Raw genomic sequence first — 53,571 nt, 5'->3', positions numbered from 1 at the left:
CCGAAGGGTTGTAGGTTCGAGTCCTACCGGGGGAGCGCAGCCGGTCTGATTCCGTTGACCCTGCGCTGACGGCGCGACCTACTCGCACGAATGCGCCACAGACGCAGAATCAATGCCGCTGCCGTGTCCCCTGAACTTTCACTCTGCGCACAGGGCGCGGTCTACTCGCACGAATGCGCCGCAGACGCAGAGTCAATGTCACTGCGAGTTCAGGGTCACCGTGCACGGGTCAGCGGGCAGGGTTGGCGCGGCGGAATCTTGCGACCAGCGGGTACAGCCGGCAGCCGAGACAGATGCCGAAAGCCGCGTTGAGGAATGCCGCGAACAGTGCGAAGGACGTGGCGATAACGCCAAGCAGCCAGAGTCCGGTCCCGAAGCCGACGACTCCAACGACCGCGAACACCAGCCCGACCAGCTGGGCGAATTTGAGCGGCTGCACTGGTTCGCGCTCCGCGACCGGGCCCAGCCTGGGCGCGATCAGTTTTGCGAAAATCAGCCCGTAGGGGCTGTTGCGCGGCCCACGCACGGCGCTGATGGCAAAGATCGCGGCTTGGGCGGCAAGGATTGTCGCCGCAGTGACCGGGCTGACGGCGGAAACCGCCAGGGCCGCGGCAAGAACACCGGTGGTGATCCATGCCGCGAACCGGGGACCCCGGACATCAACCTGCTCGATACCGGATGGTGTGATCGATTTCCCGGTGCCCATCGCTTGCGCCTAGATCCTTTCCGGAGTCAATAGCGGTTGGAGTGCCGCATGCAGGTCAGCTGCCTTTGGCACGCCTGCGCTGCGGAACTTCTGCCCGCCGGCCGCATCGAAGATGAATGTGGTGGGCAAAGACAGCACGGACAATCGTCTGGCGGCGGCCGGGTTGGTGTCGATGTCCAGCTCTACATGTGCCACATCGGGCAACGCCGCGCACACTTGGTCGACGACCCGGCGTACCGCGTCGCACGGTCCGCACCACACCGCGCCGAAATGCAAAACGGTGGGCCCCGTCCGGGAAAGGCCCAGGTCCGAATGATCGTGGGCGGGCAGGGAGGGGACGGTCGATACGCGCAATACCCCCGAGCGGCGATTGGTCGCACACCCGAAAACGCACGCCGTCCCCAACGCCACGACGATGGCGATCACGGCGATCATGCCTGAAGTCACGGTTGCACCAACACTTTCCCTTAGTCGACGATTCCCCTAGATGGAGAAATCCTCTCCGTGCCACACACCTGCCTCGGGTGGCCGGATGACCCGGTCGGATCCGGCAACGCCCTGGCTGCCGTTGCGAGTTGCGGGATCCCGGGACTCGAGTCGGGCCACCCGGGTCAGTAGTGACTTCAGGCTGACACCGACCAGGTCGGGCAGTCTGGACTCGTCCTCGCCGGCGGGCCCCGGGTGGCTTACGACCTGCCCGGGCACCCCGACGACCACGGCGCTCGCCGGAACTTCCTTGACCACGACGGAGTTGGCGCCGATGCGGCTGTCGTCGCCGAGCTTGATCGGTCCGAGAATCTTGGCGCCGGCGCCGATGATCACCCGGTCTCCGACGGTGGGGTGTCGTTTGCCCCGGTCCCGGCCGGTGCCGCCCAAGGTGACGCCGTGGAAGATGGTCACGTCTTCGCCGACTTCGGCGGTTTCCCCGATCACTACACCGGTCGCGTGATCGATGAACAGCCCGTGCCTCAGCGTGGCCCCGGGATGGATGTCCACGCCGGTCAGGATGCGGGTGACCTCGGCGAGTGCCCGCGCGATCAGTCGCAGGCCGCGGCGCCACAGCCAGTGGCTGATCCGATGGCCCCAGACCGCGTGTACCCCCGGGTAGCAGAAGACGACTTCGAGCGCGGTCGGGTTGGCCGGGTCGCGCTGCCTGGCCACCTGAATGTCGCGCCGAATCGTCGTGAGCATGGGGTAGTCGCTAGTCGCTGAGATGGGAGAACAGGACGGTGCTGAGATAGCGCTCGCCGAACGACGGCAAAACGACGACGACGAGCTTCCCGGCGTTCTCCGGCCGGCGGGCCACCTGCACCGCGGCCGACACGGCCGCACCCGAGGAGATACCGACCAGCAGGCCCTCCTCGCGGGCCAGGCGCCGGGCGACGTCGAGTGAATCCTCGTTGCTGACGGCGACGACCTCGTCGACCAGATTCATGTCGAGCACCGGGGGAATGAACCCGGCCCCGAGGCCCTGGATCAGGTGCGGCCCTTTCTGGCCGCCCGACAGGACCGCTGAGTCCGCCGGCTCCACCGCGACGAACTTGGCCGACGGCTTGCGTTCCTTTATTACCTGCGCGACACCGGTAATGGTGCCCCCGGTGCCCACCCCCGACACGAAGAAGTCGATCTTGCCGTCGGTGTCCCGCCACACCTCCTCGGCGGTGGTGGCGGCGTGCACGGCGGGGTTGGCGGGGTTCTCGAACTGCTGCGGCATGAAGTAGCGGTCGTCGCTGTTGACCAGTTCCTCGGCTTTGGCGATCGCGCCGGCCATGCCCTCCGGCCCGGGAGTCAAGATCAGTTCCGCACCGTAGGCGCGCAGCAGCATCCGCCGCTCGATGCTCATCGTCTCGGGCATTGTCAGCACGCACTTGTAGCCGCGTGCGGCACACACCATGGCCAGCGCGATACCGGTGTTTCCGCTGGTCGGTTCCACCACGGTGGTGTCCGGTTTGATCAGCCCGGCCTGCTCCGCGGCATCGATCATGGCCACCCCGATGCGGTCTTTCACGCTGCCCGCCGGGTTGAAGGATTCCAGCTTGGCGACGACGTCGGCCACGGCGCCGTCGGTGACCCGGCGTAGCCGGACGAGCGGCGTGTTTCCGATCAGCTGGGTGACGTTCTCCGCGATGGTCATACACATTCTCCAACGATGTCGGTGCAGTTCTATTCCGCCGACGCCCCTCGCGGCGGGAGGCTGGCTGCAGGGGCCGGGGGGGCAGGGGCGTGCCGACTACCTGGCAGTCAGCCGGCGTCGCGAATCAACAGGAACAACAACAGTCCACGGCAAAACAGCGCGTACGGACAAGGCGCAGCTGGACGGCCGGTTGCATACGTTCACTATAAAGCACCGGTGGAAACGGCAGCGCCGGGAGAATTCGGGTCGTCACCGCGGAAAATTCGGCTAGGTCCGTCTGCGTCGAGGGCGTCCTGGAAGGCCTCAGTCGTACACCGGGGACCACATCGCGTCACTCACCGCTTGGGCAACGTCGCCATGTGTTTTGGTCGCCACCCCGTCGGCAACGGCGGCATGGTAGACGGCCGCGGCGACCTCGGCCGATATCTTCCGGAGATTGGACACATCCGGCAGCAGCGAATCGCCCGGGGATTGGGGGTCTGCTTGTTCGGCAAGGGCTTTCGCGGATGCGAGCAACATCCCCTCGGTGAGGCGCCGGGCACCGGCGACGATGATGCCCAGCCCGATACCGGGGAATACCAGTACGTTGTTGGCCTGGCCGATGGTGTAGGTGGTGCCCCGGAGGTCGACGGGCGCCACCGGGCTGCCCGTGGCCACCAGCGCCATACCGCCCGACCACTCCAATAGGTCCGACGGAACACCCTCCATGCGCGAGGTCGGGTTGGACAGCGGGAATATCAGCGGCCGCTCGCAGGATGCCCGCATCGCCTCTACGACCCGGCGGTCGAACGCGCCGGCCACCGCCGAACAGCCGAGCAGGACTGTCGGTGAGGCCAGCCAGATGGTGTCGGCCAACCCGACCCGTTCGTCGGCAGCCGCCCCCACGGCCTCGCGATTCTTCGCGTAGGGCCGTTGGAAGTCGCGTAGGTCTTCCATGTCGTCGAACAGCAGGCCCTGGCGGTCGACGGGCCAGATCTGGGCGCAGGCCTGCTCGCTGGTGGCGCCGTCGGCGATCATGGCGTCGCGGATCTGGTCGGCGACCCCGAGTCCGGCGGTACCGGCTCCGAAGACCACGATGCGCTGGTCGCGCAGCGGGATCCCGCTGACTTTGGATCCGCCGTAGACCGCCGCCAGGACGACCGCGCCGGTGCCTTGCATATCGTCGTTGAATACGCAGTGATCGGGGCCGTAGGTGGCGAGAATCTGGCGTGCGTTGGCCGGCCCGAAATCCTCGAAATGCAAAATCGCGTTGGGAAACATCCGGTGGGCGGTTTTCACGAACCTGTCGATGAAGTCGAAATATTCGTCGCCGCGCCGGCGCTGATGCCGGTTGCCCAGGTAGAAGGGATCGTGCAGGAGCTGTTCGTTGTCGGTGCCGACATCCAGGGACACCGGCAGCGTGCGCCGCGGACAGATCCCGCCGCCGGCGGTGTAGAGGGCCAATTTGCCGACGGTGATCTGGATTCCACCCACGCCCCAATCGCCGATGCCCAGGATGGCCTCGGCGTCGGTGCACACGATGAGGTCGATGTCCTCCGGACCCTGGCCGAGCGTCTCGAAGGCTGCGGCGATGTCGTCGGGTTGGTCGATACTCAGGAACAGGCCGCGTTGCCCCCGGTACTCGTCGGAGAACCGCTGGATCGCCTCGCCGACGGTCGGGGTGTAGACCACCGGCATCAGCTCGGGCAGATGATCGCTGAGCACTTTGAAATACAGAATCTCGTGCCGGTAGTGCAGTTGTTCGAGCAGTAGATTCCGTCCCAGATCGGTTGCCATGCTCTGCAATTGACGCCATACCCGTTCCGCCTGCTGTTCGAGACTGAAGACCGCCGAGGGCAGCCTGCCGATCAGCCCGAGCTTTCGCCGCTGTTCGTGAGTGAAACCTACCCCGCGGTTGAGGCTCGGCGTGGCCAGCGTGTTGGGGACGTGCGGGGTGCTCTCGGTCATGGTGATCTCCGTCCGTTGCGGGGGTGCCAGGCCACGGTATCGCTAGGCTCGGGTGATGATGGGCCGGTGGTTGGCGGTGCTGGTGCTGGTGGCGGGTTTGGCGACGGTCGGCTGTTCGTCGAAATCGTCTACGCCGGCGCCGGCGAAGCGAGCCAGTTGCGAGCAGACCGACGGTCCCAGTGACGCTACGGTGCGCAGGGCGATCGCCTCGGTTCCGGTCGTGGTCCCCGGTGCGCGAACGGTGGAGATCGCGCGGGGGCACACCCGCAACTGCCGGCTGTACTGGGTGCAGGTCATTCCGACGATCGCCTCCGAATCGACACCGCAGCAGGTGCTGTTCTTCGACCGCAACACCCCGTTGGGTCCGGCCACCCCGCAGCCCAGGCCCTACGTCGCCGTGCTGCCTGCGGGGCAGGACACGGTGACCATCCAATACCGTTGGCGCAGGGGCAATGACAAGGAGTGCTGCCCGTCGGGCAGCGGTACCGTGAAGTTCGAGATCGGACCCGACGGAAAGCTGAAAGCACTGGGTCCCATCCCTTCGGGCTAGCTGCCGCCGGTCGGCTACTCTGGGCGCAGCATCTCGGCGTCGCGCAGCTGCTCGGGGATGCCGAATCCGTCGATCAGGGTCTCGGCGTGCGGGCGCAGTACGCGGCAGCGCTCATTGATGGCGTGGGTGACCGCCTTGGCGCGTTCTGTCGACAGGTGCCGGTGCTCGACGAACCAGGCTTTGTCGTCTTCGATCACCGACAGCGCATACAGGTCGCACACCAGTTCCAGCAGAACCCGCGCCTTGTGGTCGGTGCATGACGCGATCCCGGCGACGAACGCCTCCAGCACCACCCGGTCGATGTGCGCCTGGGCAGCATGAAGCATATGGTCCTGCACCGCGTTGAAAGCAGTGAAAGCCGACATCTCCTTGGATTTGGATTGCAGCCGGCGTGCGGCCGAAGTCAGGAGGCCGTCCTCGCGGTCTTCGAACATCTTGACTTGGGTCCCGCGGTTGAACAGGCTGCCTTCCTCGTCGTTGTCCTGGCGCGCGTCGATGATCCGCTGCATGATCTGCTCGGCAGCGGTGCGCTTCTGGACGCGGCCGCGGACCGAATGGGCGGCGAACCGCACCCAATCCACGGTGTTCATGGCCTTGATGTCGTCGGAGTAGGAGGTGAGCAGGCCTTTGGCCACCACCTGCATCAGCACATGGTTGTCGCCCTCGAAGGTGGTGAACACGTCGGTATCCGCGCGCAGCGCGATCAGCCGGTTCGAGGCCAGGTATCCCGCGCCGCCGCAGGCTTCCCGGGACTCCTGGATGGCCCGCGAGGCGTGCCAGCTGATGGTGGCTTTCAGGCCGGCGGCCCGAGCCTCGAGCTCACGCTGCTCCATGGCGTCGACCACGGCGGAGGTTTGCAGATCATGGCACCTGGACACCAGCTCGTTCTGCGCGAACTGCAGTGCGTAGGACCGCGCGATCAGTGGGAGCAACCTGCGCTGGTGCACCAGGTAGTCCATGAGCAGTACTTCGTCGGAATCCGGATTCGCCCGGAACTGCTTGCGTTGCAGTGCATATCGAGTGGCGATATCCAAGGCCAGCCGGGCGGCGGCACCGGCGCTGCCGCCGACGGTGACGCGGCCCCGGATCAGTGTGCCGATCATGGTGAAAAACCGGCGGTTGGGGTTGTCGATCGGTGAACTGTAGGTGCCGTCCGGTGCTACATCGCCGAACTGGTTGAGTAGGTTCACCCGCGGAACCCGCACGTGGTCGAACATGATGCGCCCGTTGTCGACACCGGGCAGCCCGCCCTTGTACAGGCAGTCCGATGTGGTGACCCCCGGCAGGTCGTTGCCGTCCTCGTCGCGTATGGGCACCAGCACGCAATGCACTCCGTGGTTGACGGGTTCGCCGTTCTCGGTGGTGATCAGCTGCGCGAAGACGGCAGCGATCTTTGCCGCTTGCGCGGCACCGCCGAGGTAGTCCTTGCGGGATGACGGTGTGGGGGAATGCACCTCGAACTCTTCGGTTTCCGCGTCGTAGATCGCCGTCGTCTCCAGGCCCTGGACGTTGCTGCCGTGTCCGGTCTCGGTCATCGCGAAACAACCCAGCAGTTTGAGCGTGATGATGTCCCGCATGTACGTCGCGTGACGTTCGGTGCCCAGGTTCTCGACGGTTCCACCGAACAGCCCCCACTGCACCCCGGCCTTGACCATCAGCGACAGATCCGACATCGCCAGCATCTCGATCATGCTGATGGCGGCGCCGACGTTGCCGGTCCCCCCGTGTTCCTTGCGGAATCCCTCGTCGGAGACACCGGCCGCCGCGATGACATGCAATTGTTCGGTCACTTTGGCGCGGGCGGCCGCGGTGTCCGGTGTGTAGTGGGGGAGGAACATCTCCTGGCTGAGTTTGCTTCGGGTGTGGTTCTTCACATCGCGCCACCGACCGTCCAGTGTGTCGCGCAGGTGATCGGCGGTTGTCTTGGTGTCCGGAGCCATGCCCAGACTTTAGCCCGCTGGTCGCTTTGCCGGAACAGCTCGATTACCGCCGGCCGATCGCCTACGTTTTCGGGGTATGGGTTCGAATACCGGCCGGTGGTGGGGACGGCGGGCAGCTGCGTTGCTGTTGACGCTGTGCCTCTGCGGGTGTGCGACCGGTCATCCGGTCGTCGATATCTCGGTACTGCGACGCGGGCCGCTGTTGACCTACCTCGGTCAGCGACAGCTGGAATTCGGTGCCACGCTGGATGGTACGGCGATCGGCGGCCTGTCCGGCATCAGCTACGACGCTGGACGGCGGATCTACTATGCCATCAGCGACGATCGCTCCAAGATAGGTCCGGCGCGGTTCTATGATGTGCGAATTACTTTGTCCGACAGCGGAATCGAAAGCGTCGACGTTGTCGCCGCACATCCGTTGCTGGATGCGGGCGGGCACCCGTTCGGTTCCCTCGACAGGCGGTCCGTCCCGCCGGTGGTGCCGCCGGACCCCGAGGGGATTGCGTTCGACGCGACCAGACAGCGTCTCTACTGGAGTTCGGAGGGGGAGCGGCTCACCGACGGCGACCCGGTGCTGGCGGACCCGTCGGTGGGTATCGCCGGACTCGACGGCGGCTATTTGGGTCGATTCGATGTGCCCGCCGACCTGAAGATGTCCACACAGCGAACCGGACCCCGCCGGAACAAGGCCCTGGAGGGGCTGACGCTGACGCCGGGCGGCGCAGCGGTGTTCGCCGCGATGGAGGGACCGGGCTATAACGACGGACGGAAGTCCAACGGCGCAGATCCGGTGTTGACCCGGATCACCCGGTTCGATGCCGCGACCGGTGCAGCCACCGCGCAGTACGTCTACCCGATGGAGCCGCCCGGTCCGGGCGCCGGCCACAACGGAGTCCCTGACCTGGTGGCGTTGTCCGACACCGGGTTTCTGGTTTTGGAACGGTCCAGCGCGATGCCCCCGGTGATTCGCATCTATCGGGCCGATATCGGTGCCGCCAGCAATATCCTGGACATGCCGTCGACGCAGGGGGCTGCGCTGAAACCGATGCGCAAGTCACTTGCCATCGACCTGTCGCAGGTGATGGCGGGTTCGGCGGACCTCGCCGACCCGCTGGACAATGTCGAAGGCATCACGCTGGGTCCGAAACTGCCCGATGGCCGTCAATCGGTGGTGCTGGTCAGCGACGACAATTTCTCGCCGATCCAAACAACGCAGTTCCTGCTGCTGGCGATGTAGCTCGGTTGATCCGGCCCCGGTTGGTCCGGCCCCGGTTGGTCCGGCCCCGGGCGATCCGGCCCCGGTTGGTCCGGCTATGCCTCGGGACGCACCGGCGTGCGCAACCGGTACCGCACGAACCCGGCCCACAGCGCGCCGAGTGCCGCAAGGGCCACCATGTCGAACACCCACCACCCCGCGTAGTGGGTCCACAATGCGTTGTCCGCGGCCAGATCGTCCACCCTGCGCAGGTTTGCGGTCGAGGCCGCGGCCGCAAAACCCCATTGGGCGGGGACCAGCCAGGACAGCTGGTCGTATCCCCAGGTGCCGACCAGCGACACCAGACCGCCGGCAAACAGCAGCGAGGCCAGGACCGCCGGCACCGCCAGCGGCAGGACCGCCCGCATCGACGTACCCAGCGAGGACAACGCCAGTCCGAGGATCGCATGGACGACGGCTGTCGCGGACACACTGGCGTATAACTCCGCGTCGGCGTTGCCGAGCAGCACCGCGCCGTACTCGGGTCCGCCCTTGCCGGCGATCACAACGGCGGTGAGGATCGCCGCCTGCAGGGCCGCGACCGTTCCGAACACGGCCGTCTTCGCCAGCAGATAGGCAGTTGCGGACAACCCGATCGACTGATCGCGCCGAAAAATCCTGCGTTCGGCGACCACCGCGCCGACGGTTGCGGTGATGCCCATGAGTACGGCGGCGAAATTGAGTGCGGCCAGGATCTCCAGTGCTTCGTGGGGGTTGGCCGACGACGGCTCGGGCCGGCCCAGCCCCGAGCTTCCCGGGATCAGCAGTGTCAGCGCACCCAGTGCGAACGGGAGCAGCAGCAGCACCGAGGAAACGGGATTGGCCAGCAGTAACCGGACCTGCCGGCGGACAGCCCAACGGAACTGCCCGGCGAAGGAGAGGAAGGCCGGCGGTTGTCCCGGCTGGGCTGCCGATGCCCGGGGCGGCGGGATCGGAATCTGCTGGCGCGCCCGCAATGTGCGGTGAACGCCGCGCGGGTCGTTGCTGATCCGGGCGAATATCTCCGACCACTCGGTGGTCCCCAGCGCCGTCTGTAGATGGGAAGGCCGGCCCGCGAAAGCCAACCGGCCGGCGGGGGTGAGCAGGAGCACCTGGTCGCAGGTGTTCACCGAATCGAGGAACCCCGCCGACGTACCGGTCACCACCACGACGCAGCCTAGGTCGGCCTGCAGCCGCAACAGCCCCATGATGTGGTTCTGTTGTTCGGGGTCGAGTCCCGCAACCGGGTCCTCGACCACCAATAGCGATGGCCTGGAAAGCAATTCGACTGCCAGCGAAACGCACCGGCGTAGGCCGGGCGGCAATCCGGCGGTCCGGGTCTTGCGGTGCGGGGTCAACGCGAGTTCGTCGAGAATCTGGTCGACCACCCGGTTGCGGTTCTCGGCGGAGGTGCCGGGTGGCAGCCGGAGCTCGGCTGCGAACTCCAGGGTGCGCTGAACGCTCAGTCGCGGGTGCACCCGATCGTCGTCCCGGACCACACCGATGCTCATCCGCGTCACCGCGGGCTGGGAGTAGACGTCGTCGCCGTCCACCGTCCAGGTGCCCGACGTCGGATGGCCGGTTCCGGCGAGCAGGCCGGTCAGGGCGCGATTGTGGGCCGGTGACGGGCCGGTGACCGCGATCAGTGAACCGGGCTGCGCGCTGAACGAGATGTCGGTCAGCACCGGGTTGCCGTCGGCGGTGAGTCCGAGGGCGGTGGCCGCCACTCCCGTCGTGCGTGCCCCGGGTCGCAGCGGCAGCCGGCCGGTTTGGGGTGTGTGGCGGATGGCCTCGGTGGCGGCGGACGCCGGTGTCGCGTTGACGGAAATGCGTTCGGTGCGCGGCGCGGGGGCGGTGCCCTCGGCGCCTACCCGGAAGGTCAGCCGGGGTCCGCGGGCGGGATCGCCGATGACGATCGTCTGACCGTCCCGGATGTCGACGGTCGAGTTTCGCCGGCCGTCGGCGTAGAGGCCTCGCCGGCTCCGGTCGACGGCCAGCCAATGCGTGCCGGCGAACCGCAGTACCAGGTCGGGGACGGCGGGGGATCCGTCGGCGGCCGTCTCCCCGGGTTCGGGGGGGTCCAGCCGGATGTCGCAGCGACCGCCGCGACCCACGATCACGTCGCGGCCGGGTGCGAATACGTAGCGCGTGGGCCCGGCCCATACGGTCAGGGGGAAGGGGTCAGGAATCGTCGCCACCTCCGAATTTTCTGCGGGGCGGTGCGGGCGCCGCATTGTGCAGAAGTCTGCCCAACACCCCGACGGCCTCGGTGAGGATCCGGCGCTCGGCCGGTTCCAGCAGCGCCAATTGCGGTTCGATTGCCGAGGCGCGGTCCCGGCGCACCGCGTTGAGCGCGCGCAGACCCTCGGGTGTGATCCTGATTCGCACCGCTCGCGCATCGGCGGGGTCGGCGGTACGCGTCACCAGTCCGGCGTCTTCGAGCCGGCGGACCTGCGTGGTCATGGTCGGCTGGGAACAATGGTCGACGGCGGCCAGGTCGCCGATCCGCGCCTCGCCGTGGGCCTCGATGGTGGCCAGCAGGCGCGCCTGCGCTGCCGGCAGCGGCATCTGGATCCGCTGGGTGGCATACCGGTTGAGCCGCGCGACCACGGCGAGTAGATCGGCGCCGAGGCCGTGCGGGCCCTCGGGGTCGCCTGCCGCATCGGATGGGGCCATGTGTCCATGGTTGCATAGCTTTACTATGTGGGGCCAGTTCCGGTAGGTGTCGCCACGAGCGGCGGTACCGCCATGGTCGGCATCGGCCCAGCGGTGTGCCCTGGCACAATCGGTTGAGTGACATCGTCGGGCCTGCCGCCTTCGCGCCCCCGGGGCGGACCTCTGCGACCGGGTGAATTGGCGCAGGCCTCGGTGATGGCCGCGCTGTGCGCGGTGACCGCGATCATCTCGGTCGTGGTGCCGTTTGCCGGTGGCGTTGGCCTGCTCGGCACCGTACCGGCGGGCCTGCTGGCATACCGCTACCGCTTTCGCGTTCTGATCGCCATGACCGTAGCCGCCGGGATGATCGCCTTCCTGATCGCGGGCATGGGCGCGTTCATGGGCGTTGTCCAAAGCGCCTACATCGGCGGGCTGACCGGGGTGGTCAAGCGCAAGGGCCGGGGAACGCCGACCGTCGTGGTCGCTTCCCTGATCGCAGGTGTGATTTTCGCGGCGGCAAATGTCGGCGCGCTGATGGCGTTGACGCGCCTGCGGCACCTGATGCGCGATGCCATCACCGCGAACGTGGACGGGCTCGCGTCGTTTCTGAGCCGCAGCGGTCTGCCCGCCGTCGGCTCCGGGCTCAATGGCGGTTTCACCTGGTCACTGCTTCACTGGCAGGTCGTCATGCTCGCCATCGTCACTGTCGGGGTCACCGTCACGTCGCTGGTGGGCTGGTGGGTGCTGTCCCGCCTGCTCGAACGGATGCGCGGTGTTCCCGACGTCCACAAACTGGATGCGCCCGCCGGCGATCACGACGACGCCGCCGCTATCGGGCCGGTGCCGGTGCGATTGGACGACGTCCGGTTCCGCTACCCGGGCGGCGCCCAGGACGCGCTGCGCGAGCTGAGCATGGAGCTTGACAGTGGCGAACACGTGGCGATCACTGGCGCCAACGGTTCCGGGAAGACGACGCTGATGCTGATCCTGGCGGGCCGGGAGCCGAGTTCGGGTGACGTGCACCGACCGGGCCGGGTGGGCCTGGGCAAGCCCGGGGGCACGGCGGTCGTCCTGCAGCACCCGGAAAGTCAGGTGCTGGGAACCCGCGTCGCCGACGACGTGGTGTGGGGTTTGCCCCCCGGTACCCGGACCGACGTGGCCGCGTTGCTGGCCGAGGTCGGCCTGGAGAACCTGGCCGAACGTGACACCGGCAGCCTGTCCGGCGGCGAGCTGCAGCGACTCGCGCTGGCCGCGGCCATGGCCCGCGAGCCGGCGATACTCATCGCCGACGAAGTCACCTCCATGGTCGACCAGCAGGGCCGGGAAGGGTTGCTCGGCGTGCTGTCCAGCCTGACCAAACGGCACCGGACGGCCCTGGTGCACATCACCCACTACGGCAACGAAGCCGAGTCCGCCGACCGGGTGATCAGACTCAGCGACTCGCCGGACAACACCGGCATGGCCCACCGGGATCCGGTATCGCGACAACCAGCCGCCGGACGCGGGGTCGCCGGCGCGCCGGCACTCGAACTCGTCGGCGTGGGCCACGAATACGGCGTCGGCACCCCGTGGGCTAAGACCGCACTGCGCGACATCAACTTTGTCGTGCACCAGGGCGATGGTGTGCTGATCCACGGCGGCAACGGTTCCGGCAAGTCGACGCTGGCGTGGATCATGGCCGGGCTGGCCACACCCACCAGCGGCACCTGCCTGCTGGACGGGCGGCCGACCCACGAGCAGGTCGGTGCGGTCGCACTGTCATTCCAGGCGGCCCGCCTGCAGCTCATGCGCAGCCGCGTCGACCTGGAAGTGGCTTCGGCGGCGGGGTTTTCACCCCGGGAATCCGACCGCGTGATCGCCGCGCTCGGTGTCGTCGGGCTCGATCCCGCCATGGCCACCCGCAACATCGACCAACTCAGTGGCGGTCAGATGCGTCGGGTGGTGCTGGCCGGCCTGCTCGCCTGTTCGCCCAGGGCATTGATCCTGGACGAGCCGCTGGCCGGCCTGGACGCGGACAGCCAGGCGGGGCTGCTGCTTCTGCTGGCAGACCTGCGCCGGGAACGGGGCTTAACAGTCGTGGTCATTTCCCACGATGCAGCAGGCATGGAAGCGTTGTGTCCGCGCACCTTCCACCTGCGCGACGGTGTGCTGGAATCGGCTTCGGTGACTGCCGCGGGCGGATCGGGGATGGCGTCGTGACGGTGACGTCGAACTCCGCGCCGGGAAAGGCACGCAAGCCCGGGCGTCCGGTGGTGCTGCTTGTTCCGGTGCCGGGAGGGTCTCCCATCCACGACTTGTGGGCGGGCACCAAGCTGCTGGTGGTATTCGGAATTTCGGCTCTGCTGGCGTTCTACCCGGGCTGGGCCACCATCGGCTGCACCTCGGCGCTGGTGGCGGCTGCGGTCTGGATCGCCCGCATTCCCCGGGGGGCACTGCCGTCGATACCGCGCTGGCTGTGGATCGTGTTGGCGCTCGGTGGTTTCACCGCCGCATTGGCCGGCGGCAGCCCACAGGTCGTGGTCGGTGGCGTCGAGTTGGGGCTTGGCGGCTTCCTGCATTTCCTGCGGATCACCATGCTGACCCTGGTGTTGCTGGGATTGGGTGCGCTGGTGTCCTTCACCACCAATATTGCCGAAATCGGTCCTGCGGTGGCGACTTTGGGGAAGCCGCTGCGGCTGTTGCGGATCCCGGTCGATGAGTGGGCGGTGGCGCTCGCGCTGGCGTTACGCGCCTTCCCGATGCTGGTCGACGAATTCCAGGTGCTCAACGCCGCGCGCCGGCTACGGCCCAAACGGATCCCGAAGGGCCGCAAGGAAAGGCGTCGGCAGCGCAGGCAGGAGTTCATCGACCTGGTGGCTGCCGCCATCACCGTGACGCTTCGGCGCGGCGATGAGATGGGCGATGCGATCACCGCCCGCGGCGGCACCGGCCAACTTTCGGCGAACCCGCGGCGGCCGGGCCGCCGCGACTGGGTGGCGCTGGGGATCGCCGCGGCGATCTGCGGTGCCGGTGCCGCGATGCAGACGCTGTTGTGGGCGTCGATGTCCTGATCGCGGCTTATTCGTCATTGGCGGGTTCCACCGACGGGAGGTGAAGTTGGCGGCTACTTCGCGCGGACTGAAAGAGCAGCTGCTGCGCCGCCGTCCGGTCAGTGGCGCGCCCGTTGCGCACGGAGCCGATACCGGCCTCAGGCGCAGCCTCGGCACGTTTGAACTCACCATGTTCGGGGTGGGGTCGACGGTCGGCACCGGCATCTTCTTCGTGCTGTCCCAAGCGGTGCCCGAGGCGGGTCCGGCGGTGATGGTCTCGTTCGTCATCGCCGGTGTCGCCGCCGGGCTCGCTGCCCTGTGCTATGCCGAATTGTCCTCGGCGGTACCCGTTTCGGGGTCGGCATACTCCTACGCCTACACCACCATGGGAGAGGCGGTCGCGATGGTGGTGGCCGCCTGCCTGCTGCTGGAATACGGGGTCGCCACCGGCGCGGTGGCGGTCGGGTGGAGCGGGTATCTCAACAAGTTGCTGTTCAACGTGTCCGGAGTCGAGTTGCCGCCCGCATTGTCCTCGGCCCCCTGGGGCACGGCGTCCGACGGACTCGCGCACGGCTGGGTGAATCTGCCGGCGGTCATCCTGATCGCCATGTGCGCGGTTCTGCTGATCCGCGGCGTCGGCGAATCGGCGAAAGTCAACGCCGTGATGGTGCTGATCAAGCTCGGTGTGCTCGGCATGTTCGCCGTGGTCGCGTTCACCGCCTTCGACGATGCCCGCTTCGAGGACTTCGCCCCCTTCGGGGTTGCCGGCATCGGCTCGGCCGCCGGCACGATCTTCTTCTCGTTCATCGGACTGGATGCGGTATCGACGGCCGGCGACGAGGTCAAGGACCCGCAGCGGACCATGCCGCGGGCGGTGATGTTCGCGCTGATCATCGTCACCGGGGTGTACCTGCTGGTCGCGCTGGCAGCCCTGGGCACCCAACCCTGGCAGGACTTCGGCGCACAGGACAACGCGGGGCTGGCCACGATTCTGGAGAACGTCGCCGGTGGCACGTGGGCCGGTACGATCCTGGCCGCCGGCGCGGTGATCTCGATCTTCACGGTCACCCTGGTCACCCTGTACAGCATGACCAGGATCCTGTTCGCGATGGGCCGCGACGGGCTGCTGCCGCGCCGGTTCGCAATGGTGAATCCGGCGACGATGACGCCGGTGAACAACACGGTGACCGTCGGGGTCGCCGCGTCGTTGCTGGCCGCCCTGGTCCCGCTGGACGGCCTGGCGGACATGGTTTCCATCGGGACGCTCACCGCGTTTATCGTGGTGTCGATCGGGGTGATCATTCTGCGGGTGCGTGAGCCGGAATTGCGCCGCGGCTTCCGGGTGCCCGGCTATCCGGTGACACCTGTGCTGTCGGTACTGGCCTGCGGGTACATCCTGGCCGGCTTGCACTGGTACACCTGGGTGACCTTCGCCGGTTGGATCGCGGTCGCATTGACGTACTACCTGTTGTGGGGCCGGCGGCACAGCGCACTGAACTCCACGAACGCGGTGCCGGGGTAATCGCAGCCCCCTGCCCCCTGCCCCTTGCCCCTTGCCCCTTGCCCCTTGCCCCCTGCCCGCTTGGCCGAACTACTGGCCGGCGGCGGCATTGGCTGCCTGCTGGGCCTGCCTCAGTGTGGCGGCGATATCGGCCCGACCGAGAAACATTTCGTCGAAATAGGGGTGCAGCGCCTCGTTCCCGGCGGCAAACCCGGCGCCGCCCGGGGCCGCGATGCGCGGTCCGTTCAGTACCGAGAAGAACGGCGTGACGTCTACGCCGTTGGCTTTCCAGTGTGCGAAATACCCGGCCTGGGCCGAACGCGCCGCGGGGATGGCGATACCTTCGCGGCCGAGGTAGGCGTTGCCCGCGCCGCTGCCCAGCCAGGCCAGCACCTGGCGAACCGCTTCGGGATGTCTGGACGCCGCGTTACCTGCCGCAGCAATGCCATTGGTGACACTGACCCGCCCCGCCGGGCCTTTGGGCATCATGGCGATACCCCAGCGGAATGTGGCGTCCCGGGCCACCGCGGCCAGGTTGTAGGTGCCGGACTGGAATAGTGCCATCTTGCCGGCCAGGAACTGGTTGCGGGAGAAGTCGCCGTTGAAGTTGGTGTCGGAGGCCGGCGGTGCGACATGGTCGTCGTTGATCAGGTCGACGAGATATCGAAAGGCTTGCAGTGCTCCGGGGTTGTCGAACGCGAATTGCCCGTCCCGCTGGAATACTCCGCCCGCCGACCCGATGTAATTGAGGTAGATGCCTTGCGGATCGTTCGCGGCGTTGTAGCCCCACTGGCGGACTCGCCGGAAGTCGAAATCCGCTGTGTCCGCCCGATGTCCGTCGGCATCGACGGTGAGTTCGGCCAGGGCCCGACGCAGTGTGTCGTCGCCTCCGGGGTCCCACCGCAGGGTGTCGAGTTCGCTGGGATCGATCCCGGCCGCTGCCAGCAGGTCGGCGTTGTAGAACACCGCGATTCCGGCATCGGTCAGCTGCGGCACTGCCCACAGCGTTCCGTTGCGGGTGAACTGCTCGACGACGGCCGGCTCCCAGTCCGTATCGGGCGCATCGATTTTCATCAGCCGACCACTATCGGCGTAAGGGTCGAGATAGGCATTGGACAGCCAGAAGATGTCGTCTGCGCTGCCACCGGCAACATCGGTGCGCAGGGTGTTGAAATAGTTGGAGAAGGCGACCATGTTGGTGCGGATCTCGATGTCGGGGTGGGTGCGGTTGAACGCCTCGAACGACGCCCGATAGGCCACCGCAATGGGTTCGGCCCACAGCCGAACCGTCACCACGATCCTGCCGTCGTCGCCGGAGCGGCCCATCAGTGTCGCGGTGGCGACCAGCAGTGTGGCGACCACGACGAGTGCGACGGCAACCAGTGTCGAGCGACGGGGCGGGCTCACTTCAGCCCCGAGACGAGGATCGACGAGACGATGTGACGCTGGAACACCGCGAACAACGCGACAAGCGGCACGATCGCCATCGTCGTGGCCGCCATCACCAGTGTCCATTGCGAGTTGAACCGGGATTGAAGGTCCGCGGTTGCCACCGTGAGCACCCGCCACCTGTGGCCACTGGTGATGACCAGCGGCCACATGAAATTGTTCCACTGCGAGACCACGGTGATCATCGTCAGCGTGGCCAGGGTCGGCCTGCTGGACGGGACGATCACGTGTACCAGCACGTCCAGGGTATTGGCGCCGTCGAGGTGTGCGGCATTGACGAGATCGTCGGGGATGAGGCGAAAGTGCTCGCGCAGCAGGAAAATCGCGTACGGCGAACCGAACATGAACGGGATCACCAACGCCCAGAACGTATTGCGCAGACCCATCTGGGCCATCATCAGATACAGCGGTACCACCGTTACGGTCCCCGGCACCATCAGTGTCGCGACATAGACCCAGAACAGGGTGTCGCGTCCGGGAAAGTGCAGTCGCGCGAACGCGTAGGCGGCCAGGACCGAGAAGGTCAGCTGACCCAGCAGGATCACCGCCGTCATCAAGGCGGTCACCGCGGCCGCGCGGCCGAATCCGCTGCCGATCAGGTCGGTGTAGTTCGACAGTGTGGCGGGATCCGGCAACTGCAGCGGTGAACCCGTGGCGAACTGGTGGGCCGAGGTGAACGAGGTCAACAGGCCGAGGGCGAACGGCGCCAGGGTGATCAGTGCACCGAGCAGCAGACCTGCGTAGATCAGGGCGGTCGACGTCCCGGGTGACGTCGGTCCTGGCGTCCCGGGTGAGGTCTCAGGTGAGGTCATAGCTGATCCGCTTACGGAAGTACATCTGCTGGGCGAGGGTGACCCCGACGAGGATGACGAACAGCATCACCGCCATCGCCGAGGCGCGGCCAATGGCCGCCGCGCCGAACGCTTCGGTATAGATCTGGTGGGCAACGAGGTTGGTGCGCTGTTGTGGTCCGCCACCGGTGAGTGCATACACGGTGTCGAAGACTTGTGCGGCACTGACTATTCCGGTGGTCAGAACGAAGAACATCGTTGGCCGGAGCATGGGAAGGGTGATACGCCAGAAGCGCTGCCAGGCATTGGCGCCGTCGATGCGCGCCGCGTTGTGGACGTCGTTCGGGATGGCCAGCAGCCCGGCCAGGAAGATCAGTGCCACATAGCCGACATTGGTCCAGACGACCACGGCCGATACCACCGGCAGGGCCAGGCCGGGGTCGGTCAGCCATTCGATGCGTCGCCCCAGCAATGTGCTGACCGCGCCGTCGGTGGGGGCCAGGATCCAGCGCCACAGCACCGCGATCGCCAGCGGGGCGCAGATCCAGGGCAGCACATACACGGTGCGGAACAGGCCGGTCCCGGGGAGTTTCCGGGCGAGCATCGATGCGGCCAGTAATCCAAGGGCCGTCTGGACCGGGACCACGAGCGCCACGAAGAATGCGGTGACGGCCAGCGAGTTTGCAAAGTCGCCGTCGCGCAAGACCGAGCGCCAGTTGTCCAAGCCGACGTAGTGCAGCGGCCCCAGCAGATCCCACCGGTACAGGCTGAGCCAGACCACGACCAGGATCGGCAGCAGCAGAAAGGTGACGACGCCGAAGAGGCTGGGCGCCAGGAGGGCATACGCCAGCGCCGTCGATCGGCGGTGCGCGTCGGGCATGACTGTATTAAAGCCGGTGACTACGGTGTACCCGTGACAGCGGACCGCGCGATCGACGCGGAGTTCTTGGATTTGCCGCGCGGCCAGTTGGCCGAGGCCGCGCTGCGGGCAGCTCGGGCGGCCGGTGCCGCATATGGCGACCTGCGGATTCACCGGATCGTCACCGAGGTCATCACGTTGCGCGACGGCGAGTTGGAGACCGCGGTGATCAGTCGCGAGGTCGGCCTGGCGGTACGGGTGATCGTTGCGGGGACGTGGGGATTCGCCTCGAATACCGAGCTGACTACGGATGCGGCAGCCGAAACCGCGCGCCACGCGGTGCAGGTCGCCACGGTGCTGGCGGCGATGAACACCGAGCAGGTCAGGCTGGCGCCGGAGCCGAGGTACGCCGAGGCCACCTGGGTGTCGGGGTACGGGATCGACCCGTTCGGCGTGCCCGGGCCCGACAAGATCGCCGTGCTCGCGGATTACTCGCGGCGCTTGCTGGACGCCGAGGGCGTCGACCACGTGTCGGCCCGGCTGACCGTCGTCAAGGAACAGACCTACTACGCCGACGCGTACGGTTCCTCGATCACTCAGCAGCGGGTGCGCCTGCATCCTGTACTGGAGGCGATCAGCATCGACGCTGCGGCGGGGGGCTTCGAGTCGATGCGGACACTGGCTCCGCCGACCGGGCGGGGCTGGGAAGCGGTCGCCGGGGACGGTGTCTGGGACTGGTCGGCTGAACTGGCCGAGTTGCCGGACCTGCTCCGCGAGAAGGTGCGGGCGCCCTCGGTGATGCCGGGACCCACCGATCTGGTGATCGACCCCAGCAACTTGTGGCTGACGATCCACGAATCCATTGGACATGCAACCGAATACGATCGGGCGATCGGATACGAGGCGGCGTACGCCGGAACGTCGTTCGCCACGCCCGACAAGCTGGGCAGCATGCGCTACGGCTCCCCGGTGATGAACGTCACCGCCGATCGCACCACCGAGCACGGCTTGGCCACGGTCGGCTACGACGACGACGGGGTCGCCGCGCAGAGCTGGGACCTGGTACGCGAGGGTATCTTCGTCGGATATCAACTCGACCGGGTGTTTGCCAACCGGCTGGGGAAGCCGCGTTCCAATGGCTGCTCGTACGCCGACTCGCCGCATCACGTGCCGATCCAGCGGATGGCCAACGTATCGCTGCAACCCGGCGCCGAGGATCTGAGCACCGCGGACCTGATCGCCAAGGTGGATGACGGCCTCTACATCGTCGGCGACAAATCCTGGTCCATCGACATGCAGCGCTACAACTTCCAGTTCACCGGACAGCGGTTCTACCGGATCCGGGGAGGCCGCCTGTTCGGGCAGTTGCGCGACGTCGCCTACCAGGCCACCACCACCGATTTCTGGAATGCGATGGAAGCCGTGGGCGGCCGGTCGACGTGGCGGCTGGGCGGCGCGCTGAATTGCGGGAAAGCCCAGCCAGGCCAGGTGGCGCCGGTCAGCCATGGCTGTCCGTCGGCGTTGTTCCGCGGCATCAACGTGCTCAATACCCGAACCGAAGGCGGCCGGTGATCACGCCCCAGAGCGTTGTCGACATCGTCCTCGGCGAGGCGGCCAAGAACCGCCGCGCCGATGAGACCATCGTTGTGGTGACCGACAAGGTCGAGGCAACGTTGCGTTGGGCGAACAACTCCATGACGACCAACGGGGTTGCGGTCAGCCGCACCGTGACCGTGATCTCGATTGTGCGACGGGGCGACGGTGCCAGCGTCGGTTCGGTGGTCTCCGGTGAGGCGGACCCGTCGGTGTTGCCCGGGCTGGTGGTGTCGTCACAGGATGCGGCCCGCGCCGCCCCGGAGGCCGGCGATGCCGCGCCGCTGATCGGCGGGGACGGAGTGCCCGCGGACTGGGACGCCCCGGTGCCGGGTACCGGAGTGGGTGTGTTCTCCGGAATCGCCGGGCGGCTCAGTGGCCGGTTGCGGCGTGCCGAAAAGCTGTACGGCTATGCGCACCATAGCCTTTCGACGACGTTCCTGGCGTCCTCGACGGGGCTGCGGCGACGCCACACTCAGCCCACCGGCGGTATCGAAATCAACGTCAAACGCGGTGACGCCAGCGCCTGGGCGGGTGCCGGCACTGCGGATTTCGCCGATGTGCGGATTGACTCGCTGTTCTCCGACCTGGAAATCCGGCTCGACTGGGCTTCGCGCACGTTCGAATTGCCGGCCGGTCGGTACGAGACCATCTTGCCGCCGTCGGCGGTGGCCGACCTGATGCTCTATCTGGCGTGGACGATGGGGGGCCGCGGTGCGCACGAGGGGCGCACGGCGTTGGCCGCACCCGCCGGCGGGACCAGAGTGGGGGAGCGGCTCACCGACCTGCCGTTGACACTGTTCTCCGATCCCATGGCGCCGGGATTGGCCTGTACGCCGTTCGTCGCCGCCGGCAATTCCAGCGAAACGGTGTCGGTCTTCGACAACGGGATGGATATCGGACGCGTCGACTGGATCCGGGGCGGGGTGATCAACGCGCTGGCCTATCCGCGCGCCGCCGCCGCCCGATTCGACGCGCCGGTCGCAGTCGGCTGTGACAACCTCGTGATGACGGGCGGGGCGGCCGAGCTTGCGGACATGATCGCGTTCACCGAGCGGGGCCTGCTGCTGAACACCCTCTGGTACATCCGCGAGGTCGACCCGACGACCCTGCTGTTGACCGGGCTGACCCGCGACGGCGTCTACTTGATCGAGGACGGCGAGGTGGTCGGGGCGGTCAACAACTTCCGGTTCAACGAGAGCCCGCTTGACCTGTTGCGGCGGGCGACTGAGGCGGGCCTCAGTGAGAAGACGCTGCCCAGGGAATGGGGCGACTGGTGCACTCGGGCGATGATGCCTACGCTGCGCGTTTCTGATTTTCACATGTCGTCGGTGAGCCAGGCAAAGTAGCCGATTGCTGTGGATTCCCGCGGGCTCTAACGTGTGAGGGATGCTGGCGCCGGTAGGGGAGGATTGGTCGATGCGGTCGGTCAGTGTCGTGCGATTTGCCCGGGTGGCGATTCGGGTGATTATCGCGGCGCAGGTGTGCCTGTTGAGTGGATGTTTCGGCGGCGGCGCACAATCGGCCAAGCCCACGGTCAGGCCGCACACCAGTGCTCCGCCGCTGCTGTCACCGGTCTACCCGGGTACCACGGTGTCGATCCCCCCGCCGGGAGCCGAACCGCCGCTGCGAACGTTGAGGCCTCCGGGAACGTCGCTGCCTCCGGGAAGGTCGCTGCCGCCGCAAACGTCGATGCCGCCGTCGGAATCATCAACACTGCCGCCGGTTCCGCCCGCGCCGAATCAGCACAGTTTCCCCGGTGACGGCAGGTTCATGGTGGGAAAGGATATCGAGCCGGGCACCTATCGTTCCCCGGGCGGCACGTCCTGCTACTGGGACCGGCTACGGGGGTTGTCTGGGAGCTTCGAGGACAGTATTTCCACCGGTGCAGGTGACTGGCCCCAAGTGGCGGAGATAGCGGCGTCGGATGTCGCGTTCGAGACGCACGGTTGTACGACGTGGGTCCCGGCAGCCGGGGCGCCTGCGCCCACAACCACGACCTCGGCCACAACCACAACCACGGCCGCGTCCGGCGCGGCGGTCGAGCTGCCGGCGAGCGTTGCGACACCATGACCCGTGCCGCGCTAATGTCTACGGCGGGCAACGCCCGGGGGCGGTAGCTCAGTTGGTTAGAGCCGCGGACTCATAATCCGTTGGTCGCGGGTTCGAGCCCCGCCCGCCCCACCAGGTGTTTGTGCAGGTAGAAGTCGTGCAGCTGTTGGTTCAGCTAGGCCCGGACGCAAACAGGCCCCGCGTCCACACCGCGTCCACTTTCTGATCGGCACGCGCCGAGCTCGCTACCGAGCGAGCCATCGGGGCCTGGGATCACCTACGCGGTTGATCAGGCTCGATAGAGCCCCGTGGAGTGATGTAAACCGTTGTGCGCGTTAAGCCCTGCTTGGCTCTGATAATGCAGTGAGTTCGGCGGGTGTGTCCACTTCCTCCACGCCGATTCGGTCTGTGAAAGCGCGGACGGTCAGGGCCGCGTGGCGGTCCTCAGCGAGTTCGAGGTTGTATTTCGAGGCCGAGAACGAAGACGACCTGCGCAAGGTCGGCTACTCCAAGGAACGCCGTATCGACCCTCAGATCGTGGTTGGCCTGTTGGTCGTCCGTAGCGGATTCCCCTTGGAGGTGGGTTGTTTCGAGGGCGACGCCGCTGAAACCACCACGTTGGTGCCGATCGTCGCAGCGTTCGTCCACCGTCATGATCTCGGCGACACCCCGATAGTGATCGCGGCTGATGCCGGCATGCTATCGACATCGTCACTCCACGGCACGCGAACAGCATCGTCGACGACACCACTACGCGTGCCGAGCCGGTCTGGGATCCCGACACCCACACAGGTGCGTGGCGGGCGATCGGGCGTACTCGGCCAAATGGGCACGCCGCGACCAGCAGGCGCTCTACGCCCAAGAAGCCCGTGCCCGCGCCGTGGTTAACGGCGAACGCGCTGCTAGGTCCACCCGGTTCGTCAAGACCCGAGCCGGGGACCGCGTACTCGACGAAGCCTCTCTGGCTCGCGCGCAATCACTGGTCGGCCTCAAGGGCTACGTGGCCAACGTGCCGGTCACCGAGATGCCCGCCGGCGAGGTGATCGCCCACTACCACGAACTCTGGCGAGTCGCACGTTCCTTTCGCATATCCAAAAGCGATCTTCGCGCCCGGCCCATGTTCCACCGCACCCGCGACGCCTTCGAAGCCCACCTGACCATCGTCGTTACCGCCCTGGCCGTCGCGCACAACATCCAGGAACGAAGTGGCCTGGCGATCGCCAAGGTCGTCAAGCAACTGCGGCCACTGCGCTCCGCGACTATCGCCATCAACGGCAGCACCGAGACCTTCCCGCCCGAAGGACCTGCGCCCCAACGAGAAATCCTCGCCAGCCTCAACATCCCCGAACCGGGGCACCAGACGAAATGTCCTAACTCACATCGATGGACTCGGGATCGTCTGGCGACTCGGCCAGCAATGTCCGCACCGCGGTTTCCAACTGCGGAAGTTTGTCTGTCAGGACTTGCCAGACGAGGGCGTCGTCGACGTTCGCGTATCCGTGAATCAGGATGTTCCGGAAGGCCACGACCCGCGGTAGTTCGGGAACTTGCGCCGCCATATCGGCGTGGTTCTTCGCCAGCTGACTCAACGCCTCTCCGACTATCTCGAACTGCCGTTCGACGGCCGAGCGCAGCAGCACGTCACCCTGGTATTCCCCGAATTATTTTCCGGCGGCAAATTCGCGCAGGAATCCCACTGCGCGCAGCGCGTCCCACAGGTACTTTCGTGGATCAGGCTGCATAGATCAGTTCTCGCGTCTGCATGACGCGTCGTTTGAAGTACGGGTTGACCAGGCCAGACGGTGTCACCACATCAACCGGTCGACCGATGATTTTTTCAAGCCCTTCCTTTAACGCGAAGTAGTGGTCGAAGTCTGGTCCCGCCTCGAACTCCACGAGGACGTCGACATCACTCGTGCCGACGTCGAACGTGTCACTGACAGCGGAACCATAGACGTCCAAGCGGCGCACAGACAGCTCGCGGCACAACGCCTGGATCTGGTGCCGCTTCGACTCGACCACCTCATGCACCGCCCTCACCTCCACCTCTACATTGTGCCTGACCGCCGCTCCCGGCGTGCTGAAGCCCGGAGCCACCGATAGACCCTGGGGGCAGCGGTGCGGCTGGTGATCTTGGTGTTTGCCGCCGCAGGACGGCTGCGGGGGCGGTGCGGTGACGGGTACCGGCCGGGGCCGCGGCGGCGCGCAGCAGGTTGTGGGCGAGCCCAATACCGCTGTGGCTCCGGTGGTACCGGCGCATCATTTCTCCGGCGCGACGGGCAATGATCTCCGTCGCCGGCTCTGCACGAAATGACGACACCAAACGCCACACTTCACGCCGTCCGGTCGAGCGCAGCCGTCTGCTGTTCATCGAGGTAGATGTTGGTGCGCTTCATACATCACGATATACGCCAGTGCGGTTGATCGGCCTGCGGGTTAGATTACCCGCATGCGTGTATTTCACCGGATCGCGATTGCGCTGACGATTCTCACGACGAGCTTGCTGCTGGTGCCTGCGGTCGGCGCGCAACCGCCCGCCAGGCTCAGCGACCACGTCACCGACGTCAGCGGGGTATTGACGGATTCCCAACGGGCCGAGGTCAACTCGGCTGTTGATCGTCTCCAGCGCGATCGGGGCGTGCAAATGTGGGTGGTCTATGTCGAGAACTTCTCCAGGTTCAAACCGGAGAACTGGGCTGCCCGAACCCGCAGCGCAAGCGGCATGAGCAATCGGGATGTGCTGCTGGGCGTGGCCACGAACACCAAGCTCTACACCTTCGAGGTGGGGACGCGATCGCACGGAATTTCCGAAGACGAACTGAACAGCGTCCGTCGCGATCGAGTCGAGCCGGCGGTGCGAGCGGGAAACTGGAGCGGCGCGGCCCTGGCGGCAGCTGAGGGGCTGAGCCAGGCTGCGAGCTCGTCCTCCCGGGATTGGCTGCCGTGGGCGATCTGGATCGGTGTCGCCCTGGTCGCGTTGATCCTGATTTTGCTGATCCTGCGCGCCCGCCGGCGCCGGCGCGCGCGACGCGCGCAGGAGCACGGCCTTCCCGCCGGGCGGGCCGATGCCGAAGCGCTGAGCGGTACCGTGAAGCAGGCGTTGGACACCGCGGACAGCCGGATGCGCCAAATCTCTGACTACGTCACCAAGTACAGCGGGGTTGTCGGCGCCGAGGCTCTGGCCCGGTTCGCATCCGCGAAACGGCATGCGGCGGAGGCGCACACCAAGCGGGCCGGCAGCGAATCCGAAGCGATTGGGTACGCCCACCGGGCATCGGCGCTGGCGGCCGAGGCGCAGACGCTGGCCAATGCGGATGTGCTCAAGGCGTACAAAACACGTCGGCGTTGACGCTGCGCACGGGCGAGAGAGGGACTTTGGTTGTACCCCGGTGCCGGCATTGCGTTTTCGGTGCCGTGAGCGTTGTCTGAGTACCAGAGTCTTCGACAACGTCGGAATCGAGGTCACGTCATGACGGACAACCTTCCCGACACCGCCGTAGAGTTGCGTTCGCTGCTGACATCGGATGGTGCGCTGGAACTTTCGCTGCAGCAGGTCCCGGTTCCGGTCCCCGACGGCAGCCAGGTGCTGGTGCGGGTGGAAGCCGCGCCGATCAACCCCTCAGACCTGGGTCTGCTGGTCGCCGGCGCCGATATGTCCGCGGCGACGGTCGCGGGCACGCCGCACCGCCCGGTCGTCAGGGCCGCGGTACCCAAGGCGGCGCTGCGGGCGTTGTCGACCCGGCTGGACAGATCCCTTCCGGTGGGAAACGAGGGCGCCGGCACGGTCGTGGCCGCCGGTTCGTCGGAGGAATCCCGGGCACTGCTGGGCAGAGCGGTGGCTGTGGCCGGCGGTGGCATGTACACGCAGTATCGCGTGGTCGACGCCGCGGCGTGCCTGGTGCTGCCCGAGGGGGCCGGCGCCAAGGATGGCGCGTCGTCGTTCGTCAACCCGCTCACGGCGCTGGCCATGACCGAAACCATGCGCCGCGAAGGACATTCGGCCCTGGTGCACACCGCTGCCGCATCCAACCTGGGCCAGATGCTGGTCAGGATCTGCCGCGCCGATGGGATACCGCTGGTGAACATCGTGCGCAAGCCCGCGCAGGAGGAACTGCTGAGATCCCTCGGCGCCGAATACGTCTGCAACTCGGCCTCGCCGTCGTTTACTCAGGACCTGCTGGCGGCGCTGACCGCGACGTCGGCGACGCTGGCCTTCGACGCCACCGGCGGCGGAACGCTGGCCAGTCAGATCCTCAACGGCATGGAACGGGTGGCCAGTGCCGCCCTGACGGAGTACTCCGACTACGGCTCCAGCGTGCGCAAGCAGGTGTACGTCTACGGCGCGCTGGACACCAGCCCCACCGTTTTGACCAGGAACTTCGGCATGACCTGGGGTGTGGGGGGCTGGCTGCTCATCCCCTTTCTGCAGAGTGCCGGGGCCGAGACTTTCGCCCGGATGCGGGCGCGGGTGGCCGCAGAGCTCACCACGACATTCGCCAGCCGATACACCCGCGAGGTATCCCTGGCGGGCATGCTGCGCCCCGAAGCGTTCAACGCCTACGTCAGGCAGGCGACCGGGGAGAAGTTCCTGGTGACGCCGCACGCGGTCGAGGTGGATTAGTGTCACAGTGAATGTCGCACCCCGTACGCAGCGGGTGCGCCGTGAGCCCCCTGCCGGGCAAGAAGGGTTTGATGCAATGCGCGAGTACGTGAAGTTCTACGTCGACGGCCAGTGGGTGGATCCCGCGCAGCCCAGAATCCTTGATGTGGAGAATCCCGCGACCGAACAGGTTGCCGGACGTGTCTCGCTGGGATCGGCCGCCGACGTCGATACGGCGGTAGCGGCGGCTCGGCGCGCGTTCGGGAGCTGGTCGCAGAGCAGCCGCGAAGAACGTCTGGATCTGCTGGGGGCCATTCTTGCCCAATACCGCAGGCGGGCAGATGACCTCGCCGAGGCGGTCACCGAAGAAATGGGTGCACCCCCAGCGCTGGCCCAAGGGGTGCAGGTCCGGCTCGGCCTGGGTCACCTGACTACGGCAATCGACGCGCTGAAGGATTTCGACTTCTCCCAGCGGTACGGATCGACACTGGTCACCCGGGAGCCGATCGGCGTCTGCGGCCTGATCACGCCGTGGAACTGGCCGCTAAACCAGATCGCCGTCAAGGTCTATCCCGCGCTGGCCACCGGGTGCACGATGATACTGAAACCCTCTGAGATAGCGCCGTTTTCGGCCTATATCTTCACCGAGATCCTGGATGCCGCGGGCGTACCCGCGGGTGTTTACAACTTGGTCAACGGCGATGGCCCAGGGGTGGGGGCGGCCCTGGCCGCCCATCCGGGTATCGACATGGTGTCGTTCACCGGGTCCACCCGCGCCGGGGTGCAGGTGGCGGCCAATGCCGCCCCTACGGTCAAACGTGTCACCCAGGAGCTCGGCGGAAAGAGCCCCAACATCATCCTCGATGATGCCGGTTTCGCCGACGGTGTCCGGGCAGGCGTGGCCAACATGATGCCCAATTCCGGACAGAGCTGCAACGCTCCGTCGCGGATGCTGGTGCCGAATTCGCGTATGGCCGAAGCGATCACGATCGCCGGCGATGTTGCTCGGCAGGTTGCCGTCGGCGATCCCGCCGACAGGAAGGCGATCGGGCCGGTGGCATCGAGGCAGCAATTCGACAAGGTGCAGGGCCTGATTCAGCGGGGCTTGGACGAGGGTGCGACGCTGGTGGCCGGCGGGCCCGGCCGACCAGACGGGCTGGACGCCGGCTACTTCGTCAAGCCGACCGTGTTCGCCAGCGTGACCAACGATATGACGATCGCTCGCGAGGAGATCTTCGGCCCGGTACTGTGCGTGCTCGGCTACGACGACCTCGACCAGGCCGTCGAGATCGCCAACGACACCGAATACGGACTGGCCGGCTACGTTTCGGCTCTCGACCTCGACAGGGCACGCGAGGTGGCCGGCAGGATCCGGGCCGGCACGGTGGCGATCAATCACGCGTTCGACATCAATGCTCCGTTCGGCGGCTACAAGCGCAGCGGCAACGGCCGCGAGTGGAGCGAGTTCGGGTTCCACGAATATGTGGAAGTCAAGAGCACCGTGGGGTACGCGCCCGAAGTAGCCGCCCGATAGCCCCGGCCGCCGGGAGGACGACATGAGCACTGTGGCAACGACGGCCGGACTGGTCGCCTTCCCCGTCCTGGCGGGCATCGTCGGCGGTGGTGTCGCCGTCGTGCGCAGGCCGTCGGCCGCGCTGGTCAGCGGAGTGCAGCATTTCGCCGCGGGGGTGGTCATGGCCGCGGTTGCCGGCGAGGTCCTGCCGGAACTGAGGGCCAGAGGCCCGCTTTGGCTGGTCGTCATCGGGTTCAGCGCGGGAGTCGCGGTGCTGGTCGGGTTGCGTCAGTTCGAAGATCACGGGTCGCACGCAGACGACGAAGTCGCACATGTCCACGGCGGCGCGCTGCCCATCGGATTTCTCACGGTGGTTGCGATCGACCTGTTCATCGACGGATTGCTGGTGGCAACCGGTGCGTCGGTCTCGAATCGCACCGCGGTGATCATCGCCATCGCGCTGACGGTGGAGGTGCTGTTCCTCGGCGTGTCGGTGGCGTTGCGGCTGCGCCGGTCCGGGGTGGGCAAGGTTCGCTCCGCGGTGACAACCGGCGGGGTCAGCCTGGCGACCGCGGTCGGCGGGGTGCTGGGCGCCCTGGTGCTGGGACAGGCGGGAAGCGTGCTGTTGACGGCCGTACTTGCCTTTGCCGCGGCCGCACTGCTGTGGCTGGTCGTCGAGGAACTGCTGGTCGAGGCGCACGAGACCGAAGAACGGGCATGGATGGCATTGATGTTCTTCGCCGGGTTCCTGCTGCTGTACTGCCTGGGAGTGATGGAATAGCCGGTTCCGGCCGCTCGAACTGCGAGGTGGCCGGCAATCAATTAGATTGGTCTCTACGACGTAGGGCAGATCCTGGGAGCCGTGCGAATGGTCTGACTTCGCCGCAAACGTGAGGCGCTGTGCAGGCCGAAGACGAGGGGAGTGTTGCATGTTCAAGGAAGTGCCGGCACCCGTGCGGCCGCCGTCGGGGATTGCGCGCCGCCGGATGCGGCTGATCCAGGTGGTGGGGGTAGCCGGCTTCCTGGCAATGGGTTTAGGCGGTGCTTCGGTCTTCGGGTTCGCCGAGAACGGATGGGGCTCGGTTTCCGCGACTCCCGAACCCCCGTGCCTGACGAGCCACACCTGCGCCGAGGAGAACCAGATCGCCCACGACGAGGCCAACGGTGACCAGTTCGGTGCGCTGTGCCTGCTGCTGCGGGAACACAACATCGAACTACCGCAGTGCGCACAGGTGCCCGATTGAGCGCTCCGCGCCGGCGGCTCAACTCCGCGGTGACCGGGCTGTGGACCGTCCTGTCTCCGGCTTACGACCTGCCGTTTCTTCAGCACTGGGTTTACCGGCCGCCGCACGATGAGGTGATCTCCTGGCTGCGGGCCCATGAATCCCGGAAAATCGCCGACATAGCCTGCGGCACGGGTGTTCTCAGCTGCCGGATCGAGCGCGAACTGCAGCCCGAGGTGCTCTACGGGGTCGACATGTCCGATGGCATGCTCAACCAGGCCCGGGCCAAATCGTCGCAGGTGCAGTGGCTGCGGGCCCCGGCAGAGCAACTTCCCTTTGCCGACGGGGCACTCGACGCCGTCGTCACCACGTCGGCATTCCACTTCTTCGACCAGCCCGCGGCGCTGCGGGAATTCCATCGCGTGCTGGTGCCCGGCGGTCTGGTCGCGGTGGTGACCCTGAGCAGCCGGGGATCGCTACAGCTGCCCGATGGGTGGCTGCCCCAGCGCAATCCGCCGCCGGCCGAGATGCGCGCGCTGTTCGAGGATGCCGGATTCGTGGTCGGTGACCAGCACCGCGTTCGGCGGCCGGTGTGGACTCGGATCATCTCCGATCTCATCACCGTCGGTGAAAAGCTGATTGCATAACCTCGCCGGCCGCGAGCGTATCGTGGCTGCGAAATCCGGGGTGACTTTTCGCAGCCACGTCACGCTCGCGACGCTATAGGACGCTGTAGGCGGAGAAGGGAATGAGATGAGTGCGCAGGTAGAACAGCTGGAATTCCAGGCCGAAGCCCGGCAACTGCTGGATTTGATGGTGCACTCGGTGTACTCCAACAAGGATTCGTTCCTGCGGGAGCTGATCTCCAATGCCTCCGACGCGCTGGACAAGCTGCGTCTGGAAACGCTGCAGAACAAGGATCTCGACGTCGACACCTCGGATCTGCACATCGAGATCGAGGCGGACACGAACGGGCGGACGCTCACCGTCCGGGACAACGGCATCGGCATGACGCGCGCGGAGGTCGTGGACCTGATCGGCACGCTGGCCAAATCGGGCACCGCCCAATTGCGCCAGCAGCTGCGCGAGGCCAAGAACGCCGACACGTCCGAGGAACTCATCGGACAGTTCGGTATCGGCTTCTACTCGTCGTTCATGGTCGCCGACAAGGTCGTACTGCTGACCCGCAGAGCCGGCGAGAGCGAAGCGACCAGGTGGGAATCCAGCGGCGACGGCACCTACACGATCGAGACGATCGACGGTGAGAACGCCGCGGCGCAGGGCACCTCGGTCACCCTGCACCTCAAGCCCGAGGACGCCGAGGACGAGCTGTACGACTACACCTCGGACTGGAAGATCAAGAGCCTGGTCAAGCAGTACTCGGACTTCATTGCCTGGCCCATCCGCATGGAGGTCCAGCGGCGCACACCCGCCGACGAGGACGGCGGCGAGGAGACCGTCACCGTCGAAACCGAGACGCTCAACTCCATGAAGGCGCTGTGGGCCCGTCCCAGGGACGAGGTCTCCGAGGAGGAGTACAAGGAGTTCTACAAGCACGTCGCGCACGCCTGGGACGACCCGCTCGAGGTGATCGCGATGAAGGCCGAGGGCACCTTCGAGTACCAGGCCCTGCTGTTCCTGCCGTCGCACGCTCCGTTCGACCTGTTCAACCACGATGCCAAGGTCGGGGTGCAGCTGTATGTCAAACGCGTGTTCATCATGGGCGATTGCGAAGAGCTCATGCCCGTCTACCTGCGCTTCGTCAAGGGCGTCGTGGACGCCCAGGATCTTTCGCTGAACGTGTCGCGGGAAATCCTGCAGAAGGATCGCCAGATCAACGCGATCCGCCGCCGGCTCACCAAGAAGGTGCTTTCGACGATCAAGGACATCCAGTCCGCACGCCCCGAGGAGTACGCCGCCTTCTGGACCCAGTTCGGCAAAGTACTCAAAGAGGGGCTGCTGTCCGACACCGACAACCAGGACACCCTGCTGGGGATTTCGTCGTTCGCCTCGACGCACAGCGACCAGGACCCGACCACGCTGTCCCAGTACGTCGAGCGGATGAAGGACGGCCAGACGCAGATCTTCTACGCCACCGGCGAGTCGCGGCAGCAGCTCCTGAAGTCGCCGCACCTGGAGGCGTTCAAGGCCAAGGGCTACGAGGTGCTGTTGCTGACCGACCCGGTCGACGAGGTGTGGGTGGGCGTGGTCAGCGAATTCGACGGCAAGCCGCTGCAATCGGTGGCCAAGGGGGAAGTGGACCTGGACTCAGACGAGGAGTCCTCGGCGGCCGAACGCGAGGAGCAGCAGAAGGACTTCGCCGACCTGCTGACGTGGCTGAAGGAAACCCTGGGCGACCACGTCAAGGAAGTGCGGTTGTCCACCCGGCTCACCGAGTCGCCGGCCTGCCTGATCACCGACGCGTTCGGGATGACGCCCGCCCTGGCGCGCATCTACCAGGCGTCCGGGCAGGAGGTTCCGGTGGGCAAGCGAACCCTGGAGCTCAACCCGAATCACCCGCTGATCACCGGCCTGCGCCAGGCCCACGCCGACCGCCCGGAAGACTCGTCGGTCGCCGAGACCGCCGAACTGCTCTACGGCACGGCGCTGTTGGCTGAGGGCGGCGCGCTGGACGATCCGGCGCGCTTCGCCGAGTTGGTTGCCGGCCGGCTGGCGAGCACCCTGTAGGCGGCCGGATAGTCAGCGACCGAGCTTCTCGCGCACCACATCGGTGGCGAACCGCGCAATCGACACCGGGTGGAAGGCGCGGGCCGCGGCGGTGAGTGCGTCGCGCGACTCGGTGCTGAGTTGGATATCGGCGGCGGCGACGTTGAACTCCAGCTGCTCCACACTGGAGGCCCCCGGAATGGCCACCACATTGGGCAGGTTGATCAGCCAGGCGAGGGCGACCTGCGCTGGCTTGGCGCCGACATCGGCGGCCACGTCGCGCAGCATCTGCAGCAGCGGCTCGATGCGCCGCAGGTTCTCGGTGCCGAACAGCGGATTGGTCGCGCGCACGCCGCCCGGCCGGTTGTCGACGCCGTACTTGCCGCCCAGCAGACCCTGGGCCAGTGGGCTGTAGGCGATGACGACACGGTTCTCCTGCTCGGCGAAGGGAACCATGCGATCCAGGGCCTGCGGGTGGGCCAGCGAGAAATGCACCTGGTTGCTGATGACCGGCCGGCCGAGCGCGGCATCGGCCTTGCGCCACCGCTCAAGCGAATAGTTGGACACCCCGGCGGCGCCGATCGTGCCTTGGTCGAGCAGCGTCCGCATGCCCGGCATGATCATCGAATCGGGGACGACGGGGTTCGGCTGGTGGACCTGGTAGAGCGGGATCCGGTCCAGCCGCAGCCGGCGGGCGCTGGCATGCGCGCGCTGTTTGACCACCGGGGCGAACGGGGCCACCGGGAAGATCTTGCTGGCCACGGCAACCTCGGTGCGCTCGTCGCCGAGGGCTTCGCTGAGTATCCGCTCGCTCTTGCCGAATCCGTAAATCTCGGCGGTGTCGAACAGGGTGACACCCAGTTCGCGGGCGCGCGCCACGATGTCGTGCGCGGCACCGGAAGCGTAATCCCCCCCGTAACCCCACTCGCGTGAACCGAACTGCCAGGTACCCAGGCCGATCCGGCTGACCTGGCCGACTCCGTCTACGTCGATGTATTCCATGAATTCAGCGTATACCCGGGCCCCGTTCTCAACGGTGTTGGCGGTTCGTTCCCCGGTGGCCGCGCGGCGGAGGTTGTGGCGACGCGGACGCCGCAATCCGTAGCCTGGGCGTCATGACTGACGTGGCGCCCGTGGCAGTGGTGACCGGGGCGAGCCGCGGGGCCGGGCTGGGCATTGCCGAGGCCCTGAGCCGCAGGGGCTGGCGGGTGTACGCCACCGGACGCACCATCGCCGACGCCCCGCCCGGGGGAGTCGCGGTGCGAATGGATCACGGCGACGACGACGCGGTGGCGGCGCTGTTCGGACGTGTGGGCCAGGACAGTGGCCGGCTGGACCTGCTGGTGAACAACGCGGCGGCCATCTCCGACGAACTGGTCGATCCGAAGCCGTTCTGGGAGAAATCACTCGATCTGGCCGAGGTGCTCAACGTCGGGCTGCGGTCGGCCTATGTGGCGGCGTGGTACGCCGCGCCGTTGCTGCTGGCCGGGGATCGCGGACTGATCGCGTTCACCTCCTCACCGGGATCGGTGTGTTACCTGCACGGCCCGGCCTACGGTGCGCAGAAGGCCGGCGTGGACAAGATGGCCGCCGATATGGCCGTCGACTTCCGGGGCACCGGTGTCGCGACGGTGTCCATCTGGATGGGGATCCTGCTGACCGAGAAGTTTCGTGCGGCCCTCGCGGGTCGTCCCGAAGCTCTGGCCAAGACCGCCGAGCACGCCGAAACCCCGCAGTTCACCGGCTATGTGATCGATGCGCTCTATTGCGACCCGGGCCTGTCCGAGCTGAGCGGCCACACGGTGATCGGCGCCGAGTTGGCGCAGCGCTACGGGATCACCGACGAGGGCGGCCGCCGCCCGCCGTCGCACCGGGCGGCGATGGGCGGGCCGCGGGAACCCAGTCCGGTGGTGTTCAGGTAGGGCCACCGCCGGTCAGCCGGTGATCAGCCCCCACAGCCCGCCGGCGCTGGCGTGCAGGGCCGCGTCGGTGAGTTGCTCGTCCCAGTACCGCATCGAACCGAACTCCGATCGCCAGGCGAGCGCGGCCCGGGTGAACTCGTGCAGGCGATGCTCCCGGGTGGTGCCGATAGCACCGTGCACCTGGTGGGCGTTGCGCACCACCACCGACGTCGCGTGGCCGGCACAGGAACGAGCCACGGCCACCAGGAAATCGAGGTTGGGAGCCGCCCAGCCCCCGGTGACGGCGGCGGCCAGTGCGGCCTCCGTGGCGGCCCGGGCCAGCGCCGCCTCGGCCGCGATGTCGGAGACGAGGTTCTGCACGGCCTGGAATTTCGCCAACGGGCGTCCGAACTGGATGCGCGACGTCGTGTGCTCGACGCACAGGTGCAGAATCCGGTCGAGGGCGGCACACACCTGGATCGCACGCACCAGCGCCGACTTCAACCGCAACTCGGTGACCAGTGGCGCGGTGATCGGTGTCCAGGGAAGCAGCGCGCGCCGTGCTGGGTCGATGGCCACGGTGTCCCGCGGTTCCCCGATCAGGTTTGCGCCCGGGGTGATGCTGAGTTCGTTTGCCGGGACGTCGGCGACACGGTAGCCACCGTCGGCCCGCCACACCAGCACGACCCGGTCGGCCGCCACCGCCCAGGGCACCTCCGCCGCGTCGCCGTGGCGGCCGAGCACGCAGACCGTGCGCAGGGCGCCGCGGGGACCATCTGGGCCGCCGGCGGGAATCCCGGCGGCTTCGAGCAGCCAGCCCGCCAGCAGGTCGTGCTCAGCCAGGGGGATCCGTACACCGTGAGCGACGGCGGCGGCGAGCAGTTCGGCTGCTTCGTACCAACCGGCCCCGCTGCCACCGTGCTGTTCGGCGCCGGTCAGGCGCACCAGCCCGAGGTCGTCGAGCTGCCGCCAGAGCGTCGGGTCATGCCCGACCGAGGCTGCCCGCGGATGCTTTTCGCGATAGTCGGCGAAGACCGTGCGCATCATCTCGACCAGCGCCTCGTCGGGGACTTCGGGTGCGCCGGAGGCATCCGACCGGCTGCTCATCGCATCCCCAATCCGCGTGCGATGACCCCGCGCAGCACCTCGTTGGTTCCGCCGCGCAGGGTGAAGCCCGGCCGCTGGTCGACCGCGGCCCGCGTCATTCCGCGGAAGATGGGGTCGACGGAGTCGTGCAGATCGGCGAATTCGGCGATGTCGCCTTCGGCGGTGGTGCCCAGCACCTTGACCACCGATGCGGGCACGTCAGCGGGCTCGTGGCGTTGCAGGGCGCCGGCGATCGCGGTGGACATGTGGTGTAAACCGGCGATCCGGGCGACCAGCCGCCCCAGATTCGCGTCGCGGGGCAGGGCGTTGGCGGCCATCCTGTCGGCACAGGCGGCCAGCAGTGTAAACGTCGACAGGAACCGTTCGGGGCCGCTGCGCTCGAAGCTCAGCTCCGAGGTGACCTGGCGCCACCCGTCGCCGATCTCACCGAACACCATGTCGTCGGCCACGAACGCGCGATCGAAAATCACCTCGTTGAAGTGGTGTTCCCCGTTCATGGAGATGATCGGGCGGACCTCGACGCCCGGGCCGCGCAGGTCGACGATGAACTGGCTGAGCCCGGCGTGCCGATGCTGCTGATCCACCGGTGCGGTACGCGCCAGCGCGATGAACGCCTCGGCGAGGTGGGCCCCCGACGTCCAGACCTTGGTTCCGGTCAGGGTCCAGCCGCCCTCGGTGCGTTCGGCGCGGGTCCGCACGCTGGCCAGATCGGAGCCGGAATCCGGCTCGCTCATGCCGATGGCGAAAAAGCACTGGCCGGCCACGATCCGCGGCAGGAAGTGCCGCTTCTGTGCTTCGGTGCCGTACTTGAGCAGTGACGGCACGATCTGGCGATCGGCGATCCAGTGCGCGGCCACCGGCGCACCGGCCGCCAGCAGTTCCTCGGTGACGACGAAGCGCTCCAGGAACGAGCGTCCGTGCCCACCGTATTCGGCGGGCACCGTCATGCCCAGCCAGCCGCGCGTGGCCAGGGCGGCGGTGAATTCCTCGTCCCACCGGGTCAGCCAGGCGTCGATGGCGGGGGTGAACGATCCGGAGGCGAGTTCTCCGGCGAGGAATTGGCGCACTTCCCCGCGCAGGGCGTCGGCGGCCGCCGGATCGACCGCGGCGGGCGGGACCAGCCGGGGCGAACCCATCAGCGGGTCCGCCACTTGGCGATGCGCTGCTGGTGCTCGGGGTCGTGGTGCGCCAGCGGCTGCATGGCCGCGGCCATCGCCAGCGTCGACTCCAGCGACCCGGTGCGCGACTCCCGCAGCAGCCGTTTTGCCATCCGGAGCGCATGGGACGGGTTCTTGGCGATGCGCTCGGCGAGTTCGCGCGCCGTCGGGAGCAGTTCGTCGTGTGGCACCACGCGGCTCACCAGGCCCCATGCCAGCGCCGTTGCCGAATCCACCCGGTCGCCGGTCAGCGTCATCTCGGCCGCCCGCTCGTAGCCGATGATGCGCTGCAGGAACCAGGTCCCGCCGTCGCCGGGGATGAGGCCGAGTTGCACGAAGCTCTCGGCGAAAGATGCCTGTTCGGAGGCGATCCGGATGTCGCACATCATTGCCAGATCGCAGCCCGCGCCTATCGCCGCGCCGTTCACCGCGGCGATCAGCGGCACTTCCAGGTGGCCCAATGCCCGCGGAATTCGCTGGATCCCGTCGATATAGGCGTAGCGCTGATCCAGCGCGTCCAACCCGAACATGCCCGCTCGATCGGCCATCTCCTTGACGTTGCCGCCCGCGGAGAAGATCTTGCCGGCTCCGGTGAGGATCACCGCGCGGATCGCGGTGTCGGCGTTGGTCTCGTCGACGGCGGACTCGAAGGCGGTGATGACGTCCTTGCCGGTGATTGCGTTGCCCACCTGCGGCAGGTTGATCGTCCAGACCCGGACGGGTCCGTCCGCGGTGATGCTGAGCGGGTTGTCCATAGGGGCATTCATAGGGGCAACTGTAGAGACCCGCCGAATCCGCGCTGGAATGGTCCAAAGTCACTCGATTCCGGGGACGGGATGCCCTCGTGCCGGCGGGCCGATCGCGGGATCGTGGTTGTGACAGCGTCGTCAACAGCAGGGGAGCGAAACCGGTGGATGCGGTATTTCCCGATGCCGGCACAATTCGGACGGTTCTGAGCCTGGCCTCCCGAGCGCCGTCGGTGCACAACTCCCAACCGTGGCGATGGCGGGTGGGCGAAACCAGCCTGCATCTCTACAGCGATCCGACGCTGCACCTGCCCAACACCGACCCGCAGGGCCGGGATCTGGTGATGAGTTGCGGCGCCGCGCTGAATCACTGTGTGGTTGCCTTGGCCGCCGTGGGGTGGCGTGCGCGGGTGGTGCGGCTGCCCGACCCGGCCGACCCGAATCATCTGGCCGCGATTACGGTTTCACCCTGCCCGGCCGTCCAGGTCGATATCACGCTGGCCGCGGCGATACCGCGTCGCCGAACTGATCGGCGACACTACAGTTTTTGGCCGGTTTCGGTGGGCGACATCGCGTTGATGGCTGCGCGTGCGGCGCGCGGCGGGGTGACGCTGCGCCAAGTCGACGCCACCGACAAGCTGAACCGGATTGTGGCGGAGTCAGTCTGGAGCCATGCCGCCGACACCGACTACCTTGCCGAGATCGCCCGGTGGAGCGGCCGGCATGCTTCCGATGTCGGCATCCCGGCTCACAGCACGCCCGTGCCGGATTTCTCGGCGCCGTTGCCGAGCCGGCGCTTTTCCGGTTCGACGCTGGCCATGGTTCCCGGATCCGCACCCGATGTGGAGAATGCGACGATGCTGGCGTTGGGAACCCAGACCGACGACAGGCTGGCATGGCTGCGGGCCGGCGAGACGACCAGCCTGGTGCTGCTCACCGCGACCGCGCTGGGCTTGGCCAGTTGCCCGGTCACCGAACCGCTGGAGATCGCCGCGACCCGCGAGGCGGTCCGGGCCGAGGTGTTCGGCGTCAGCGGCCATCCGCAGATGCTGCTGCGGGTGGGTTGGGCGCCCATCGGGGCGGACCCGTTGCCGTCGACGCCCCGCCGCAGGGTGTCCGACATCGTCGAGTGGACTGACCGTGAAACTCACGAGACGGTGCTGACCGATTGCCGCGAATGACCATGCGCCGGCCGATGCCGTGTCATGGCAGCCGGCAGCCGGCAGCCGGCAGCTGGCAGCCGGCAGCCGGCAGCCCTGACGTCTGCCGGCATCAGCTGTAATGGTCAGGTAGGTCGCGCAGCGCCCGGCCCATCCTCGTGATCGCCTCGGTCAGAATCGCCGGCGAGGTGGCGAAATTGAGCCGGACATGGCCGGCCCCGCCGGATCCGAACACGTGCCCTGAGCTCAGCGCCACCCGGGCGTGGTCGAGGAACCACCGCGCCGGACCGGACAGCTCAGATACCTCCTTGACGCCCTCGGTGTGCTCGTCGGGGATACCGAGTTCACGGCAATCCAGCCACGCCAGATAGGTGCCCTGCGGATAGTGCGGCCGCACGCCGGGAAGGTGCTCGGTGACCAGATCCCCCAGCAGAGCGCGATTGCCGTTCAGGCCGGCCAACAGCGCGTCGAGCCAGTCGCCGCCGGTACGGAAGGCCTCGGTGTGCGCGATCAGGCCGATGTGGCTGGCCCCGTGGCCGACCTCCTCGGGCATCCGGGCAAGGTCGGCCGCGGATTCCGGGCCGGCCATCGCCAGTGCTGCCTTGAGCCCGGCCAGATTCCAGGCTTTGGATGCCGATGTCAGGGACAGTGCGTTCTCGGCCCCGGGAACGCTCAAGTACGGGGTGAACGACGCGCCGGACAGGATCAGCGGCGCGTGAATCTCGTCGGAGACCACCCTGACGCCGTAGCGGCGGGCGAGATCGGCGACGTGCCGCAGCTCGTCGGCGGTATGCACCACCGCGGTCGGGTTGTGCGGATTGCACAGCAGATAGCCGACCTTGCCGCCGGACCCAGCCTGGGCCCTGGCGGCAGCGAACGCGCCAGCGAGGGCGTCGAAGTCGATCCGGCCGTCGCCGCCGAGCGGGGATTCGAGCACCGCGCGGCCGTCGTGGCCGACGAAGGCGTAAAACGGTGCGTATACCGGTGAATTGACGACAACGGTGTCACCGGGGTCGGTGACCAGCCGCAACAACTCGACCGCACCGAGCATCACGTCGGGAACGACCCGGGTGCGGTCGATCGACAGCCCGGGCCAATGCCAGCGCTGTTCGGCGAATTCACTGATGGCTCTGGCGTATTCCCGGCCGTGCGGGTATCCGGTGTCTCCCGCGTCAACGGCCCGGTGGATGGACTCCGCGACGCTGGGTGCGAGTTTGACATCCATCTCCGCGACCCACAGAGGCAGCACATCGGCCGGGTGTGCGCGCCACTTCATGCTGGTGCGGCGGCGCAATTGGTCCAGCGTCAATTCCTCCAATGGGTTACGGCGCACGCGTGTCCTGCTGGTCCACCAGAACCGCACCGTCGGTCCGGTTTCCGATTGTCTGGAGCGCGGTATCTTCGCCCGCCGCGGTGAGGCGAACGATCTGCGCCAGGTCCGCGGGTGCGTCGCACTGGAGGTAGTGATCGGCGTTGGGCAGCACCCAGTAGCGGCTGAGTCCCGGCTTGTCTCGCAGGTATGCCTGCCAGACGTGGTTGGCGACGCGCAGCGGCGCGACGGCGTCGTGCAGGCCCCAGGCCAGGGTGGTGTTGCCGGGGATGCCCGAAAGCTGTTCCAGCCAGCGAGTTTCGCCCGCGGCACGTTCATTCAGGTACTTAATGGTGTCGGGCAGCACACCGGTGCCGTCGTTGTGGGCGAAACATTTCGCCAGGGCCGATATTTCGGGGTCATCCGGGGTGCGGCGGGGAATGAAGGTGGTGAAGCCCAGGCCCGCGGCCAGCATGTCCGGGGTGGTGGCGGCGGCCGTCTCGCGTGCGGTTGCCTCGTCGAGCAGTGCGGTCTGAAACGCGGTGAGGTTGGACAACGGGAGGTAGATGTTGGCGTTGGTGATGATGGTGTCGACGGGCAGTGTGTTCTCGGCGGCCAACAGGCCCAGGGCTACCATGCCGACGCTGCTGCCGCGATCGTGGGTCAGCATCCGGAATCCCGTCAGGTTCCACACCCGGGTGATTGCGTGGACCAGCAGGCGGGCGTCGTCATAGATCGAGTAGACGTAGGGGTGCGCGGGCTTGTCGGACAGTCCGTAGCCGGGGAAATCCAGGACGAAGATGTCGAACTCTTCGCGAAGTTCACCCGCCAGGGCGTAGTAGTCGATGCTGGAGGTCGGGAAGCCGTGCACGCACACCAGCGGCGGTGCCCCCGGGGTGCCGCAGCGCCGGGTGAACACCGAGACTTCCGCTCCGCCGTTCTCCGGAGTCGTTGAACTCCAGCGCAGTTGCGATCCGTCGCGTTGCCATTCGGCGAAGATGTCCATGGCGTGCGTCCTTACCTATTCATTGGCGGCAGTCGAGCAGTCTGGGTCGGCCCGCTTCGGCGTCACCGCTCGGTGTCGGCGGGGTTCAGCAGGTGCAGCTCCTCAAGATCCATCACCAACTGCACGTCGCGCAACACGATGTCGTCGATGAGGTTCTGATTGCGCAGGGCGGTGACCGCTTGTCGCTGGCGGTCGAGGACGGCAAGTCGCACCCTGCGAGCCAGCGAGGAGTTTTCGGCCACGTGACTGTCGGCGGCGTCGTCGGCGTTGGACTTGACGATCGTGTACCACTCGTCGTATTCGGCGGTGAGGCGCTTGAGCAGCGCCGGGCCGACTTTGAGTTCCGCGGCGACCTGCGGCAGGGCCTCCCGGGCGGCTTCCGCGGCGCGTTCCTGGGCCAGCTGCATTTCGCCGGCCTGGGCGACGTCCTCGGGGAGTTTGGCCCACTTCAGGACCAGCGGCAGGGTGCTGCCCTGGACCACCGAGGTGATCAGGATGACGACGACGACCACGAAGATGAGCAGGTTGCGGTGGGGGAACGGGGTGCCGCTGGGCAGAGACACCGGCACCGCCAGGGCCGCGGCCAGCGACACCGCCCCCCGGAATCCGGCCCAGCTGGTGACGCAGCGCTGCCGGAAAGGCACATTCTGATGAGGCCGCTTGGAGATCGTATCGATGACGCGCCCCAGCAGCGCGGACATTTCCACCCAGAAAATCCTGGTTGTCACCACTACCCCGGTGACGGCCAGGGCCAGGATGGTCGCGTATTTCAACCCGTGGCCGGAGATGTCGGTGATGTGCTCGATCGAGCCCGGGATCTGGACGCCGATGAAAACCCATAGCGAACCGTTGATCAGGAATGTCGTGGTGGACCAGAAGGTGTAGGACTGCATGCGGGAACGCGCACGGATCACCTCCGGCCCGGTGTAGGCGAGCACCAGCCCGGAGATCATGACCGCGACAACGCCGCTGCATTCCACGGTTTCGGCCAACAGGAACGCCGCGAAGGGGGTGAGGATGCTCAGGGCGGCCTCTTCCAGGGGCGCATCGATTTTTCGTCGGGTCAGGGTGACCAGCCCGCCGATCAGCAGGCCTGCCATAATCCCGCCCAGGTAGGACAGCGTGAATCGGCCGACCAGGGCGGCGGGGCCGATCTGCCGGGCGCCCTCGGCGACCGCGATCGTCACGCTGAAGAGCACCAGCGCGGTGCCGTCGTTGATCAGGCTCTCGCCGCGAAGGACGGTCACGGCGCGCCGCGGCATCCGTTTGGCCAGCCCGGCGACGGCGGCGGCATCGGTGGGCGAGATCACGGCGCCCAACACGGCCGCGGTGTGCGACTCCATGCCCAGGCTGCGGGCCGTCCAGGACACGGCCACGGCGGTGGCGATCACCAGGCCGATGCTGGACATGACGATAACGCGCAGATTCCAGCGCATTTCCCGGAAGCTGGTGTTCAGGGCCTCCCAATACAGGATCGGCGGGAGGAACAGCAGGAGAACGATCTCGCCGTCGATCTGGACGTCGCCGAAGCTGGGGATCAGGCCGAGCAGCGTCCCGAATAGGATGAGCAGGACCGGCGGACCGACGCGGAATCGCTGACCGGCCACGGTGCCGACGATTACGGTGAAGACCAGTGCGACGATGACGACGAGCCCGAACACCAGTCCATCGTGCCGTATGAGCTGTTAGTCGATACCAGGAGCCGGTAGTGAACGCCAAAGAGTCGGACGGCACGGAATCGGACAACGCGGACTTCCGCACGGTGGATTTCCACTTTGACCCGATGTGCCCGTTCGCCTACCAGACGTCGCTGTGGATCCGCGAAGTTCGTGCCCAGCTGGGTATCGGCGTCGACTGGCGGTTCTTCAGCCTGGAGGAGGTCAACCGGGTCGAGGGCAAGAAGCACCCGTGGGAGCGCGACTGGTCCTACGGCTGGTCGCTGATGCGGATCGGCGCATTGCTGCGCCGATCGGACATGGCGTTGCTGGATCAGTGGTATTCGGTGATCGGCCGCGAGCTGCACGTGCTGGGCGGCAAACCGCACGATCCCGTGGTGGCGCGCCGGCTACTGGGGGAAATCGGCGCCGATCCCGCGATTTTCGATGCGGCACTCGACGATGCGACCACCCACGACGAAGTCCGCGCCGAGCACGGCCGGGTTGTCCAGGCGGGGGGTTACGGCGTCCCGACGCTGTTCCTGGATGGGCAGTGCCTGTTCGGCCCGGTGCTGGTCGATCCGCCGGCGGGTGCCGACGCACTCAAGCTGTGGAACGTGGTCACCGGCATGGCAGGGTTGCCGCACGTTTACGAACTGCAGCGGCCCAAGTCCGCGGCCGATGCGGAGTTGATCGGGCGCAGTCTGCGGCCCTATCTCGACGGCCGCGATTGGGTCAGCATCAATCGCGGCGAGGTCGTCGACGTCGACCGGTTGACCGGACGGCAGTGACCGGCTCAGACCATCGCCGTCCGGGGAATCTTCAGCCCGATCGCCAGCGCGCCGGCGAGCTCTCGGCTGGTGTCGTAATCGAAGATCACATGGCCGGCGATCACGTCGGCGTCGCGCTTGGCCCGCTGCAGCGGATTGTCCAGGAAGTGCGCGCTGGCGCCGGACGCCTCCAACAGGTAGTTGATCACCGCGCGGGATTCCCGCACGATGTGCGCCGCCGCCAGGCGGGCGTCGGCCCGTACAGCACGTGAGACCCGGTCTCCGCCGGCCAGGATCTCCGCGATACGCCCGGTGGTGTCGGCCAGCAGTCCGTGCAGCGCCCGCAACCGCACCTGCGCCTCGCCGACACGGGCCTGCGCGGCGGGCTTGTCCTGCTGCTTGCTGCCCTCGTAGGCGATGACACGCTCGGAGATCCGCCGGGTGAAGATTTCGGTCACCCGTTCGGCCGCGCCCAATGCCGGCATTGCCGCGGTGAGCGCCAGTGCCGGAACCATGGGCCACCGGTAGGTTGTCGCGTCGTGCAGGCGCGCTCCGGGCGCGGTGCCGCCGTAGATGTCGGCGACTTTGGCCAGGCGGTGCTCGGGGACGAAGACGTCGTCGATGACGACGTCGTTGGATCCGGTGGCCCGCATCCCGTCGGTCTGCCACACGTCGACGACGCCGATGTCCTCGATGGGGAGCAGGGCGAGCGCCGGGTAGATGGCGTCGTCGGGACCGCACAGCGCACCGACCATGATCCAGTTGCCGTGCATCACCCCGGTGGCCCAGGACCAGCGTCCGCTCAGCCGGATTCCACCGGCGGCCGGCGTCCCCCGGCCGGTGGGCGCCAGCGGCGCCGGGGCCAGGAACGGTGTCGTCGCGAACCCTTCCTGTTGGGCCTGCTCTTCGAACAGGGCCAGCATCCAGTTGTGCAGCGCGTAGAACGAGGCGGTCCAGGCGGTGGAGGCGCACCCGTGGGCCATGCGGCGCACCGGATCGAGGATCGCGGTGAACTCCGCCTCCTGGCCGCCGTAGCGCTTGGGCTTGAGCAGTTCGGTGAACCCGGTGCCGATGAGTTCGGTGACGGTGTCGTCCGGCAGCCGTCGCAGCTCCTCGGCCTCCTGGGCACGCTTGGCGATCCGGTCGATGAAGTCGTTGTCAATGTCCATACCTTTTAGTATGGTTCATGGACGTAGCATGAAGTCAAGAAATTTTTCCCGCTGCACCTTCGATTGGGGCTTCGATCCGGACATGTGCAGCAGGCCGATGCCGGCTGCGAATGCGGTGGTCGCCCGCATCTCGGCCTCGATATCGTCGAAGCCGTAGTCGTAGAACGCGTTTCGAACGAGCTTGAGCAGCTTTCGGTCGGCTGCCCGCATGGCCGTGGCGACGGTGGCGTCGAACCGGGCCCACTCCCGCATGGCTCGTTCCAGTGTCCACAGCCGCGGCCGGACCAGCGACGCAATCATTGCGGCCAGTCGTTCGCGCGGTTCGACATCGCTCATCGCCTCGATGCCGCGGCGCTCCTGGTCCTTCAGCTGCGACCAGGATTCGATGAGCGCGCTCCGGTATCCGGCCATGTCGGCGAAATGCCAGTAGAAGCTGCCCTTGGTGACGTTCAGCCGGGCGGTCAGCCGGTCGAGCTTGAGCGCGTTCAGACCTTCGTCGGCCACGATCGCGTAGCCGGCCTGCAGCCAGTCGTCGATCGTGAGTCGGCTGCTGCCCGGCATGGACTGTGAGCCTAGCGGCCGGGTGGGCGCCGGGGTGGCCGGGTTCGTCGCCGGTCGGGTTTGATGACACTTGCATTATGGCGCCAGGCCCAGCGTGCAGGTCAAGGACGTGCCCGAGGATGCTCATCGAGTCCTGCCCGGCTGACGGGCGGATGCCCGTTGAGCGTCCGGCTCAGTCCTCGCCCGTTCCGTCGCTGAACATCACCGCGGGGTTGAGGATCCCCGCCGGGTCGAAACCCTGCTTGATGCGGCGCATCAGGGCGATCTTGGCGGGGTCTTCCAGCCGGAGGAAGTACGGCGTCTTGACCTTGCCCAGGCCATGTTCGCCGGAGATGGCACCACCCAATTCCATTGCCAGCGTGAAGATGTCGGTCATCAGCTGTTTGCGCTTCACCGGGTCCTTGCACAGGATCGCCATGTGCACGTTACCGTCACCGGCATGCCCGCAGCCGGCGGCGCCGCCGCCCACCGCGGCGGCCATCTCACGGACGGCAGCCAGGAATTTCGGCATCGCCAAGCGCGGCACCACGGTGTCGATGATGTCGTCGGCGCCGATCGCCTTGGCCGTCCAGAACGCGCTTTCGCGAGCCTCGATCAACCGGCGTGCCGCACCGCCGTCCAGCACGTAGCAGTCGGTCGCACCCAACTCGGAGAGCAACTCACCGGTGTGCTCGATGTCCTCGTCCAAGCGATCGGAAGTCCGGTTCTCCAGTCCCACGACGAGGTAGGCCAGGCAGGTGTCGCGTACCCGATCGGGGATGCCCAACTCCAGGCTCTGGGTGTGGACGATGGCGGCCATCGTCATGTTGTCGATGTACTCCAGGAGGTAGGGGGCCAAGCCGCTGGCGACGACCTGCGGTACCGCCGCCATCACCTGCTCGAAGTCGGCGAACGGGGCCAGTACGGTGGCGCTGTTGCCCAGGCGCGGGTGCAGTTTCACGATCACCTCGGTGGCCAGCGCCAGTGTCCCTTCGGAGCCGATGATCAACTGAGTCAGGTCGTAGCCCGTCGACACCTTGGCGATCTTGCCGCCGGTGCGGATGATCTCTCCCGTCGGCAATACCGCCTGAAGCCCGAGCACGTTGTGCCGGGCCACCCCGTACTTGACCGCGCGCATACCGCCGGCATTGGTGCCGACGTTGCCGCCGACACTGGAGGACAACTCGCCGGGGCAGACCATGTAACCCAGCCCGGTGTCCGCGGTGGCGGCGTCAAGTTCGGTAAGGGTCACCCCGGGTTGAACCACGGCAACCTGATTGCCGGTGTCGATCTCAAGCACCTTGTTCATCCGCTCGAACGAGATCACCAGGCCGCCCTCCATGGGGCTCGCGGCGCCGCACAGGCCGCAGCCCGATCCCCGGGCCGTCACCGGGATGCGGTGGTCGGTGGCGGCCCTCAACAGGCCGGCCACTTCCTCGGCGGTAGCCGGCTTGGCCAGGTAGGCGGGCTGCTGCGGTGGCCGGGTGAATTCCTCGTCGTGGGAGTAGTCCTCGGGGATCGCGTCGCCGGTCAGCAGGTTGTGGTTGCCGACGATCTGGGCCAACGTTGCTGCGATCTCACTCATCCCGGGGCCTTCCGCTTGCGGTGTTCCCAACGGGGGTCCAATCTATCGCGGGTGCGGACCCCGGAGGCGAATCATATGGTTGATTTTCGCGGTCGTTATTTCATGGCGCGATGCGCGCGCCTCACCGACAAGTCTCAACTAGAGCTTTACCCTTTGGAGCCATGATGGTTCGGGGGTGTTCGGTTCTGCCGGAACACGAAATTCTGTCCTCCTTGGATTTCGAGACCGAGATTCCGTGCATCTGCCAGAAATTCTGCGACGCAGCCGAACATCCGGCGCACTGGTGGGTCACCCTGTCGTGCGGCTGCCGGTACCCGTTCTGCCGGAAGGCGCTGCAGATCTCGAAGATCCGGCTCAAAGTGCGCTCGCTGACCTGCAGGCTGTGCTCGGCGCGTGACATTGCGATCAGGAGCGTGCGGCGCACCTAGGTGTAATGGCCAGGGTGCGCGGCGGCTATTTGGGTCGCAGCGCAACGATTTGGCTGTTGCGGCCGCCGACATAGACGGTGCCCGCCCTGTCGACCGCCAAACCCCAGGGATAGTCGAGACCGGTGAAGCGCAACTCGATCTGGTTCGAGGATCCCTTGGGGAGTTTGAGCGTCCGGTTGTTGCCGGTGTCGTTGACATAGACGGCGCCCTGGTTGTCCAAGGTGACACCTCCGGGTTGCTTGAGGCCGGTGAAGGGCAGCGTCACCTCGCTGTCCGAACCCGGGGGCAGCATCAGCACCCGGTTGTTCCCCCCATCGCCGACATAGACCGTGCCGGTGCTGTTGGCCACCAGGCCGGTTGGACTGTTCAGGCCGGTGAAGGGCAGCGTGGTCGGCTTGGTCGAACCGTGGCGCAGCGCCACAATACGATTCTTCGCGGTATCGGCGACATAGACGGTGCGGCTGCCGTCGACCGACAGGCCCGTCGGATTGCCCAGGCCGGAGAACGGCAGTACCTGCTGGGTTTGCGAGCCCGCCCTAAGCACCAACACCCGCTTGTTGCCGGCGTCGTTGACGTAGACCGAGCCGGTGGCATCCGCCGTCACGCCCGTGGGGTGCTTGAGGCCGTCGAACGGCAGGATGACCGGGGTCCGGGCGCCGGCGAACAACGCCAGAATCCGATTGTGCGGGGTGTCGGCGACGTAGACCGTGCCACCGTTGTCGACCGACAGACCCTGCGGATCCTGCAACCCGACGAAGGGCAGCGTCACCTGCTCGAACTCTTGAGTCGGGGGGCCCGACTTCCCGAAGACCAGCAATGCCGTCGCGACCACCGTGGCGGCGAGGATGATGGCGGCCGGGATGAGTGCGGCCTTGCGGCGCCACCAGCGCTGCCGGGGCGGTGCCGCCGGAGGCTGGATCTGGATCTGGGGCCGGGGCTGGGGTTGGAGCGGCGGTGGCTGTTCGGGCGGCTGAATCGGCGGCTGGCGCCCGACGGTGGGGCCGGCAGCTCGGGGCGAGGCGGCCAGCGCGTGGCGGGCGGCCAGTGCCAGCGCGATCGCGGTGTCGAATCGATCCGCCGGCTGCTTGGCCATGCCTTTGGTGATGACCGTGTCCAACGACCGCGGCAAGCTCGGATCGGTGCGCGACGGCTGCGGCGGCGGACTGGTGAGGTGTCCGGTGATTTGTCTTTCCAGTGTGTACCCCGGGAAGGGATGCTGGGCGGTCAGGCACTGGTAGAGAACGCAAGCCAGTGAATAGACGTCGGACCGGGCGTCGACCGGTGTGGCGCCGAAGCGTTCCGGGGCCATGTAGTAGGCCGTACCCATGACATTTCCGGCTGTTGTCAACGCCAGATCCCCTGCGGCGCGAGCGATTCCGAAATCGATCAGGTAGGCGAAATCGTCGGCGTCGAGCAGGATGTTGGACGGCTTGACATCGCGGTGCAACAGCCCGTCGCGGTGCGCGGCATTGAGTGCCTTGGCGACCTGGTCGACGATGTCGACCGACCGGGCCGGCGACAGCGGTCCGGCGTCCAGCACCGCCTGCAGGTCGCGCCCCTCTATCAGGCGCATGTCCACGAACAATCGCCCGTCGATTTCCCCGTAGGTGTGGATGGGGATCAGATGCGGGTTGTTCAGCCGAGCGGTCGAATAGGCTTCGCGCCGGAACCGCTGCTGGAACACCGCGTCGTTGGAAATGTCGGAGGGCAGGATCTTCAGCGCTACCACACGCTCGGTGGCGGTATCGTATGCCCGCCATACCTCGCCCATGCCGCCACGGCCAAGCACATCGATAAGCCGGTATTTCCCGAACGACGTTGCCTGCAAAAGCCCTCCGTTGGTGTCCGCAGCAACATATTCGACGGCGATTGTCCCACGTCACGGTGGGGTGCGGAGTGCTCGTCCTCGGGCGTTGCCGCCCGAACCCTCCTGCTAGCCGAGTTCGAAGTCGCCGCGGGCGACGCGGAAATAGTGCCCGGTGCTGCTGTCGGCGCACTGCACGCCCGACTGTTCGCTGGTGCACGTGAGGGTGCCGGCAGTGACGGATTGGCCGTACTTGAGTATCGGCTCGCCCGGTGATGCCGTCGTGTCACCGTGGCAGGTGACGACGGCGGGCTTGCCGGCCCGCAACGAGAATCTGTTGCCGTACATCGTGGTCCCGTCACAGTCCGGGGGCGGCGGTGGGGGTGTGAAGGTGTATTCGGCGATATCGCATTCGGCCACGGTGCTGTCGAGAATGCAGGTGATGTTGCCCGACGGGGATTTGAAGAACGTGAAATCGGCGTGTGCGGTCGCCGGGACGAAGATCGCCGATGCGCCCGCCGCGGTCAATACCAGACCAAACGTGAGTACCCGCATTAGGCGAGTGTAGGCCACTTCGCGCCATCGGGCCTCTGTCGCGACGGGTGCCGGACGAGCCGGTTGTTACCATCGCGCGGTGATTCGATCTTCCAGGCGGGACGCACTGAAATGCGCCGCTGTCGCACCCCTGCTCCTGGTGGCGACGGCGATCGGCCCGCATGCCGCGGCCGCCGGGATCGAAGGAATGACGGTGTTCCTCGACCCCGGCCACAGCGGCGTCTCCGATGCGTCGATCAACCGGCAGGTCACCAACGGCCGGGGCGGTACGAAGCCGTGCAACACCTCGGGAACCGCGGCCGGCGACGGCTACCCCGAACACGCGTTCACCTGGGCCGTCGCCGACCTGGTCGCTATCAACCTGCGAGGCATGGGCGTCAACGTCGCGATGTCGCGCGACAATGACGACTCCGTCGGGCCCTGCATCGACGCACGCGCGGCAAGTGCCAACGCGGCCCAACCGGATGCGATCGTCAGCGTTCACGCCGACGGCGGACCCGCATCCGGCCACGGGTTCCACGTGAACTACTCCAACCCGCCCCTCAACGACGCCCAACGGGGTCCGGCCCTGCAACTCGCCGACGCGATGCGGTCCGCGTTGCTGGCAGCGGGTTTCCCGCCGGCCAATTACATCGGCTCCGACGGACTCAACGGTCGCCCGGACCTCGCGGGCCTGAACCTGGCCGAGTATCCGGCGGTGCTGGTCGAACTCGGCAACATGAAGAACGCCGAGGACGCCGCCACCATGGAAAGCGTCGACGGAAGGGCCCGATACGCCGATGCCCTCACCCAGGGGATCGTCGCGAATCTGCAAGCCAAGGCTGGGTAGAGCGGCTCGCTGCGGGCAGCCGGGAAGCTTCAGTGCAGCAGCGAAATCACCGCGGTGGCAACCAGCACCAGCGCCCCGATTCCCACGATGTGCACCTCACGGCGGGGCGTGATCCGGGCCGGCAGCGGCTGCATTCCGAGGGTCCGCTGGCGACGAAGCGCGATCAGGTAGGTGCACAGCGCGACACCGCACGCCAGGCTGGCCGGCACCACGGTAGTCAGCCGCAGGGTGCCCCCGTGCACATCCTTGATCGCCAGCACGGCGCCGTTGACCAGGAAGGCGAACGAGGTCCGCGTCCAGGCCAGTGTTGTTCGTTCGGCCTGCAGGCCCGGTACCGCCGAACTTTGCGGCTCGGTCGCGCTCAACCCGCGACCACCTTTGCGATCACGAGACCCAGCGTGATCAGCCCGAGCACGATGAACCCGATCGCGAGAAAACCGGGAGTCGGGTGGCGCGGCAGCGGCACTCCGCGGCGCATCGCGGAGTCTGCCTGACGCCAGCGTTTCAACCCGATCCCACTGGTGCAGGTCGCCAGCGTGGCCAGGCCGATGCCCAGCAGGTGACGCGCGCCGGGTACCGCCATCTCGGGGACCAGCTGCACCAGCGCGACAGCGGCGGAGAGCAGCCCCAGTGCGGTGCGCTGCCAGGCCAGGAATGTCCGTTCGTTGGCCAGGGTGAACCGGTAGTCGGGCTCCTGTTCGACCGGGGCGGTATCGACGCTGTTCTCGCTGACCACAGCAGACATCGTAGATACCAGGCGGAGGTTTGCACCCCTTGGCATGATGCCGGGGTCGGGGCTGGTGCTCCCGTGATACGTTCGGCGCAGTTCGAAGCAAGGATGCGGATGACAGGCGCACCGCCATATGTCGAGACACTCCGTCGCCGTTCGGCCCAGCGGATCATGAGGCCCGCTGAGCGAACGCGCGAGCGGGCCCGGGGGCTCGGCGGGTATGTCGGCAAGGGTGAAAGCGTGCTCGATGTCGGCTGTGGGACCGGGCGGTTTTCGGCCTACCTGCGGGAGATGTACGGGGTGGCCCCGACCGGAATCGACGTCCTGGATTCCCGGCTGGCCGAAGTGGCCGATATCGATTTCGAGGAATTGGACTTCGAGGAATTCGATGGGACTTCGATCCCGTTTCCGGACAACTCGTTTGACCATGTGGTCGTGAACGAGGTGCTACACCACAGTCGAGATCCGGTGCGGCTGATCGCGGAGTGCGCTCGGGTTGGCCGTCGCCACGTCATGGTTTTTGCGGCCGTGCCCGACGGATTCCTGGGCAAGGTCGCGCTCTATGCGCGCGTGCGCGCGTCCGCCGACAGCCGCCGCTACCCGTTTCGTCCCGCCCGGACGGCCGAATACCGCGAAGCGCTGGCATGGCTGGGCTCCACCGCGGCCCACGTGACCCGCATCCCGCAGCCAGCCGACTCGGCGGTCGGTTACCAGCGTGTCCTGTTCGTCTACGAACTCACGCCGTGATCAGGGCGGCCGACGGCCCGGCCTGTCCCACACGGGGCGCTGGGCACGGGGCACTGGGCACTGGTCAGTGTGAGCAGACCGCCAAACCGGGCGTCCCGGTGGACTGCGCGTCGTTGACCGCCGCTCCGTCGAGCAGGATTTTGCAGGCGATGGTGCCCGGCCCCTGCGCGGTGAGCACAAACACCTGGCCGGCGAACGCGGTGAATTCCGTCGATCACGGAAGCTGCACGTTCGACGCGTGCTGTTGGCCTTTTTCGGACTGCCAGGAAATCGCCGTGGCGACCCCGGTGCCGCTGACCTCGTAGCGGACTTGCGGGTAGCCGGGCCCGCCCGGGTCGGCCTGGGCCATGCCGCAGCTGGCCGCGAACCCGGTACCGAGGGCGAGCACTGTGGAGAGTCCGCTGTCGCGCATCCGATGGAATACCGATCGACTGGTCATGGTGCCCCATGGTGTCACTACCGGCTACGCAGCACCAGAGGGCAGCTGCCATTGGTTCAATACCGGCCGGGGTGCCGCATAGGGTGAGGGGGCGAGGAAGGTGATGTCGGGATGCCGGGACAACAGTGATGCCGCGACCAGAAGTCAAGCGGGTTGTCGTGTGGGGTACCGGCTTCGTGGGCAAGATGGTCATTCCCGAGATCGTCAGCCATCCGCGATTCGAGCTGGTCGGCGTGGGCGTCAGCAACCCGGCGAAGGTGGGTCGCGACGCCGGCGACATCTGTGGGCTGTCTGCGCCGGTCGGTGTCAACGCCACCGACGACGTGGACGCGTTGGTCGCGCTGAATCCGGATGCGCTGGTGCACTACGGCCCTACGGCCCTGCACGCCGGGGATAACATTTCGCTGATCACCAGGTTCCTGCGAGCCGGCATCGACGTGTGTTCGACGGCGATGACGCCCTGGATCTGGCCGGCTATGCAGCTGAACCCGCCGAATTGGGTCGAACCGATTGCCAGGTCCTGCGAAGAGGGCGCCGCGTCCTGCTTCACCACCGGTATCGACCCGGGCTTCGCCAACGACCTGTTCCCGATGACCCTGATGGGCTTGTGCTCGCAGGTGCGAACGGTGCGGGCCTCGGAGCTGCTGGACTACACACACTACGAAGGTGACTACGAGCGGGAGATGGGTATCGGCCGTGAACCCGAGTTCAGCCCGATGCTGGAGAACCGCGACGTGTTGATCTTCGCCTGGGGCGCTACCGTGCCGATGATCGCTCACGCCGCGGGTATCACCCTCGACGAGATCACGACGACCTGGGACAAGTGGGTGACACCCACTGACCGCCCGTCCGCGAAGGGAGTCATCAAAGCCGGCACGGTCGCAGCCGTCCGGTTCACCATCAATGGGATCTACCGGGGCGACACTCGAATCCAGCTTGAGCACGTGAACCGGATCGGACTCGACGCCGCACCGGACTGGCCCACGGGCAACGACAATGACGTCTACCGGGTGGAGATCGAGGGAACCCCCAGCATTTCTCAGGAGACCGCCTTCCGGTTCACTGACGGCTCAGGCCGCGACGCCGCCGCTGCCGGGTGTCTGACGACCGGGTTGCGGGCACTGAACGCCGTGCCGGCCGTCAACGACCTGCCTCCCGGCTGGGTGACCGCGTTGGACCTGCCGCTTATTCCCGGCGCAGGCACTATCCGCTGATCGGGGACTGTTGGTCAGGAGGGCCCGGCGTTCCCGGTTTCCCTGGCCTGCCCGGCCTGCCTGGTCTGCCCGGTCTGCTCGGCCTCGGCTGCCCCGGTCGGCCCGGCCTCGTCTTCCCCTGTTTCCTCGGCTTGCCGGCGGGTGAAGTGTCGTTCGGGGTGGTGGAAGTTGTTGACGCGGGGTTGTCCGGTGTCGAGGTGTGGGGGTGGGATCCATTCGGTGTGGCCGCGACTGTTTTTTCGGGTGGTCCAGCCGTTTTCTGCCAGGCGGTTGTGGG

General features: G+C 67.0%; 49 protein-coding genes, 1 tRNA gene and 3 pseudogenes. 24 read left to right on the top strand and 29 right to left on the bottom strand.

Going from position 1 to position 53,571, the window contains the following annotated elements; genetic code table 11:
• Positions 1-229: 229 nt before the first annotated feature.
• The 5 genes from ACK5M9_RS11150 to ACK5M9_RS11130 form a co-directional block, all read right to left on the bottom strand.
• Positions 230-706 carry a DUF4395 domain-containing protein gene (locus ACK5M9_RS11150; RefSeq protein ID WP_416893232.1) on the bottom strand — a complete coding sequence of 159 codons (477 nt, stop codon included), beginning with the start codon at positions 704-706 and terminating at the stop codon, positions 230-232.
• A 9-nt stretch (positions 707-715) separates the two neighbouring features.
• A complete protein-coding gene (locus ACK5M9_RS11145) occupies positions 716-1,153 on the bottom strand; it encodes a thioredoxin family protein (RefSeq protein WP_416893231.1) in 438 nt (145 codons plus the stop codon).
• A 36-nt stretch (positions 1,154-1,189) separates the two neighbouring features.
• Positions 1,190-1,897, bottom strand: coding sequence for a serine O-acetyltransferase (gene cysE / locus ACK5M9_RS11140; RefSeq protein ID WP_416893230.1), 708 nt, complete (start codon positions 1,895-1,897; stop codon positions 1,190-1,192).
• Positions 1,898-1,907: 10 nt separating this feature from the next.
• Complete coding sequence (gene cysK / locus ACK5M9_RS11135) at positions 1,908-2,840, bottom strand: cysteine synthase A (RefSeq protein ID WP_416893229.1); 933 nt, start codon at positions 2,838-2,840, stop codon at positions 1,908-1,910.
• A gap of 303 nt (positions 2,841-3,143) precedes the next feature.
• A complete protein-coding gene (locus tag ACK5M9_RS11130; RefSeq protein WP_416893228.1) occupies positions 3,144-4,787 on the bottom strand; it encodes an NAD-dependent malic enzyme in 1,644 nt (547 codons plus the stop codon).
• Positions 4,788-4,842: 55 nt separating this feature from the next.
• On the opposite strand from ACK5M9_RS11130, the gene ACK5M9_RS11125 reads away from it, so the two are divergent.
• Positions 4,843-5,337 (top strand): LppP/LprE family lipoprotein, encoded by a 495-nt coding sequence (locus ACK5M9_RS11125; RefSeq protein ID WP_416893227.1) that lies wholly within the window; start codon positions 4,843-4,845, stop codon positions 5,335-5,337.
• A 14-nt stretch (positions 5,338-5,351) separates the two neighbouring features.
• On the opposite strand, the gene ACK5M9_RS11120 is transcribed toward ACK5M9_RS11125, so the two are convergent.
• Positions 5,352-7,277, bottom strand: coding sequence for an acyl-CoA dehydrogenase (locus ACK5M9_RS11120; protein ID WP_416893226.1), 1,926 nt, complete (start codon positions 7,275-7,277; stop codon positions 5,352-5,354).
• A 76-nt stretch (positions 7,278-7,353) separates the two neighbouring features.
• Here ACK5M9_RS11120 and ACK5M9_RS11115 point away from each other — a divergent pair, with 76 nt between their 5' ends.
• Entirely contained in the window at positions 7,354-8,514 is a 1,161-nt protein-coding gene (locus ACK5M9_RS11115) for an esterase-like activity of phytase family protein (RefSeq protein ID WP_416893225.1), read from the top strand.
• Positions 8,515-8,588: 74 nt separating this feature from the next.
• Here the strand turns inward: ACK5M9_RS11115 and ACK5M9_RS11110 are convergent, their stop codons facing one another.
• Complete coding sequence (locus ACK5M9_RS11110; protein WP_416893224.1) at positions 8,589-10,745, bottom strand: ATP-binding cassette domain-containing protein; 2,157 nt, start codon at positions 10,743-10,745, stop codon at positions 8,589-8,591.
• Positions 10,693-11,187 (bottom strand): MarR family winged helix-turn-helix transcriptional regulator, encoded by a 495-nt coding sequence (locus ACK5M9_RS11105; RefSeq protein ID WP_416893223.1) that lies wholly within the window; start codon positions 11,185-11,187, stop codon positions 10,693-10,695. The genes ACK5M9_RS11110 and ACK5M9_RS11105 overlap by 53 nt, the downstream gene beginning before the upstream one ends.
• 195 nt (positions 11,188-11,382) lie before the next feature.
• Here ACK5M9_RS11105 and ACK5M9_RS11100 point away from each other — a divergent pair, with 195 nt between their 5' ends.
• The 3 genes from ACK5M9_RS11100 to ACK5M9_RS11090 are packed head-to-tail and all read left to right on the top strand — an operon-like array spanning position 11,383 to position 15,717.
• Positions 11,383-13,365, top strand: a complete 1,983-nt coding sequence (locus ACK5M9_RS11100) for an ATP-binding cassette domain-containing protein (RefSeq protein WP_416893236.1) — start codon at positions 11,383-11,385, stop codon at positions 13,363-13,365.
• Positions 13,362-14,216: a CbiQ family ECF transporter T component gene (locus ACK5M9_RS11095; protein ID WP_416893222.1), complete on the top strand. Its 855-nt coding sequence runs from the start codon at positions 13,362-13,364 to the stop codon at positions 14,214-14,216. The genes ACK5M9_RS11100 and ACK5M9_RS11095 overlap by 4 nt, the downstream gene beginning before the upstream one ends.
• 46 nt (positions 14,217-14,262) lie before the next feature.
• Positions 14,263-15,717 (top strand): amino acid permease, encoded by a 1,455-nt coding sequence (locus tag ACK5M9_RS11090; protein ID WP_416893221.1) that lies wholly within the window; start codon positions 14,263-14,265, stop codon positions 15,715-15,717.
• A gap of 69 nt (positions 15,718-15,786) precedes the next feature.
• On the opposite strand, the gene ACK5M9_RS11085 is transcribed toward ACK5M9_RS11090, so the two are convergent.
• Genes ACK5M9_RS11085 through ACK5M9_RS11075 form a run of 3 tightly spaced genes read right to left on the bottom strand, consistent with a single transcriptional unit; the run spans position 15,787 to position 18,816 of the window.
• On the bottom strand, positions 15,787-17,103 hold the full coding sequence (locus ACK5M9_RS11085; protein WP_416893220.1) for an extracellular solute-binding protein: 1,317 nt from the start codon (positions 17,101-17,103) through the stop codon (positions 15,787-15,789).
• On the bottom strand, positions 17,100-17,957 hold the full coding sequence (locus ACK5M9_RS11080) for a carbohydrate ABC transporter permease (protein WP_416893219.1): 858 nt from the start codon (positions 17,955-17,957) through the stop codon (positions 17,100-17,102). The genes ACK5M9_RS11085 and ACK5M9_RS11080 overlap by 4 nt, the downstream gene beginning before the upstream one ends.
• Positions 17,944-18,816 carry a carbohydrate ABC transporter permease gene (locus ACK5M9_RS11075; protein ID WP_416893218.1) on the bottom strand — a complete coding sequence of 291 codons (873 nt, stop codon included), beginning with the start codon at positions 18,814-18,816 and terminating at the stop codon, positions 17,944-17,946. The genes ACK5M9_RS11080 and ACK5M9_RS11075 overlap by 14 nt, the downstream gene beginning before the upstream one ends.
• A gap of 33 nt (positions 18,817-18,849) precedes the next feature.
• Between ACK5M9_RS11075 and ACK5M9_RS11070 the strand changes: the two genes are divergently transcribed.
• The 5 genes and pseudogenes from ACK5M9_RS11070 to ACK5M9_RS11050 all read left to right on the top strand — a co-directional run.
• Positions 18,850-20,367 (top strand): TldD/PmbA family protein, encoded by a 1,518-nt coding sequence (locus tag ACK5M9_RS11070; protein WP_416893217.1) that lies wholly within the window; start codon positions 18,850-18,852, stop codon positions 20,365-20,367.
• Positions 20,364-21,737, top strand: a complete 1,374-nt coding sequence (locus tag ACK5M9_RS11065; protein ID WP_416893216.1) for a metallopeptidase TldD-related protein — start codon at positions 20,364-20,366, stop codon at positions 21,735-21,737. Before ACK5M9_RS11070 ends, ACK5M9_RS11065 begins: the two co-directional genes overlap by 4 nt.
• Before the next feature lie 70 nt (positions 21,738-21,807).
• The gene (locus ACK5M9_RS11060; RefSeq protein WP_416893215.1) at positions 21,808-22,461 is read left to right on the top strand and encodes a hypothetical protein; all 654 of its coding nucleotides are present in this window, start codon (positions 21,808-21,810) and stop codon (positions 22,459-22,461) included.
• A 37-nt stretch (positions 22,462-22,498) separates the two neighbouring features.
• A tRNA-Ile gene (locus ACK5M9_RS11055) sits at positions 22,499-22,575 on the top strand.
• 324 nt (positions 22,576-22,899) lie between these two features.
• A pseudogene (locus tag ACK5M9_RS11050) lies at positions 22,900-23,797 on the top strand (transposase); the annotation flags it as partial.
• A gap of 13 nt (positions 23,798-23,810) precedes the next feature.
• Here the strand turns inward: ACK5M9_RS11050 and ACK5M9_RS11045 are convergent.
• Together ACK5M9_RS11045 and ACK5M9_RS11040 are read right to left on the bottom strand one after the other, a co-directional pair.
• Positions 23,811-24,083: pseudogene (locus ACK5M9_RS11045) on the bottom strand (DUF86 domain-containing protein); the annotation flags it as partial.
• 88 nt (positions 24,084-24,171) lie between these two features.
• Positions 24,172-24,537 carry a nucleotidyltransferase family protein gene (locus tag ACK5M9_RS11040; protein WP_416893214.1) on the bottom strand — a complete coding sequence of 122 codons (366 nt, stop codon included), beginning with the start codon at positions 24,535-24,537 and terminating at the stop codon, positions 24,172-24,174.
• Positions 24,538-24,889: 352 nt separating this feature from the next.
• On the opposite strand from ACK5M9_RS11040, the gene ACK5M9_RS11035 reads away from it, so the two are divergent.
• From ACK5M9_RS11035 to htpG, 7 genes are all read left to right on the top strand, one after another.
• A complete protein-coding gene (locus ACK5M9_RS11035; RefSeq protein ID WP_416893213.1) occupies positions 24,890-25,789 on the top strand; it encodes a TPM domain-containing protein in 900 nt (299 codons plus the stop codon).
• Positions 25,790-25,909: 120 nt separating this feature from the next.
• On the top strand, positions 25,910-27,061 hold the full coding sequence (locus ACK5M9_RS11030; RefSeq protein WP_416893212.1) for a zinc-binding dehydrogenase: 1,152 nt from the start codon (positions 25,910-25,912) through the stop codon (positions 27,059-27,061).
• A gap of 76 nt (positions 27,062-27,137) precedes the next feature.
• On the top strand, positions 27,138-28,574 hold the full coding sequence (locus ACK5M9_RS11025) for an aldehyde dehydrogenase family protein (RefSeq protein WP_416893211.1): 1,437 nt from the start codon (positions 27,138-27,140) through the stop codon (positions 28,572-28,574).
• Positions 28,575-28,596: 22 nt separating this feature from the next.
• The gene (locus tag ACK5M9_RS11020) at positions 28,597-29,334 is read left to right on the top strand and encodes a ZIP family metal transporter (RefSeq protein ID WP_416893210.1); all 738 of its coding nucleotides are present in this window, start codon (positions 28,597-28,599) and stop codon (positions 29,332-29,334) included.
• Between the two features lie 148 nt (positions 29,335-29,482).
• On the top strand, positions 29,483-29,797 hold the full coding sequence (locus ACK5M9_RS11015) for a hypothetical protein (protein ID WP_416893209.1): 315 nt from the start codon (positions 29,483-29,485) through the stop codon (positions 29,795-29,797).
• Positions 29,794-30,423 carry a class I SAM-dependent methyltransferase gene (locus ACK5M9_RS11010; RefSeq protein ID WP_416893208.1) on the top strand — a complete coding sequence of 210 codons (630 nt, stop codon included), beginning with the start codon at positions 29,794-29,796 and terminating at the stop codon, positions 30,421-30,423. The genes ACK5M9_RS11015 and ACK5M9_RS11010 overlap by 4 nt, the downstream gene beginning before the upstream one ends.
• A gap of 106 nt (positions 30,424-30,529) precedes the next feature.
• A complete protein-coding gene (gene htpG, locus ACK5M9_RS11005; RefSeq protein ID WP_416893207.1) occupies positions 30,530-32,464 on the top strand; it encodes a molecular chaperone HtpG in 1,935 nt (644 codons plus the stop codon).
• A gap of 12 nt (positions 32,465-32,476) precedes the next feature.
• Here the strand turns inward: htpG and ACK5M9_RS11000 are convergent, their stop codons facing one another.
• Entirely contained in the window at positions 32,477-33,445 is a 969-nt protein-coding gene (locus ACK5M9_RS11000) for an aldo/keto reductase (protein WP_416893206.1), read from the bottom strand.
• A 113-nt stretch (positions 33,446-33,558) separates the two neighbouring features.
• On the opposite strand from ACK5M9_RS11000, the gene ACK5M9_RS10995 reads away from it, so the two are divergent.
• The gene (locus tag ACK5M9_RS10995) at positions 33,559-34,365 is read left to right on the top strand and encodes an SDR family NAD(P)-dependent oxidoreductase (protein WP_416893205.1); all 807 of its coding nucleotides are present in this window, start codon (positions 33,559-33,561) and stop codon (positions 34,363-34,365) included.
• 12 nt (positions 34,366-34,377) lie between these two features.
• On the opposite strand, the gene ACK5M9_RS10990 is transcribed toward ACK5M9_RS10995, so the two are convergent.
• From ACK5M9_RS10990 to ACK5M9_RS10980, 3 genes are read right to left on the bottom strand one after another with little or no spacing between them, the layout of a single operon-like run.
• Entirely contained in the window at positions 34,378-35,451 is a 1,074-nt protein-coding gene (locus ACK5M9_RS10990; protein WP_416893204.1) for an acyl-CoA dehydrogenase family protein, read from the bottom strand.
• Entirely contained in the window at positions 35,448-36,587 is a 1,140-nt protein-coding gene (locus tag ACK5M9_RS10985) for an acyl-CoA dehydrogenase family protein (protein ID WP_416893235.1), read from the bottom strand. Before ACK5M9_RS10985 ends, ACK5M9_RS10990 begins: the two co-directional genes overlap by 4 nt.
• On the bottom strand, positions 36,587-37,363 hold the full coding sequence (locus tag ACK5M9_RS10980; protein ID WP_416893234.1) for a crotonase/enoyl-CoA hydratase family protein: 777 nt from the start codon (positions 37,361-37,363) through the stop codon (positions 36,587-36,589). The genes ACK5M9_RS10985 and ACK5M9_RS10980 overlap by 1 nt, the downstream gene beginning before the upstream one ends.
• Positions 37,364-37,518: 155 nt before the next feature.
• On the opposite strand from ACK5M9_RS10980, the gene ACK5M9_RS10975 reads away from it, so the two are divergent.
• A complete protein-coding gene (locus ACK5M9_RS10975) occupies positions 37,519-38,535 on the top strand; it encodes an Acg family FMN-binding oxidoreductase (protein ID WP_416893203.1) in 1,017 nt (338 codons plus the stop codon).
• A 91-nt stretch (positions 38,536-38,626) separates the two neighbouring features.
• Here the strand turns inward: ACK5M9_RS10975 and ACK5M9_RS10970 are convergent, their stop codons facing one another.
• The 3 genes from ACK5M9_RS10970 to ACK5M9_RS10960 form a co-directional block, all read right to left on the bottom strand.
• Positions 38,627-39,790, bottom strand: coding sequence for a MalY/PatB family protein (locus ACK5M9_RS10970; RefSeq protein WP_416893233.1), 1,164 nt, complete (start codon positions 39,788-39,790; stop codon positions 38,627-38,629).
• Positions 39,791-39,836: 46 nt separating this feature from the next.
• Complete coding sequence (locus ACK5M9_RS10965; RefSeq protein ID WP_416893202.1) at positions 39,837-40,829, bottom strand: alpha/beta fold hydrolase; 993 nt, start codon at positions 40,827-40,829, stop codon at positions 39,837-39,839.
• A gap of 62 nt (positions 40,830-40,891) precedes the next feature.
• Positions 40,892-42,490, bottom strand: a complete 1,599-nt coding sequence (locus ACK5M9_RS10960) for a Na+/H+ antiporter (protein WP_416893201.1) — start codon at positions 42,488-42,490, stop codon at positions 40,892-40,894.
• Between the two features lie 47 nt (positions 42,491-42,537).
• Between ACK5M9_RS10960 and ACK5M9_RS10955 the strand changes: the two genes are divergently transcribed.
• Entirely contained in the window at positions 42,538-43,275 is a 738-nt protein-coding gene (locus tag ACK5M9_RS10955; RefSeq protein WP_416893200.1) for a DsbA family protein, read from the top strand.
• 5 nt (positions 43,276-43,280) lie between these two features.
• On the opposite strand, the gene ACK5M9_RS10950 is transcribed toward ACK5M9_RS10955, so the two are convergent.
• The 3 genes from ACK5M9_RS10950 to ACK5M9_RS10940 form a co-directional block, all read right to left on the bottom strand.
• Positions 43,281-44,423 (bottom strand): acyl-CoA dehydrogenase family protein, encoded by a 1,143-nt coding sequence (locus ACK5M9_RS10950; protein WP_416893199.1) that lies wholly within the window; start codon positions 44,421-44,423, stop codon positions 43,281-43,283.
• 15 nt (positions 44,424-44,438) lie between these two features.
• A complete protein-coding gene (locus ACK5M9_RS10945; protein ID WP_416893198.1) occupies positions 44,439-44,984 on the bottom strand; it encodes a TetR/AcrR family transcriptional regulator in 546 nt (181 codons plus the stop codon).
• A gap of 172 nt (positions 44,985-45,156) precedes the next feature.
• The gene (locus ACK5M9_RS10940; protein ID WP_416893197.1) at positions 45,157-46,548 is read right to left on the bottom strand and encodes an FAD-binding oxidoreductase; all 1,392 of its coding nucleotides are present in this window, start codon (positions 46,546-46,548) and stop codon (positions 45,157-45,159) included.
• Between the two features lie 161 nt (positions 46,549-46,709).
• Between ACK5M9_RS10940 and ACK5M9_RS10935 the strand changes: the two genes are divergently transcribed.
• Positions 46,710-46,976 (top strand): hypothetical protein, encoded by a 267-nt coding sequence (locus tag ACK5M9_RS10935; RefSeq protein ID WP_416893196.1) that lies wholly within the window; start codon positions 46,710-46,712, stop codon positions 46,974-46,976.
• Between the two features lie 25 nt (positions 46,977-47,001).
• Here ACK5M9_RS10935 and ACK5M9_RS10930 read toward each other — a convergent pair whose 3' ends face one another.
• Together ACK5M9_RS10930 and ACK5M9_RS10925 are read right to left on the bottom strand one after the other, a co-directional pair.
• A complete protein-coding gene (locus tag ACK5M9_RS10930) occupies positions 47,002-48,804 on the bottom strand; it encodes a serine/threonine-protein kinase PknD (RefSeq protein WP_416893195.1) in 1,803 nt (600 codons plus the stop codon).
• 105 nt (positions 48,805-48,909) lie between these two features.
• Entirely contained in the window at positions 48,910-49,335 is a 426-nt protein-coding gene (locus ACK5M9_RS10925) for a DUF6636 domain-containing protein (protein ID WP_416893194.1), read from the bottom strand.
• A 79-nt stretch (positions 49,336-49,414) separates the two neighbouring features.
• Between ACK5M9_RS10925 and ACK5M9_RS10920 the strand changes: the two genes are divergently transcribed.
• The gene (locus ACK5M9_RS10920; RefSeq protein ID WP_416893193.1) at positions 49,415-50,164 is read left to right on the top strand and encodes an Rv3717 family N-acetylmuramoyl-L-alanine amidase; all 750 of its coding nucleotides are present in this window, start codon (positions 49,415-49,417) and stop codon (positions 50,162-50,164) included.
• A 29-nt stretch (positions 50,165-50,193) separates the two neighbouring features.
• On the opposite strand, the gene ACK5M9_RS10915 is transcribed toward ACK5M9_RS10920, so the two are convergent.
• Together ACK5M9_RS10915 and ACK5M9_RS10910 are read right to left on the bottom strand one after the other, a co-directional pair.
• Positions 50,194-50,529, bottom strand: a complete 336-nt coding sequence (locus ACK5M9_RS10915) for a DUF202 domain-containing protein (protein ID WP_416893192.1) — start codon at positions 50,527-50,529, stop codon at positions 50,194-50,196.
• Entirely contained in the window at positions 50,526-50,909 is a 384-nt protein-coding gene (locus ACK5M9_RS10910) for a YidH family protein (RefSeq protein WP_416893191.1), read from the bottom strand. The genes ACK5M9_RS10915 and ACK5M9_RS10910 overlap by 4 nt, the downstream gene beginning before the upstream one ends.
• A gap of 99 nt (positions 50,910-51,008) precedes the next feature.
• Here ACK5M9_RS10910 and ACK5M9_RS10905 point away from each other — a divergent pair, with 99 nt between their 5' ends.
• Complete coding sequence (locus ACK5M9_RS10905; protein ID WP_416893190.1) at positions 51,009-51,641, top strand: class I SAM-dependent methyltransferase; 633 nt, start codon at positions 51,009-51,011, stop codon at positions 51,639-51,641.
• Positions 51,642-51,855: 214 nt separating this feature from the next.
• On the opposite strand, the gene ACK5M9_RS10900 is transcribed toward ACK5M9_RS10905, so the two are convergent.
• The gene (locus ACK5M9_RS10900; RefSeq protein WP_416893189.1) at positions 51,856-52,080 is read right to left on the bottom strand and encodes a hypothetical protein; all 225 of its coding nucleotides are present in this window, start codon (positions 52,078-52,080) and stop codon (positions 51,856-51,858) included.
• Between the two features lie 128 nt (positions 52,081-52,208).
• Here ACK5M9_RS10900 and ACK5M9_RS10895 point away from each other — a divergent pair, with 128 nt between their 5' ends.
• Complete coding sequence (locus tag ACK5M9_RS10895) at positions 52,209-53,294, top strand: dihydrodipicolinate reductase (RefSeq protein ID WP_416893188.1); 1,086 nt, start codon at positions 52,209-52,211, stop codon at positions 53,292-53,294.
• Between the two features lie 14 nt (positions 53,295-53,308).
• Here the strand turns inward: ACK5M9_RS10895 and ACK5M9_RS10890 are convergent.
• Positions 53,309-53,571: pseudogene (locus ACK5M9_RS10890) on the bottom strand (hypothetical protein); the annotation flags it as partial.

This window comes from Mycobacterium sp. (assembly GCF_047975165.1).
Taxonomy (GTDB): Bacteria; Actinomycetota; Actinomycetes; order Mycobacteriales; family Mycobacteriaceae; genus Mycobacterium.
This window is presented reverse-complemented; position numbering and strand designations above follow the sequence as displayed.

What these genes read in the sequence shown, in the direction of transcription:
- ACK5M9_RS11020 (WP_416893210.1), top strand. Translation starts at nt 28,597, where the DNA reads ATGAGCACTGTGGCAACGACGGCCGGACTGGTCGCCTTCCCCGTCCTG.
- ACK5M9_RS10970 (WP_416893233.1), bottom strand. Translation starts at nt 39,790, where the DNA reads ATGAAGTGGCGCGCACACCCGGCCGATGTGCTGCCTCTGTGGGTCGCG.
- ACK5M9_RS11130 (WP_416893228.1), bottom strand. Translation starts at nt 4,787, where the DNA reads ATGACCGAGAGCACCCCGCACGTCCCCAACACGCTGGCCACGCCGAGC.
- ACK5M9_RS10945 (WP_416893198.1), bottom strand. Translation starts at nt 44,984, where the DNA reads ATGCCGGGCAGCAGCCGACTCACGATCGACGACTGGCTGCAGGCCGGC.
- ACK5M9_RS10935 (WP_416893196.1), top strand. Translation starts at nt 46,710, where the DNA reads ATGATGGTTCGGGGGTGTTCGGTTCTGCCGGAACACGAAATTCTGTCC.
- ACK5M9_RS10980 (WP_416893234.1), bottom strand. Translation starts at nt 37,363, where the DNA reads ATGGACAACCCGCTCAGCATCACCGCGGACGGACCCGTCCGGGTCTGG.
- ACK5M9_RS10985 (WP_416893235.1), bottom strand. Translation starts at nt 36,587, where the DNA reads ATGGGTTCGCCCCGGCTGGTCCCGCCCGCCGCGGTCGATCCGGCGGCC.
- ACK5M9_RS11030 (WP_416893212.1), top strand. Translation starts at nt 25,910, where the DNA reads ATGACGGACAACCTTCCCGACACCGCCGTAGAGTTGCGTTCGCTGCTG.
- ACK5M9_RS11075 (WP_416893218.1), bottom strand. Translation starts at nt 18,816, where the DNA reads ATGCCCGACGCGCACCGCCGATCGACGGCGCTGGCGTATGCCCTCCTG.
- ACK5M9_RS10965 (WP_416893202.1), bottom strand. Translation starts at nt 40,829, where the DNA reads ATGGACATCTTCGCCGAATGGCAACGCGACGGATCGCAACTGCGCTGG.
- cysE (WP_416893230.1), bottom strand. Translation starts at nt 1,897, where the DNA reads ATGCTCACGACGATTCGGCGCGACATTCAGGTGGCCAGGCAGCGCGAC.
- ACK5M9_RS11100 (WP_416893236.1), top strand. Translation starts at nt 11,383, where the DNA reads ATGGCCGCGCTGTGCGCGGTGACCGCGATCATCTCGGTCGTGGTGCCG.
- ACK5M9_RS10910 (WP_416893191.1), bottom strand. Translation starts at nt 50,909, where the DNA reads ATGTCTGCTGTGGTCAGCGAGAACAGCGTCGATACCGCCCCGGTCGAA.
- ACK5M9_RS10900 (WP_416893189.1), bottom strand. Translation starts at nt 52,080, where the DNA reads ATGACCAGTCGATCGGTATTCCATCGGATGCGCGACAGCGGACTCTCC.
- ACK5M9_RS11080 (WP_416893219.1), bottom strand. Translation starts at nt 17,957, where the DNA reads ATGACCTCACCTGAGACCTCACCCGGGACGCCAGGACCGACGTCACCC.
- ACK5M9_RS11125 (WP_416893227.1), top strand. Translation starts at nt 4,843, where the DNA reads ATGATGGGCCGGTGGTTGGCGGTGCTGGTGCTGGTGGCGGGTTTGGCG.
- ACK5M9_RS10950 (WP_416893199.1), bottom strand. Translation starts at nt 44,423, where the DNA reads ATGGACATTGACAACGACTTCATCGACCGGATCGCCAAGCGTGCCCAG.
- ACK5M9_RS11035 (WP_416893213.1), top strand. Translation starts at nt 24,890, where the DNA reads ATGCGTGTATTTCACCGGATCGCGATTGCGCTGACGATTCTCACGACG.
- ACK5M9_RS10905 (WP_416893190.1), top strand. Translation starts at nt 51,009, where the DNA reads ATGACAGGCGCACCGCCATATGTCGAGACACTCCGTCGCCGTTCGGCC.
- cysK (WP_416893229.1), bottom strand. Translation starts at nt 2,840, where the DNA reads ATGACCATCGCGGAGAACGTCACCCAGCTGATCGGAAACACGCCGCTC.
- htpG (WP_416893207.1), top strand. Translation starts at nt 30,530, where the DNA reads ATGAGTGCGCAGGTAGAACAGCTGGAATTCCAGGCCGAAGCCCGGCAA.
- ACK5M9_RS10895 (WP_416893188.1), top strand. Translation starts at nt 52,209, where the DNA reads ATGCCGCGACCAGAAGTCAAGCGGGTTGTCGTGTGGGGTACCGGCTTC.
- ACK5M9_RS10940 (WP_416893197.1), bottom strand. Translation starts at nt 46,548, where the DNA reads ATGAGTGAGATCGCAGCAACGTTGGCCCAGATCGTCGGCAACCACAAC.
- ACK5M9_RS11060 (WP_416893215.1), top strand. Translation starts at nt 21,808, where the DNA reads ATGCGGTCGGTCAGTGTCGTGCGATTTGCCCGGGTGGCGATTCGGGTG.
- ACK5M9_RS11150 (WP_416893232.1), bottom strand. Translation starts at nt 706, where the DNA reads ATGGGCACCGGGAAATCGATCACACCATCCGGTATCGAGCAGGTTGAT.
- ACK5M9_RS11025 (WP_416893211.1), top strand. Translation starts at nt 27,138, where the DNA reads ATGCGCGAGTACGTGAAGTTCTACGTCGACGGCCAGTGGGTGGATCCC.
- ACK5M9_RS10990 (WP_416893204.1), bottom strand. Translation starts at nt 35,451, where the DNA reads ATGAGCAGCCGGTCGGATGCCTCCGGCGCACCCGAAGTCCCCGACGAG.
- ACK5M9_RS11000 (WP_416893206.1), bottom strand. Translation starts at nt 33,445, where the DNA reads ATGGAATACATCGACGTAGACGGAGTCGGCCAGGTCAGCCGGATCGGC.
- ACK5M9_RS10925 (WP_416893194.1), bottom strand. Translation starts at nt 49,335, where the DNA reads ATGCGGGTACTCACGTTTGGTCTGGTATTGACCGCGGCGGGCGCATCG.
- ACK5M9_RS11015 (WP_416893209.1), top strand. Translation starts at nt 29,483, where the DNA reads ATGTTCAAGGAAGTGCCGGCACCCGTGCGGCCGCCGTCGGGGATTGCG.
- ACK5M9_RS11120 (WP_416893226.1), bottom strand. Translation starts at nt 7,277, where the DNA reads ATGGCTCCGGACACCAAGACAACCGCCGATCACCTGCGCGACACACTG.
- ACK5M9_RS10995 (WP_416893205.1), top strand. Translation starts at nt 33,559, where the DNA reads ATGACTGACGTGGCGCCCGTGGCAGTGGTGACCGGGGCGAGCCGCGGG.
- ACK5M9_RS11105 (WP_416893223.1), bottom strand. Translation starts at nt 11,187, where the DNA reads ATGGCCCCATCCGATGCGGCAGGCGACCCCGAGGGCCCGCACGGCCTC.
- ACK5M9_RS11110 (WP_416893224.1), bottom strand. Translation starts at nt 10,745, where the DNA reads ATGCGGCGCCCGCACCGCCCCGCAGAAAATTCGGAGGTGGCGACGATT.
- ACK5M9_RS11115 (WP_416893225.1), top strand. Translation starts at nt 7,354, where the DNA reads ATGGGTTCGAATACCGGCCGGTGGTGGGGACGGCGGGCAGCTGCGTTG.